We start from the raw sequence: 42,265 nt of genomic DNA, 5'->3' as shown, positions 1-42,265 counted from the left end.
ATTAGCTCTATTCGATTATATTGAGGTGTTTTACAATCGCAAACGCATCCATTCAACTTTAGGGTTTCAGACCCCTAGCAAATTTGGCATGGTTGCATAAAGTGGGTGTCCGGTTTTTCGACGGTAGGATCAATTTCAGTCATGTTCATATCCATTGAGTAGGTATTACAAAAAATCATAAGTGCAATTTTAATAAATATTTATAAATAATATAGTAAAATTTTCATAGTGTTATGTTCAAAATCGATGCCAAATTATAGAATGAAGGTATTCCAAAAAGGGGTATTAATTATAGGGTTCACCAAAAGATAAGATAGCCTGCACTAATCTCCCTAAAATTTGTTCATTACTTGTTAAAACTAACCTGTCAAATTTTGGATTGTGTGCCTGTAAATATAAAATTCCCCCGGCAATTAATAGCTGTCGAAAAATTGGGTTGGGAAATTCTTTAAACCTTACAAGCACAAAATCCCCATCTTTTGCCTCACATTCGTCGAATATTATAAGACAACCCTTAGGAAATCTGGGTGACATAGCTTCTGAGTCTAAAGAAATTCCAAAAAAAGGTCCCTCATGGGGTAATGAACATTTTAGCGTTCCAACGACTTGTGTATTATGTAGAAAACTATCAACGTCATAAATATTTACCTCAATTTCGTAAGAATGATGTAATTTATTTGCAGACTGCCTAGAGATATACATTGAGCCCTCGCCAGTTCGAAGCCAATGTTCTGAGACATTGAGTTTCTTAGCAAGAGCCGTATATTTTTTCCTGGGAGGAACGCTTTCCCCATTTATCCATTTACTGGCTCCTCTATGGGAAAGCCCCACCATTTCTGCAAGTAACTGGATGCGTCCCTTATTTTTTGGGGGAAAGCCTTCCTTATCAAGACAAAGATTTAAACGATCAGCAAAATTATTTTTTTTCATTTCTACATTTTTATCCTCAGCTGACCTAAGCATTATATCTTAATTGGCTTCGATTTCATCAATATACCTATAAATTTTAAAACATAAATTGAACTATTTAATTTTTTTTAAAAAATAGTTCAATTTATGTTGATTTTACCACACAAAAGTTTTATTATTTTGAACTATTAGGTGTTGTTAAGCTTTAAAGAACACGGAGTGGAAGCATAGTCCAACCATAAGCAAGTCCACTCTTGTTGCATGAAAGACCGGGGGTGATGTTACAGCCCTCGGCTAGCATGTACTTAAATCAAATTTTCTTAACATACTAACTTGTTACATTAAGTAGAATTCAAAGCACTAGCCATCATATTTTCTTAAGCGATTTGAAGTGCTAGACACTTTCGACGGTAAGATTGAGATAATTAAGAAATTCGCAACAGACCCGCTGTCACTGTAAAGCATCCAGAACCCTTACCAAATATAACCATCACGAATGCGGTGCATGACGATTTTTTCTTATCCTCATCTGATAGCAGATTAATAACAGCAGAGTTAACAATAATAAGCCGCTCAAGATGCTTAAGAAACCATAAAATGGATTGGCAGAAAGATAGCCCATCACTACCACGCTTAATGTTGCTACACTCATGCTGAGGAAGCTCATCATGGAAGAGGCGCTGGCTTTATCTTCAATGGCGTTGGAAGCTATATAAGAACCCCCGATATATAAATAAGAACTAAAGCAATAAAGCAGGGAAGTCGATGTAAAAAACCAAAGGCTGGTGCAATGATTGAGATAAAGCATGAAGCCTAAACTCAGCAATGCGAGGGAACAAGCAATATAACCCATGGCAATTACCTGCATGGTTCGAAAACGCTGCATCAGAAAGCGAGCCGATATCCCGCCGCTTAACATACCGATAATGTTGATTATATTCCAGTACCCGTATTCGGATGCGGTTAAGTTTAAGTAGTGATGGGCAATCTGTGGGGCCGCTGCTGAATAGCAATAGCCTACGGCGGAACAAACGCCCCAAATCAAAGAAAAAACCAGGAGTTTAAAGGAGAATAATGCTTGTCCGTAATCGCGAAGCAGGGTGGGAATATGAAACGATTTGGCTTCTATCAATGTTTCATCAAAAACACGAATGCCTACCCGCATGAGTAATCCTTGCAGCAGGAGGAAAATAAAACAACCTTGCCAGTGCGAATATTGAGTAATAATGCCGCCTAGTAATACGGCAAAGCCAATGCCTAACGCAAAAGATAAGATGGAGTAAGCTGTTGCTGTTTTACGTTGCTCTTCCGGCAGCCATTCATTGATCAGCATAAAAGTGCAGGTAAGCCCTGCAGCAGATCCTAAACCCGTAATGAGGCGTCCTATCAACAGTAATGGGTAGTTTGCATAAAAACTGGCAAATAAACAAAACAGCACGCCAAGGATATTGATATTAAGACCCCATTGCAGCGCTTTTAAGCGGCCATAAACATTAGCCAAAGGGCCATAAATTAATTGGCCTAAGACATAACCGATTAAAAAAGCCGATACAACCCACTCAATAGCAGCCGTATTTAAGGCAAATGCATGTTCAATCTCAGGTAAGGCTGGCGTGATGATTACCGCAGAAACCGATGCAATAGAAATGTAGCTTAGCAACCAGGGAATGCTTAATTTTGACGTTATTGTTTTCACAGCCTCTCCATTGTTTTATGCATATAACGTCGCTCAGTGGCTCTATAAGGAGCACTGCTAAGCATATTCATAGCCATAGAACTAAGAATTATTTATAACTTTTACCAATGGATCAACATAAAAATGATGCCAACCAAGCTATCACGCCGAAATGTTAATTGCAGACGCCTTATTTGGAAAAATATTTGCGTTTAGTTTTGTTTCCTCCGGAAGCTATTTTTTTCCTGAATGTCACATTCTTTTTAGGCTGGGTTGGAAGTGTTGAATTGGGCAAGTTATGATTGGGCTCAAAGTCTTCAATTTCAATTCGTTCCAATTTACGTTGAATCAGTTTTTCAATTGCACTCAATTGGCCAATTTCATCGGCGCTTACTAACGATACGGCAAGTCCGTCGGCGCCAGCCCGGCCTGTTCTACCAATTCGATGCACATAATCTTCGGCGACTTGCGGTAAATCAAAATTGACGACACAAGGCAGTTGTTCAATATCGATGCCGCGGGCTGCAATGTCGGTGGCTACTAAAACATGCAGCTCGCCTGATTTAAAATCTGCCAATGCCTTGGTGCGTTGCGATTGCGATTTATTGCCATGAATGGCTGCCGCATAAATACGTTCTTCAGCCAGCTGTTTAACCAGCTTATTTGCCCCATGTTTAGTGCGTGAAAATACCAGGGTTTGCCCCCATTTATTTTTATGAATTAAATGACTGAGCAGTGCGGATTTGCGGCTTTTATCTACTGGGTGGATTTTTTGTTTAATGGCAGCGACTGTCGTATTGCGCGGGGTAACATCTATTTCGACGGGTTGAGTCAGGATATCTTTTACCAAAGTTCTGATTTCTTCGGAAAAAGTAGCTGAGAATAATAAATTTTGCCGATTTTTAGGCAATAGCCTAATGATGCGTTTAATGTCATGGATAAAACCCATGTCCAACATGCGGTCAGCTTCATCCAAAACCAACGCATCAATTTCATCAAACTGTATGGCACGTTGCTGGTGTAAATCCAACAAGCGGCCTGGCGTTGCCACCAGAAGTTCAACGCCGCTGCGTAATTTCATCATTTGCGGGTTAATTTTAACACCGCCGAACACCACAGCAGAGCGCAAGGAAAGATGACGCCCATATTGCAAAATGCTTTGATGCACCTGTGCTGCCAATTCTCGCGTCGGCGCCATGATTAGCGCGCGCACACGATTATTTTTGGCGCGCGGCTTGCTCTGCAGTAATTGTAATAAAGGGAGTACAAAACTTGCCGTTTTCCCTGTGCCGGTTTGCGCCGAAGCTAATACATCTTTTCCATTTAAAATTGCGGGAATTGCTTGCGATTGTATGGGGGATGGTTTTTGATAGCCTGATTCACTAAGAGATAGAAGTAAGGGTTCTATTAAACCCAATGTTTTAAAACTCATGTATTTCCTTGTAGGATGCTCATTCCGATAAAGTCAGTATGATTATTTTTAATGCAATTATAACACGAATTCCTGTTAAAGGGTTGCTTTAAAATTTTTTTACTTTGATACTGCGCGCATCTCATACTCGATTAATTCAGGCTTATGAAATCTATATGCGTCTATTTAGGGGCAAAACCTAGCAATAACCTCAAGTTTAGAAACGCTGTTGTATTACTGGGAAAACAAATTGCCGATGCTGACTTATGTTTGATTTACGGAGGCTCTGGTTCAGGGTTAATGGGGCTTTTGGCGAAAACTATACAGCAGTATGGAGGCAAGGTAACCGGTATCACCATGCCTCACCTCATAGAACAGGAGCCACCATTAATCTCCCTGGAGGAGTTGCTAATCGTAGAAACCATCCAGGAAAGAAAGTTGCTGATGCAGCAAAAAGCGGATGCCTTTCTTGTTATGCCCGGTGGCATAGGTACTTTGGATGAAGCATTTGAAACCTGGAATGCAATAAAAATAGGTCTTCTGAAAAAACCGCTTGGGTTTTTGAATGTTGACGGGTATTTTGATGCGTTATTCGCGTTTACAGCTCATGCGCTGGCAGCGGGTTTTATATCCGAAGCACAAGCAAAAATCCCTAAAATAAATGAAGATTCAGGAAAATTGCTGGCAGAATTACTCGGTAAGCATCCAGCTGCGGCAGCAGTTTAAACTTTGCAGCAGCAGATCTTTAAATAATCTTTGCGAGCTGTGTGGCATCAAATGCCAATATATTTTTCCATTAGATAATTTAAAAGTGTGATGCCATCCACATTTTTGTTTTGGGCATTAAGCACTCGGTACCCGCAGTGCTCGAAAAATGGTTTGGCAGTAATGCTTGCTTCTGTTGTAATTCTTTTAATTCATGGGCCATGGCTTGCTGTTCCAGCTGCTTCACTAATCGGGCGGCAATTCCCTGGCGCAGGTAATTTTTATGGACAAACAAGCGATCAAGATAACCATGGTGCGTTAAATCAGCAAATCCAACCAATAGGCCATCGATTTCAGCAGCCAAAGCAATATTGCCTAAGAGACTTTGCCAGCGGGCCTGAGTATGGTGTATATGTTGTGGTGCCCAGGCTGCTAATTGCTCTAAAGTATAATCGTTTGCGTTAACGCCGTGCACCGTATCTTTGAATAACTCCACTATGGATTCAAGATCAGCTGCACGCAGGGTAAAATGAGGATGTCTAGCCATTATAACAAATCTGCCAATGCATTTTTGTTGCCATCCATAATTGCCAATACGTGTTGCCTTATCTTTTCAATCGGCCAATCCCACCATTGCAACTGGAGTAAAAAATCGATGGTTTCATCGTCAAATCGCTTGCGGATCACTTGCGCCGGGTTGCCGCCTACTATTTCATAAGGGGCAACATCTTTTGTCACTACTGCCCGTGTTCCAATAATTGCACCATCGCCGATATTCACCCCCGGCATAATGGTTGCATCATATCCAATCCACACATCATTCCCAATTACGGTATCTTTTTTTCGATTAGGGATAAATGGGATTTCAGGCCAATAGGATTGAAAAATAATAAATGGGAATGAAGAAAATCCGTCCAAATAATGGTTGCCGCCATTCATCATAAATTTAACATTGGCAGCGATTTGGCAAAACTTGCCGATGATTAATTTGTCGCCAATAAAATCAAAATGATATAAAACGTTTTTTTCAAAATTGTAAATGTCGACCGGATCATCGTAATAAGTATAATCGCCGATAATAATATTAGGATTTTTAACGATATTTTTCAAAAAAACGGTTCGTTCAGAGCCTGGTATAGGATAGAGGGTGTCGGGGGCGGGATGCATTCACTTATTCCTTATTTTTTTATAAAGAATTACGCATGATACTAAAATTGGATTTAATTAACCATGCGTACAACATGCGTATAAACCGGCAAGATGAAATGTTATCTGGTCTGGGAATTTTCCTGTATATATTCATAAAAATCACGGAAAATTTCCGTGATTTAGGCTTTTTATAGAAAATCATACGGTTTATTCCGGCAAGTTTTCGGAGTGGTATAAAGCTTAAACATTGCAAAGAAGTTACAAGTTTGCTAGAAGACTCTGCCATATAACGCTGCACTATAAATGGGGGAGCCAATCATTGTGAAGGAACTATACGCCGTGGGAAAAACTAGCTGTTATTGTATCTTTATTATAAGCTCAGGGAGTTGTTATTTTTTTCTTCAACGGAGTGCACCGCTTCTTTAGTGGCTTGTTGATACTTTAATTTAAAATCATCATTCAATTTCACCGTAATTTTTTCTATAAATCCTTGCTCCTTTGCATCAGAGTTCGGTTTGCATTGTTCAATAACGGTTCGTATCCTTGTTTTATCTTCATTGGTTAATTGGTTATCCTTAATCTGCTCGTGTAGAGCCGCAACGCGATTATAGTTATCGATAAGACGTTGGTGTTGCGGTGCAGTGGCTGTAGAGGCGATGAACTTTCCTTCCTCATTCATCAACCCTTCCTTTTTAAGCATGCCAGCAAGATATTCTTTATACATGCTTAAGGTTTCAGGAAGATTCAAATTTTTGGCCGCTTTGTCGCGCGATTCCTCCAACAAGGTTTCCGAAGTGGTTTTAGTACCCAGTTTTTCGCGAATAATTTTTACCAATTTTGCAAGGAAGGTAAAAACCCAATTATCACTCAATGAATGTTCTTTAAGTGCACTTTTTCTCTCATCCATGCCCGTCATGCCCATAGTCGAGTCGATGATTTTGCTGCGCTCAACGACCGATGCATTGACAATTTCCTCCGTACTTTTCATAAAATTGCCAAGAATAACACCAGCTTGTTGCTCTGGTAGTAAGTTAATACGGTTTTGTATTAAAGCAATTTTTTGCTCTTGGTTAAAATTAACAGGAAAAAAATCAGGTTTTTCATTTTCCGTTAATTTAAAAATTTCTGAATGAATGGGCTTAAAAATTTCATCCACAACAGCCTGCCTGGCACGAATCCTGTGTACATCTGCATTGGAAACGAACCATGAGGAATAGAAGTTAATATTGTTAGTATGAGTGCTTATTTTTTCCAATTTTTCCAATTCAATCAGAAAGTTTTTGGTAATTTCCTTTAGGCAATCTTTTTTAGGAGAAGTTGGCATTTAGCGCCCCATGTTTAAAAAATATCATACTGTTAGTTTATAGTATAAAGCTTAATATAATATTAACATATAGGAATTAAATTGACATATTTGCTCAAATAATATACATAATTATTATTGCCACCTGCCATTGTGAACTTCTATGGTAACCAAAATCCTGGGTTACAGCATCAATAAGACTTTAAAGAAAGAGAGTTTGCTAAAACCAGACGAATTCAAGAAAAAAGCCACCGAAGCAGAGCGGGTGGAATATGCCTGGATGGTATATAACAGTAATCTTTCCAAATACAAACCAAAACATAAGGATGCTGCTTTTTCTTATTTGCAGGAAGTGTTTCAGACAGATTCTTTTAAGGATATGGCCGCCTTAATGGCGTTAAAGCATAAAAATCCCGATAAAGGATATGTGCCGGCTTTGTCTGACTTATCCAAAACGCCGGTTGCTACTCTTTCGGCGGGTAAGATATCTTCCCCGCCAAAAGTTGCCAAATCTGAGGTTGCTGCGAAGGTAGCCGAGGGGTTTACCCAAGGTAATGTCATCGATGTGGTCGATTCATTTAAGCAACTTAATAATAAGGTTGCCTATTTGCCAGAAATGGGGCCCTTGCCTAAATCAAAATACACGTATGAATACGAGGAACTAACACGGCGGTTAATCGCTGGCGAAAAATTTGATTACAAACAAGATGCAAACCACCACATTCTTGAATTTCGTAATAAACGCTATGATCTGACAGAAATTGTAGCCCATGCCAATTTGGATCACTTGACCTTTAACCAATTTGATTTAAACCGGTATGAAACTTATTGCCGCAATGATTCACAAGTCAAGCCGGAAAATGAGGATGAGGAATTTCCTGAAGATGCGTATTTTAAGCAACAGGATAAAAATAATATTTTTAAAGATACCAGTTATGCGGAAAAACTGGCGCTTAACATATACACCACGGATTACTATGAAAAAATGAATCCTTTTTTACGCGGCTATTACGATTTTTCGACTAAAACGAACGCGGAAATACGCGACGTGATTGTGCATAGTGCCTTATGCGGATTTGCATTAGGAAAAGCCCCCAATGTCGCGATAGATGGTGCATTCCGCTATGAGGGTATATATAGTCAGGATGTATTGGCAAATCGCATTAAAATAAGTGAAGAAGGTGGTGCTGAAGTGTTGCGCGGGTTTATCAGCACTGCCGAAGAGCCGGCCCATACGTTTAAAGATCAGGTGGCCATTACCTATACTGATCTGAAAGGTAAGTATGTAGCTCCTTTATCCCGTTACCCAGAAGAAAGAGAATTTTTAATCCCTCCCACACAAATGACTTACGAAGGCCATGTTAAAAAAGATGGGGTGCATTATTTCCATGCAAAACCTGTAATTGATATTGCTTTGGTGGATGAAAAAACAAAAAGTCTGGCTTCAAAAAATGATATTAATACAGCAAAAATTCAGGAGCTGTTGCTGCAATTAAGCCATTTGGATGCGCTGATTAAACAAAATTGCTCGAAAAGCGATTATCAAATTCATCGAGGGGAAATTGCCAGCATAAAAAATTGGGCTATTCAGGAAGGTGACAAACTGCAAAAGGGTGTTGCCTCAGCAAATCTCAGCGAACATTTGGCCAACATGTGGGAAAAACTCAGCAATTTAAGCCAACATGCTGCCGAATCCAGCCTCGAGCAGCAACTGCAACAGCGGGCCATAGCAGAGCGCCAAGTCGCACAATATGAAAAATTTAATGACGCATTAGCAGTTTGTAATCTACGCATCGATGAGTTTAAGGCGGCCTTGCAAAATCCAGAGACAAACCAACACCTCATTTCTGCGGCTAAAAAAATGAGTGAAGCGGTACAAAATCAGGATGCAGAAGGGCTTGTTAACATTGCAAAAGATTTGGAGAAAAAGCTGACGGATTATGCAGCAATGGTTTACTTGCAGGAAGCAGGGAAAGAATTGGAGAAATTTGCTCCTGATAAAATTCAGCGCGATGTTATTTTACAAGAGATGCAAACAAAATTTAAAGCCATAAGCACTCGGGAAGAATTGGCACAGCAAAAAGAAGAAATCAAGCTAGCCGCAGTTAAAAATGATTGCAATAAGAGCCTGCAGAGAATTGAGGAATATGAAACGTCTGGCAATAAAGACAAAATAACCTCGCTCATGCAGCAAATGGAAGAAAAATTAAATAAAGCAAATTCCATTGCCTCGGTATTCGCAGTAAAAGACGAAATGGAGAAAGAACTCTCGCCCATTAAGAGTGAATTTAAAATTAATGAATTAAAAGCTATTTCCACTCGGGTTCTTGCAGAAATTGACCAGCAACATCGCATAGGAAAAGACAAGAATGTGGATGTGGTGATGAATAATTTTGTCAAAGAATATGAAGGCAAAATCAAGCAGGCAAAAAGTGAGGATGAAATCGTACAAATTGTGCAGACACTGCATGACACGCGGAAAATATTAGAGCAAAATAAGCCTGTTGTTGAGCAAGTCAAAACCATTATAGAAGAATTGCCCAAAAAACAAACATTATTTACCTTTGGCTTAAAAGAAAAAGCCAGCGCCATTGAACATGCGATGGTAAACGTGCCTTTGACAGAAAGGGGCGACATACTCACAAGTCAAAGTCCTGAGGCTTTGGAAGTGCGTAAGGCAATGGCAACCCAGCGTACTATTTTTTCCAATAAAACCCATTTAAATCATAACGAAGTCGATGAGAAAAAAGCTGCGACAACCTTTAAAAATTTTAAGGCGCAAGTTTCCCAAATGAAACAAGAGGGTAAGGCGTCGCTTAAAGAAGAAAAAGAAGCAGAGCAGCAATCCATTCCAAAAATGATCTCCCCGCATTAACTGGCAGGTTTAATACAGCCTGCCAGTTGGCTAGGAAAGGGTATGGCTGAAATAAGCTATTAATCCAGCTGTGACAAAAAAACCTGCTATAAAGCTCCACTTAACACGGGCTAATTTATTAGGCAAGAGATGCGTTAAGTAAAGGGTCAGCAACGTGACAAACACGATACCAATTTGAAATAAAAATCGTCCCGTTAAGGGTAAAAAATTAACAATGATGATCTGCAAGCCGGTAAATAATAAAAACCAGACAATATAAATTAACCCTATAAATTTAGCAGTACTAAAGCCGAGATTACCCGTTTCAGTAGCAGAATTCGCCAGCATTTTTTCAAAAATAAAAATAGCAGCGAGGAGGATAACTGCAATTATGCCAAGCATGGAAATTATAAAAAAATTGAATTTTACAAATCGCAAGGTAATGAGTAAGAGTATGCCCTGGATTAATGCGAAACAAACGTGAAGATTGATGAAAAAAGTGAGCTTCTTGCCTGCATTCACCAAGCCTTGCTCTTCTATTTTCCTTAGCCATTTATGGCGAAATTCTGTAAAATCATTTTTTGCAAGGACAAGCGGGGTCAAGAAATAGCAGAGGAACCAGCTTAGCGTAAAGGATAAACCCACTCCTAAATTGTTAAGCAATAGTTGATGATAGAGGCTGCCAAAAATGAATAAAGACAGCAGCAGGTAAATTATGCCGAGGTGTAAAAGTCCGAAAATGCCTTTTCCTTGAGCTTCTTGTATATAATTTTGTTTTTTCATGCTTAGCACATCCCTGAACGATAGATTATTTTAAATAGCACACTTAACGTGTCAATTCTATGGCACTCATAATAAAGAGAGATAAAAAAATGTTTTTTAAAAAATTATTATCGCAAAAAAGATTAGAAGAAAGCAGACAGGCAGGGAAAGAGCTGGTGGGCGCGCCTAAATTATTTCAAAGCCTGTCGGCCCATTCTTTATTGGAGCTGGTAAGGCGGAGCCGAACGCTGGCGCATGGCAAGAATACTGAAAGCGATTATCTGGTTTTTCTTGATCTTTGGCGTAAGGAAGTAGAGTGTAAAGAAAAATATGAGCTGGCAATAGAATGGTTAAAGAATCATGTCACTTATTACATAAGCAAATTGGCCACTTATGACCAGCCTGCTTTTCCTTATGAACCTCTAGATACCATAACACGTGCAATTGAAAGCCTGGAAGATAAAAGCTTGCAACAAATACTGGCAACCAGTTTGCAGGAGGAAGTTTTAAATGCAGCCATTCAATACAAACCTAAATTAGCCATGCGGTATAAGAATTCCCTGTTTGATAACAACCAGGAATCGCGAGCAAATAGCCCTGCATAATACTGTATTCTGCGCCGCTTAAGCGGACAAAATCAATTGACTTTGCCTTAAAAAAGCGCAAGTATGCGCAGTTTATTGATTGGAGAAATTTATGAAACGCCGCGTGGTTATTAATGATGATGTGCTAAAAGTGCAGAGCGCTGCATATACTTTAACGACATTTGCTCCCAGCTGGGCAACAGCAATTACAGTTAAGCGTACTAATGAGAATGAATTTGTTGCAACCCTTGTCCCAGAAGCACAAAAACATTGGGAAGTAGCGCCACACGTGACTTCGAAAGAATTGTTATTCGCCTTGGTTAATTTCTTTACCCGCACCGAAGTAAAGCAAAAGACAGATATGCATCAGATTATAGAAAGTTTTTTACAGGGGCAAACAATGAATGGGAAGTATCTGTTTAATGATAATGGAGATGCCATTAATAGGAATGTTTCCCAAGCTAATAACGTGCCTGCCGGCAGCACTGAAAAAACATTTAGCATGTAATTTATTCTGCCTCGCAGTGAACTGCTTACATTGTTGCTTGCGAGGAGGTTTTAAGATAGCTATGCTATAGCTATCTTACTATTAGAAGATCATGTTTAAAGGGATTTTTAATATGCTAAAAAAAGGATTTGTTACTTTACTTTTTTCTGCCTCTTTGATTTCCTCTGCCCATGCTGTCGTCTCAAGTTATTTGCCAGTAGACATCAAAGAAAGTTTCCAAACCATCATGCAACGCATGGAAGCTGCCAGGCAGGCTTTAAATGACAGGCAGAAGGAATTATTAAATCAACGCTATGATTTAAGCAATAAGCCTTCCCCCGATGCAAAAATGTCCAATGGTAAGCCTGTACAAGAAGGTGTGCGGGTGAGATTGCCGGCCAATGTCACTTGGGATGATTTAGCCAAAATGACTCCTGAGGAAATCCGGGAAAAAGACTTATTCCCGGCAGGCTTCCTGCCTTTGCCACACCCTAACCAGGCTGAGGGGGGCATGTTATTTCCCAAATTTGCAATTGATGAAATTAACAAGCAGGAGGGTCGGGATTTAACTCGCTTTGATTTGGATTTTGACTTGCCTGATCACTTCCTTCCGCCTTTTCCTGCGCCAATTTTCCTGACGACGCACCCTGAACTGGGGGACGTATCGCAAGGTAAGTTAGTAACGATAGAAAATTTTTTCGAATTATTTAATGGGATTTTAAACCCTAAGCAAATTGAAGGCTTGCGGTTGCTGGTAACGCCGTTCCCGCAACAACAATTTAACCAGACCGATGATCGTCGCTCCAAGAAACCCAGCCGTGGAGTCGCCTGTTTTGATTGCCATCAAAATGGCCATACCAATGGTGCCACGCATTTGGTGGGGGATATCCGCCCGCAAGAGCTGCGCCATCGTATTGATACGCCAACTTTGCGCGGGCTTAACATCCAGCGTTTATTCGGGTCGCAACGTGCCCTGAAAACGGTCGAGGATTTTACTGAATTTGAACAACGGGCAGCTTATTTTGACGGCGATCCTGTAATTGCCACTAAAAAAGGTGTCAATATTTTAGAGCGTGGCAGCCAAGTGCATTTTATGGCTGAATTCCAAGCTTTGCTGGATTTTCCACCTGCACCGAAATTGGATATAGATGGCACACTGATTCCCAGCAAAGCGACCGAGGCAGAATTGCGCGGACAAGCTTTGTTTTTTGGTAAAGCCAAATGTTCCACGTGTCACGTGCCGCCATATTATACTGATAACACCATGCACAATCTAAGAACCGAGCGTTTCTTCAAGCCCCAAGTAGTGAATGGCATTAAAGCAGTAGGGGATGGGCCAATAAAAACATTCCCATTGCGAGGCATTAAAGATTCCCCACCTTATTTGCACGATGGCCGCCTGCTGACATTGGCTGACACCGTAGAATTTTTTAACCTTGTGATGCAACTCAAATTGACGGAACAAGAAAAGCAAGATTTAACTGCTTTCCTGAAAGTCCTCTAAACATCCCTACCACAAAAAGCCTCCGCCCGGAGGCTTTTTACTGTGAGTGTTTTTATGCCACTGATTAATTCATCGCATGTGAGCCTGCTTATGGGAATTTTAAGGATAAATGGCATTTTTCCGGTTGCGGATGAGCGCATCAATCACCGCGGGCTCGGCCAGGGTAGATGTATCACCCAAGTCTTCAGTTTCATCGCAGGCAATTTTGCGCAAAAGCCGTCGCATGATTTTGCCGGAACGGGTTTTCGGTAATTGCTCAGCCCATTGCATGGCTTCCGGGGCTGCAATAGCGCCAATAGTTTTGCGTATATGTTGGAATAATTGCCGTGCCAACTCTTCGTCAGCTTCTATCCCTTCCTTCAAGGTTATATAGACATAAATTCCCTGGCCTTTAATTTCATGCGGGATGGCGACTGCAGCCGCTTCTGATACGGCGCTGTGCCTTAGGAAAGCGCTTTCAATTTCTGCCGTTCCCAACCGGTGCCCGGAAACTTTAATCACATCGTCATTGCGCCCACTGATCCAATAATAGCCATCTTCATCACGGTGCGCGCCATCCCCAGTTAAGTAGGCGCCTGGAACTTCTTTAAAATATCCGGCCATATAGCGCTCCTGATTGCCATGAATTGTTGTTGCAAGTCCCGGCCATGGCTGCCTGATAACCAGGCTGCCAGCTTGCTCATCCTTAATAAATTCCCCAGATTCATTTACAATAGCTGGCTCAATGCCGAAAAATGGCTGTGCAGCGGAGCCTGGTTTAAGCGGCGTAACTCCGGGAATTGGGGCAATAAGAATCCCGCCGGTTTCTGTTTGCCACCACGTGTCAATCACAGGGCAGCGTCCCTCGCCAACAATATCATGGTACCATTCCCAAACATCCGGATTGATTGGTTCACCGACTGTGCCTAGTAAATTAAGGCTTTGCCGCTTTGTGCGTTTAACCCAGATATCGCCCTCGCGCCTTAAGGCACGTATAGCCGTGGGGGCTGTGTATAAAATATTAACCTGGTGGCGATCAACAATTTCCCAAAAGCGCGAATGATTCGGATAATTTGGAGTCCCTTCAAACATAAAGGTCGTGGCCCCATTCATTAAAGGACCGTAAATAGCATAAGTGTGGCCGGTGATCCAACCTACATCAGCTGTGCACCAAAATACATCCGGGGCATGGTAATTAAAAACATAATGATGGGTCATTGCTGCATACACAAGATATCCACCTAAGGCATGCACGATCCCTTTCGGTTTTCCCGTTGAGCCAGAAGTGTAAAGGATAAACATGGGGGAATTGGCATCCATACTGATGGGGGGATGAGTCACTGGCATTGCTGCCAATGATTCGTGATACCAAAGATCGCGTTTTTTATGCCAGGGAATTGGGTTGCCGGTGCGGCGGACGACGATGACTTTATTTACGTTGGGGCAAGCGGCAAGTGCTGTATCAACATTATTTTTAAGCGGTATAACCTTGCCGCCGCGTAACCCTTCGTCTGCAGTAATGATCAAGCGTGCATCCGCATCTAAAATACGTGCACTTAAAGCGTCTGGTGAAAAGCCGGCAAATACCACGGAATGTACCGCGCCAATGCGGGTACAAGCGAGCATGGCGACGGCAACCTCTGGGATCATCGGCATATAAATACACACCCGATCCCCTTGCTTTATACCTTGGGCTGTTAATGCATGCGCGAAACGGCAGACTTCTTCATGGAGTTGTTGGTAAGTTATGCGGCGGATTTCCTGTGCCTCGTCCCCCTCCCAAAGGATAGCGACTTGTTGCTCACGGGCAGGGAGATGGCGGTCGATGCAGTTATAACTGGCATTTAATGCCCCCCCTACAAACCAGCGTATGTTGCCGTCGATAAAACCCCCAGTTTGCACGCTTTGCCATTTGCTAAACCAGGAAATGAAGTGTTCCGCCTGTTCGTGCCAAAAGTGCATGGGCGCACGAATAGATTGCTCATACATGGCATGGTATTGCTCTTGGCTTAAGTAAGGATTCTTAATATGGTTTGTAATGAACTTTGATGTAGTCATGTCCTTCCTTGCTGTCCGATGGCGTTAAGTTAACTGTTTACTGGCTATTTTAATTTTAGGATCGGCGACACTCATGACGGTAAAACCCAGATTTTCTACCAAATCCAACATGGGTTTGTTTTCGGCGAGAATTTCCCCTCTCATCATTTTCACGCCGCGGTGTTTGGCAGCATCTTGTAAAACCTTCATAAGCCGCGTACCAAGGCCCTTATTTTGCCAGGCATCTGCAATGACCAAACCAAATTCACAGGTATCGCCTGCATCATTCGCCATGCAGTAGCGGGCAACCCCGATTGCAATTTCTTTATCAATCTTTTTGCAAGTCGCAATGAACGCCATTTCGCGATCGTAGTCAATTTGGGTGAAACGGATCAGGGTGCTTAATGTCAATTCCTGCAAATGCTCCATAAAACGAAAATATCTGGATTGGGGGGAAAGATTTTTCACGAATTCTTGTTCAATTTGTGCATCTTCCGGACGTATGGGCCGTATGGTGATGTGGGTGCTATCTGTCATCTGCCAAGTCGAACTCAAATGGCTCGGATAAGGACAGATTGCCATGTGCTGGTAGGGTACAGTGGAGGTGACTGGTGCATCGACTACGATTCTGACATCCACAGCGATGGCTTCCTTGTCATTGACCAGTAAAGGATTAATATCCATTTCTCGAATGTAGGGCAATTCACATACCATTGCTGACACATTAAGCAAGACATTGAGCAACGCGTCGGTGTTCGCGGGTAGCATATTGCGAAATTTACCCAATAATTTGGCAATCCGGGTTCTATCGATCAAATGGTTGGCAAGGTAAGGATTCAGCGGGGGGAGAGCCACAGCACGGTCGCGGATAATTTCAACAAACGTACCGCCGGCGCCAAAAGTAATCACTGGACCAAATACTTTGTCCCGGACCACTCCGATCATTACTTCACGGTTATTAGGATCCTTATACATTTTTTCCACAGTGACGCCGGTAATGTTGGCATCAGGACGATATTGCTTGGCATTTTCAATAAGCTGGTGATACGTGTCGCGCACAGCGCCTGCATGTTCAATATTTAATTTTACGCCGCCTGCATCTTGTTTATGAGTAATATCCGGGGAATTAATTTTCATGACTACAGGAAATTGCAGCGTTTCTGCAGCGATTAATGCTTCGTTGGCAGAATGCGTGGCAATAGCCGATGTGATCGGGATTGCGAAAGCTTTAAGGATGGCTTTAGATTCCATGGTGCTCAGCAAGTTACGGCGTTCGCCTAGCACGGATTCAATAATCAACCTCGCCCCTTGTACATCGTGCTTGGGACGGTGCAGCCTCGGTTCTGGAACTTGCAATAATAATTGCTGATTATGGTGATACTCGGCAAGATAGGAAAATGCCTCAATGGCTTCTTCCGGCGTAGAGAAACAGGGGATATTATGTTGTGCGAATAACTCCCAGGAAGATTTGACATGGTGCTCGCCCATCCAGCAGGCAATAATGGGTTTTGTACTTTCTTTTGCATCGAGAAGCAATTGTTTGGCTACTTTTAAAGGATTCGACATAGCTACTGGAATAAGTATATTTAAAAGCCCGTCAATGTTCTCATCTTTTGCGCAGATCTTCACGGTATGGTGATAGCGCTCAGGTGTTGCATCACCCAGTATGTCTATGGGGTTTTGATGTGACCAGGCGCGCGGTAAAATTTGATTTAATTGGGTAATGGTGTGTTCGTTTAAAGGCGCCAGGGGAATATTTAATTCCGAAGCACGATCCGCTGCCATCACGCCTGCTCCGCCGCCGTTTGTGATAATAGCCAAACGGTTGCCCTGGGTGCGATAATTACTGGAGAGGATTTCGGCGGCGGAAAATAATTGTTTGATTGTCATGACCCGCACAGCTCCTGCTTGCCTTAATGCCGCATCAAAGGCGTCATCATCCCCGACTAAGGCGCCGGTATGGGAATAGGCAGCCCTGGAGCCTTGCGCCAAGCGCCCTCCCTTGATGACTATTACAGGTTTCATGCGGGCGGCAGCGCGAAGTCCACTCATAAAGCGGCGTGCATTGTGAATGCCTTCAATGTAAAGGAGAATGCTCTTCGTTTCTGCATCGACAGCCAAAAAATCAAGGATTTCCCCAAAGTCCAAATCAACCGCATTACCCAACGATACCATTGCCGATAAACCAATGCGTTTATCGATAGCCCAATCCAAAATCGCAGCACAAATTGCGCCTGATTGCGAAACCAAGGCAATAGAGCCCGACATGGCAAAGGTGTTATTAAACGTGGCGTTAAGACCACAAGCGGGGCGCATCAGCCCCAAACAATTGGGGCCAATCAGCCGCATGTTATAATGATGGGCTAAATTCAGGGCTGATTGTTCCCATTCTTTTCCCTCATTCCCTGATTCACTGAAGCCTGCAGAAATAATTACGGCGGCTTTTATATTCTTCTTGCCGCATTGATCAAGGATGATGGGAACAGTTTGCGCAGGAGTAGTGATAATGGCTAAATCAATAGCATGTGGAATATCTAAAACATTGGGAAAAGCATGGTAGCCTTGTATTTTGGTATGCTTTGGGTTTACTGGGTACAATTGCCCTGCAAAATTCGCGCCCAGCAGATTTGCAAAAACTTTCATGCCGACCGAATTGGTGCGGCTGCTTGCCCCAATTACAGCAATAGCAGATGGGTTAAAAAATTTATCCAGATAGTGCGCGCTCATTTTTTTCCTTATCCGCATGGCATCTGCACTTAAAGCTACTGAGAGCAGTGCATTCGTTGGTGCTTTGCTAGTGAATAACTATGCGGCAGTTAATGTACCAAGTGCTTAATAAACCAGTTTTTGGCAAGCCGCGCAACTTCTTCCAGGGTCCCTGGCTCTTCAAATAAGTGCGTTGCCCCGGGGATGATATCAAGGTGGGTAAGGCAATGCATTTTTGTTTGTGCGGATTGGTTCATCATGATGACGCTTTCATCACGTTCACCCACTAATAATAAAGTTGGTGCTTTAACCAAGGGAAGAAAATCGCCGGTTAAATCCGGGCGCCCGCCGCGTGATACAACAGCTTTTATGTTTTCATTTTGCGCCGCAGCGATTAATGCGGCTCCACCGCCTGTACTGGAGCCAAAATAACCCATATTAAAATTTGGAAATAGAGCACTGCTCCATTGGGTCGCTGCCTTGAGCCGCATGGCAAGAAAATTTAAATCAAAGCGTAAAGCACGTGTTTGTACATCAAAATCTTCTTCGTCAGGGGTGAATAAATCAAACAATAGTGTTGCCAAATTAGCTTGATTTAATACGTCGGCCACGTATTGATTTCGTGGGCTAAAGCGGCTGCTGCCGCTTCCATGCACGAATAAAACCAGGGCAAAGGCATGCTCAGGAATATATAAAAACCCTTTAAGCGGTGTTGTGCCCATGGGGATAATGACTTCATGACGAAAGTCTTTCGTAAATTCAAGCATACATTAACCCTATTTTGCATGTAGATTATGAAACTTAAAATCAGTGCACAGAATGGCGCACGCTATTGGTTTTCCTGAGCAATTGGGAGACTTCTTCATCAGTGGTTTGGGAGAAATCGTCGTACCACAACCCTACAGCATAAAAATCAACAGGCTGCAGAGGGCAAATTATGCCTTCCACTTCACGAGCCAGTTCGCGGCAAGTGGAGAGGGCTGCAACCGGCACGGCAAGGATAATTTGTTCTGGTTTTAGTTTGCGTAAGGCTTTGATGGCGGCATGTATCGTCGCACCTGTGGCAATGCCATCGTCTACTAAAATAACTGTTTTTCCTGTGAGGGAGGGAAAAGGCTTGCCTTGGCGATACAGTGCCTCGCGTCTGGCCAGTTCTTTCTGCTCCGAGTCAATCACTGCCTGGATCCGCCTTTGCGGGATATCCATGGAGTGGACGATGTCTTCATTGAAAAAAAGAGTGCCCCCTGAAGCAATAGCTCCCATGGCCAATTCTTCATGGCCAGGTACGCCGAGCTTGCGTACAATGAATACATCCAGTGGCAGGGAAAGCGCCTGCGCTATTTCATAGGCTACTGGCACACCGCCACGAGGTAATGCAAGCACAATACCATTGGATTTTCTCTCATACTCATGCAAGCGTTTGGCAAGAATTGTGCCGGCTTGGTGGCGATCAGCAAACTTTTCCATTTGTTTATCTCGGCAAAAGCATCGTTGGCGGTTGGCCGCCAACGAGTTTTGAAATTATGGGGTTACTTCAAAGTAAGTGGCATCGTAATCGTAGCATGTCCACGTTTGCGGGGTGCCATTAACATCCACCGTTACTGTACTCATGTTTAATGAAGCCAAATTGGGTTGAGCTTCTGCATAACACACACGATTGGTGCCATCCAAGGTTACATAATGATAGGGCGTTGCTGCTGTGTAGGCGCTTGGTACAACATACACATCACCGCGTTTTTCTAAAACAACAGGTTCGCCGGTAATGACTACTTTTTCCGCGTGTGATGAGAAGCTGAATAATGCTAAAAGCAGGAAAGAAATTTTTATTACGATTGTTTTCATAGCAAATCTCCATTTTAAAATGAATTTAAATCCTAAACTAAACAAAAAAGCTAAGCTTATTACAATCTTTTCATATACCTCCTTTCCCTGAGGTTAACAGCAACTTAGTGTAGCACTTTTAAAATTTTATTGTTAATGGCCGGCCAGGTGATAAGACTTTTGCTTCTTTTTGCTTGCTACGGTCTTTCATAGAGGCGGTGGCGGGCGTCTTCCGCCAATCAAGCTAATGATAAGCAAGACCACGAAGATGATAATAAAAAGATAAAAAAGAAGCTGTGCTATATTGGCTGCTGCTGTGGCAATACCGCCAAAGCCGAAAACCGCAGCGATAATTGCAATGATAAAAAAGAAAATCGCCCAGCTTAACATGATTGCTCTCCTTAAATTTCAATCGTTTCCATTCTTTTTGCGTTACCTTATAGCGCTTGTTTAATGAGTCATTGGGCAGTAAATACACCCCTATCTTTAATCATAGTAGAGCATTGAAAATTTTGCATAAACACGCATCTCTGCCTATGCTTATCCATCATTGTTCTGATTTGTAAGATAAGATGGTTGCCAGCAATTAACAAGAAAAAGGAAGAAATACCATGGATAAATTTATAAAAAAGAAAGTAGTTGCCGTGCTCGTTTGCAGTAGCCTTGCCAGTTATGCCATGGCGGCTAATCATAAAGCAAATGGCAATAATAAAATGCAGAATGGGCAAACCATGCAAACCAGCGCCCAGCCTAATGATGCCACCTTAACAAAGAGCGTTGCTGCGATTTTGTCTGAATACAATGGTAAAGTTAATGTTTCCGTACGCGGAGGTATTGTTTATTTATCAGGCGAGCTGCCTTCCGATACCGATTATGACAAAGTCATCATGAATGCCGAATCCACCAAAGGGGTGAGCGATGTCAATGTGGATAATTTGACGGTGAAAGATAGCCAATACCCTTTGAATGACACGTATATCACTGCCAAAATTAAAGGTGCTTTGATTCGCGAAGACATCATGGGCAAAGACGTTCCGAGCTGGACGGTTAGCGTCGAAACCAAAGATGGTCAAGTGTATTTATCCGGAAACATTGGCACGGAACAAGAAAAACAAAACGTATTGCGGGTAGCCAAATCAATCAAAGGCGTAAATACTGTCCATGATAAGATGGTGGTGGGGACACCTGAGGCAGGTGCGGCTAAAGGCAACAGCAATGGCACGACCGATGCTTCCACAAACAATACCAATACTTCAGCCGGTGTGAATGATTTCCCCGATAATTATTAATATCGCTAAAGCACCTATTATTTGATTGAGCTTTTGCATTTACGGGATTTTTATGTGTCGGCTAATTGCCTATTTAGGCCATGAAATTCTCTTGCAGGACGTGTTGGTAAAGCCGGCAAATTCGATCATCATGCAGAGTTTGCATGCTCGTGAATCAAATATCCCGACCAATGGAGATGGGTTTGGCTTGGGCTGGTATGCTCCTGCTATCAGTCCAGACCCCGCTTTATTTACGTCTGTATTTCCTGCCTGGAATGATCGGAATTTATTGAGTCTCACTGCAAAAATTAAATCGCCTGCATTCTTTGCACATGTGCGGGCGGCCAGTGCCGGCGGCGTAACTAATTATAATTGCCATCCGTTTGTATTTAAGCGGTGGATGTTGATGCACAATGGCGGGATCCCGGATTTTATTGCAATCAAACGCCATTTACGGCATTTATTGGATGATGATGTGTATCATTGGATTCAAGGCGACACCGACTCTGAACATTTATTTGCCTTGTTTTTGCAGTTGGCAAAAGGGAAGGATTTAACGCAATTAACGGTCGTGGCTGATGTATTGCAGGCGACATTTACGGCAATAGAGCGAATAAGAAAAGAATTTGGAAAATCTGGCGCTGCTTTTTATAATGTTTGTCTAACCGATGGCGAGCGTCTGCTGGCCTGTCGTTATAGTACGGCAAAAAAGATAATGCCGGAAACGATGCATTATTCACTGGGCAGCCGATTTGTCGCGAAAAAAGGCCATTATCATATGCTGCAAGAAGGGAATGAAAAAAATTGCATTTTAGTCGTGTCTGAAAAACTTACCGATTTTGACACAGAATGGCTGGAGGTGCCGGCCAATCATTTATTGCTAGTGGACAAGGATTTATCCATTGAATTGCGGCCGTTAGGGACACACGAAGCCATGTAAACCTATAAACCAATTGCTATAATGCTTAATTTTTACGAGGATCCATAAATTATGCCTTCATTTGATGTAGTTTCAGAAGTAAACGAAATGGAGCTGCGCCATGCTGTCGATAATGCCAATCGCGAAATCGGCAATCGCTTTGATTTTCGTGGCGTAGAAGCCAATATTAGCCTCGAGGAACTCAAGGTTACCTTAAAATCCGAATCTGATTTTCAGGTCCGTCAATTGGAAGATGTGTTCCGTACGCATTGCAGCAAGCGTAATGTCAGTACTTCCGGCGTGGAAATAGAAGATGAGCCGGTGCATAGCGGCAAGACATTTTCGCTTACCATGCTGTTTAAACAAGGTATTGAACAGCCTACAGCCAAAAAAATAGTGAAACTGATTAAAGACAGTAAGATTAAGGTACAAGCATCCATTCAAGGCGATAAAGTCCGCGTGACCGGGAAAAATCGCGATGATTTGCAAGAAGCCATCGCTTTATTAAAGAAAGCGGAGATCGAGCAACCTTTGCAGTTTAATAATTTTAGAGATTAATCAGCGCCGATGGCATAATAATTTCATGCCGAGTATCGCATCTTTGCAACGCTTAAGATGCGATACTTTTTGTTAGAGAAAAGCCAAGTGACGGCTTGATCACAGTTTAACTGCCAACGAATTATCGGCAGGGAAAGTTGCAGCTGACGCGGGTTTTACCTCATTTGGTGAAACTTTTCGAATAAAATCCACGGCTTTTGTAAAGTCGGCAAATAAATTTTCTTTTCCTAATAAATTTATAATACCGGCTTTTTGCAATTTCTTTTCAACATTAGGCCTTGCTCCCGTTAACAAGATGCGTATGCCGCGTTTTTGCAAGCGGGTGATCACTTCTTCCAAAGCGTGCAAGGCAGTAATATCGATAAAAGGTACCCAACCTAAACGCAGAATCAAAATGCGAGGATCCGCGTGGGTACTGGCAAGAGCTTGTGCAAACATTTCTGCAGCGCCAAAGAAAAATGGACCTTGTATGGCATAAATTAAAACATCGGACGGTAAAGCTGATGAGCCTTGTGGTGCCATTTCCTGCGCAAGTTGTTCCTGCGTCTGTTGCTGTATTTCTACACTGGCTGACATGCGCAGCAAGAAGTGAAGAATGGCAAGGATCACCCCGATATTTACTGCCACCACCAAGTCGACCAATACCGTCAACAAGAAGGTGATCAAAAGAATCGCCACATCGGCGCGCGGGGCTCTTTTTAAAAGCTTAATGAAATGGCGCGCTTCACTCATATTCCAGGCGACAACGAATAAAATGGCAGCAAGTACTGCAAGTGGAACATCGGCAGCCAGGGGTGCTAAAAACAGCAAAACTAAAACTAAAGTCAAAGCATGGACAATGCCGGATAAAGGACTATTGCCGCCATTGCGGATATTGGTGGCTGTGCGGGCAATAGCACCAGTAGCTGCAAACCCGCCAAAAAAAGGAGTGGCAATATTGGCAATGCCCTGGCCGATTAATTCGCGGTTTGAATCATGGCGCGTGTCCGCCATGCCGTCGGCCACTACTGCAGATAATAAGGATTCGATTGCGCCCAGCATGGCTACGGTGAAGGCAGGGCCTATCAATTCCAGAATGCGGTTGACGCTCAATTCAGGGAGGTGGAAGGAGGGTAAGCCTTGCGGGATGCCACCAAAGGCTTTGCCAATCGTTGCCACATCCGAAAATTTAAAAACAGCTTGCAAGAGCGTAGCAACAATCAAGGCTAGCAATGGTCCCGGAATTCGTTTTAACCATGGGATGCGGTTTGAGTAGAGGACAATCGCCAGGGATAGCAAGGCAAGCATGGTGGTACTTATGCTCATTGCCGGCAGGGCTGTGAGGGTATGCCAAAATTTCTCGTGAAAATGAGAGCCCTGGATATGGGGGAGGCCAAAAAAATATTGCCATTGCCCTACCCAAATGACAACGGCAATTCCTGCGGTAAACCCCAGAATAACTGGATCAGGAATGAATTTTAAGATTGCCCCCAGGCGCAATAAACCAAATAGCACCAACATGATTCCGGCCAGTAAAGTTGCTATCTGCAAGCCGTCAATCCCATACTGGGAAGTAATTCCTGCGAGCACCACAATAAAAGCGCCCGTAGGCCCTGCGATTTGCAAGCGGCTGCCGCCAAAAATACTGACCAAAAGACCTGCCACAATGGCTGTATACAAACCCTGTTCTGGCTTTGCGCCGGAAGCGATGGCAAATGCCATGGCTAGCGGTAAGGCTACGACTCCGACAATGATGCCGGAAATAATATTGGGCAAGATGAATTTTTTTTGAAATAAGCCGGCACGGTAGGATTCAATGATTGTTTTCATTACTGGGAATAATTAAATTGCTAAAACAGACGACGATTATAATTCATTATTAACAATTTGTGCACTGCGTTAGCTTTTTGCCTATTTTATTAAAAATATAACTTGGTTATGGGAGAAGACCAAGTGGACAAGAGCAAGTTGTTAACAAAAGATAATTTGTCTATTATTAATGCATATAGGCAATGATTTGTCCTGGCTGAACCAAAATCCGGCTATAGATAAGGAGATTGTTTTGAAGTGTTGTGTGTATGCCTGTCTTGTCAGGAAACCTAATGCATTTCATAGATCGCCACTTTATTGAAGTTATTTGCGGCTCAGAATACAGGGATTATTGCCTATTTTTTTATTCGATATAATACCTTGCTGGTAGCTGCGCTTACGGGGAACTTATCTCCACCGCATGCTTCAATAGCATCTGGCCATAAGATATGTCCTCACTTTCCTAGATAACCCATTTTTTTCAACGATGCCATGGCATTTTTTAGATTGAATTTAGTATCGTAATAAGATAATATGCTACAAAATTATACTTTATGGTAAATCTTAGACAATGAAATATTGGCTAATTCTTTGTTGTATTTTTTTTCACGCTATTGCTTTTGCAGCCAATTATCCAGTAAAAATGGGGGATACGCTCATTATTGTCAAAGTGGAGAAAAAAGGCCCTGGTAAAATGTTTGTTCATTTGCATCAGAATGAGACGACTGCCTTGCATGCAGCACGGGCGATGGTTGCTGCAAAAGGCGGAAGCATTTTGACTCTGGTACACCCAGGAGGTAGAAACATCATATTTCGTTTGCAGGGGCAGCGATACGAATTTGACCCTAACCGCATCTACAGCGATGCAGGGATTAAAAAAACATTAAGACAATTTGGCCCGTACACACCTGCTGCACATCGGACTGTGCAAAAATTGGCAACTAAAATTAAGCAGCTTTTACCTAAAAGCGGTAAAATTATTGCTGTGCATAACAATCAATGTTACTCGCTCAAGGATTATTTACCTGGGCATAGCTTGTCGGCCGAAGCCAAAAAACTTCATTTCCATAATAAACATCAGTACCGAAATTTTTATTTGGTGACGCGTGATCATGATTTTTTGCGGCTGCGCGATTTAAAATTTAATAGTGTTTTACAGGCAAGGCAGGCTACTGATGACGGCTCTTTGTCAGTCTATTTAGCCAACAGGCAATACGTCAATGTGGAAGCAGGTTTTGATCAATTAAAAGCACAGATTAAAATGTTGCAATACGCTTAATCCCTTGCTCGTTTGTGAAATATAATTTCGTATAGTATAATATTTATACAAATTAAGTTCATGCAAGGAAGCGATTATGAAGAAATTAATTCTTGCTTTGTTTGTCCTGTCTTGGGCGGCAACACTCAGTAGTTGCACGGCTGTAGCCACCACTGAGGCGGGTACTGAAACCACTTATGTTGGTTTGGGATATCCGGGTTATATTACGGGTGGTTATTATCCCGGTTACTATAATTATCGAGCTCCAATCATAGGCGGTATCTATCGTTCTTACACGCCACGCTATTATTATGGACCGCGGTTTTATCGCCCTGCTTGGTACCGATGGTAAATTTTTGGGCATTAAATGCCCAAAAATTATTCTTTCGCGCGGGAAACGTACTCACCTTTGCGCGTGTCTACTTTAATCAATTCACCAATTTGTACGAACAAAGGAACGCGCACGACAGCGCCTGTTTCCAATACTGCAGGTTTACCGCCACCACCTGAAGTATCGCCTTTTAAACCGGGATCAGTTTCTGTAATTTCGAGAATGACGAAATTAGGGGGGGTTACTTGTAACGGTTCATTGTTCCAAAGGGTAACGACGCATAAGTCTTGTTCTTTCAACCACTTGGCAGCTTCCTCAAGGGCTTCCGCACCTGCAGCATATTGCTCAAACGTATCTGGGACCATGAAATGCCAATGTTCACCATCATTATACAAATATTGCATTTCCACATCGACTACATCAGCAGAAGGCAAGGTTTCACCTGACTTATAGGTACGCTCCACGACACGGCCTGTTTTGAGGTTGCGAATTTTAACGCGTGTAAATGCCTGTCCTTTCCCGGGTTTTACGAATTCACAGTCGACAATGCTGCAAGGCGCGTTGTCTATCATAACTTTCAGGCCATTTTTAAATTCATTGGTACTATAAATTGCCATGGATGCTCCGCTATATTAGGATTGAGATTTTATTTCAATTTCGTTAAAGTGCACGCAGTTTACCAAGTCTATACTATGAATGCGAGATTCCAAACCCAGTTGGCAGAAAATCCTGGCACAAGGATTTAATTCTGCAGCCGAATTATTGTCTTTTTTACAATTGCCGCCTGAGTTAGGCAGCACTGTAGCCGAACAGCAATTCAAAACCCGGGTACCGCGCCGTTTTGCAGGATTAATGGAGCGTGGGAATCCTGCGGATCCTCTTCTATTGCAGGTACTAGCGCAAGCGCAAGAAACAGAAGCCCATGCAGGCTTTGTAAAAGATCCCTTGCAAGAACGTGATACAAATCCAGTTGCAGGACTTATTCATAAGTATGACGGACGGGTTTTGCTTACGTTAAGTAGCGCTTGCGCCATCAATTGTCGATATTGCTTCCGCAGGCATTTTCCCTATGAAGAAAATAATCCCGGCCAACATGGCTGGCAGCAGGCGCTAGAATATATCGCGAACAATGATTCTATTTTTGAAATTATTTTAAGTGGAGGCGATCCCCTTTTAGTAAAAAACCCCATGTTGCAAATATTTTTAGACAAATTGGCAGCGGTTTCGCATGTGCGTATTTTACGCATTCACTCCCGTGTGCCCATTGTCTTGCCGGAACGCATCGACGCGGATTTTATCGATTTATTGGCCGCCAGCCGCTTGCAAAAAGTGATTGTTGTGCATAGCAATCATCCTAACGAATTGGATGAGCACGTCGCTCAGGCGTGTTTTGCTTTAAAACGCGCCGGTTGCCATTTACTGAATCAATCCGTACTTTTGGCCGGGGTGAATGATGATGCGGCAACGCTTGCAAAACTAAGTAAACGTTTATTTGAAATTGGGATTTTACCGTATTACCTGCATTTATTAGACAAGGTGGAAGGTGCTGCGCATTTCGATACACCTTCGCAGGTTGCCGAAACCACCTTTAAAGAATTGCAAGCGCAATTGCCGGGATATCTCGTGCCGAGGTTAACGCGCGAGGTAGCCGGTGAAAGGAATAAAATTCTTGTGAATATCTCTTAAGAATAAAGCTCCAATAATTTTTCCTGCGCACTGTAAGCTCCATGGTGAAGAGGCTTGTAAGTCCCGTCGCTTTGCATTTCCCACGCATTGCTGTTGTCTTTTAAATAATTTTTTAGGATTTCCTGCCTGATACGCTTTTTACATTCTTCGTCAAGAATCGGGAACATGACTTCAATGCGATAATATAAATTGCGCTCCATAAGATCAGCACTGCCGCAATAATATTTTTCTTCTTGCCCGTAACGGAAATAATAAACGCGATGATGTTCCAGGAATCTACCTACAATGGAAATGACCCTGATGTTTTCTGATACGCCAGGGAGTCCAGGGCGAAGACAACAGACCCCGCGCACAATCAGATTGATTTTTACCCCTGCTTGCGAGGCGGCATAAAGTGCTTGAATCATGATAAGGTCGGTAAGTCCGTTGACCTTAATCATTATTTCTGCATCAACCCCTTTTTGCGCAGCTAAAGAACATTGTTCAATCAGTTGCAGCAGATTTTTTTGCAAGGTAAATGGCGAATGGCACAATTCTTTCAGTTTTACTGTTTTCCCAAGCCCCGTTAGTTGTTGAAAAATAATTTGCGTATCAGCTGTGATATCCGGGTGGGATGTCAATAATCCTAAATCCGTGTAGCGTTTTGCAGTTTCTTCATGATAATTGCCGGTGCCTAAATGCACATAGCGTTTCAACTTGCCATGGACGCGGCGCACTACCAAAGTCATTTTGGCATGGGTTTTAAATCCGACTACGCCATATAAAACCAGTACGCCTGCTTCGTGTAGACGGTTTGCTAACCGCAAGTTGGATTCTTCATCGAAACGGGCGCGTAATTCAATGACTGCCGTGACTTCTTTGCCAGAGCGGGCTGCTTCCACCAAAGCATTCACCATCACCGAATCATAACGCGTCCGATAAAGCGTTTGTTTGATCGCCAAAACATTGGCATCGGATGCTGCCTGGCGCACAAAATCAATGACTACTTCGAAGCTTTGGAAGGGATGATGCAATAAGATATCTTGTTCATCCAATACATTAAACAAGTTTTGTTTGTGTTTTGGAAAACTTGGATATTGCGAGGCAAATGGCGGATAGTTTAAATCTGGTCTTGGTATGCTGTTAATCGCCCGTAAGAAGCGCTGGATGTTGACTGGCCCATCGCAATAGTAAACATCTTCATGACGTAAATGATATTTTTGCAGTAAAAAATCGGTCATGTTATCCGGGCAGTTTTTCTCAATTTCCAGGCGCACTACATGCCCGTAATGGCGTGAAAATAATTCGCGTTGCACCGCTGCTGCCAAATCTTCAGCTTCTTCTTCACGCAATGACAAATCGCTGTTACGGGTTAAACGGAATGCATAACAGCCGCTAATTTCCATGCCTGGAAAAAAACTATGGATGTGGGTTTTTATGATGGAAGTAAGGTATACAAAATGGCTGCCTTCACCGCAAAGTTCGGAGGGTAAGTGAATGAGCCGCGGTAAGGAGCGCGGGGCATGAACTACGGCATAATTGATGTTGCGATCAAATGCATCTTTGCCGCTCAAGGTGATGATGAAGTTGAGGCTTTTATTGAATAACCGTGGCAGGGGGTGTGCCAAGTCCAAGGCAATCGGGCTGACGATAGGCAAGACTTCGTTTTTAAAATAATGTTTGGCCCACAAATGAATATCGTCAGTCCAATCTTGAATGTTATAGAAATGAATATTTTCTTTTTTTAAGGCAGGTAATAATTGCTTGTTGAAAATGGAATACAATTCATCGATAAGTTTGTGCGTTTTTTTGCTAAGATGGCTTAAAATTTCATCGGGACGCAAGCCATCAATACTCAGTTTAACGGAGGAAATGGCGATCTTTTCCTTTAAACCAGCAACGCGTATTTCAAAAAACTCATCCAAGTTACCGCTGCATATACAAAGGTAGCGCATCCGTTCCAGTAAAGGGACATGTTCATCACGGGCTAACTTCAATACGCGTTCATTAAATGCCAATGCAGTAAATTCGCGGTTGATATAATACTCAGGATTATCAAATGGATTATCCAAGTGGTTCTCCACGACATTCGGGGCTAGTTCAAGTGTATGCTGCAACATGGCTCCTTAAAAATCAACACGTTGATCATTAGCATTAATTCACCAGGAAAAAACAAACTCCAATAAATGCAATAAAGCCCCAAAAAGGGGATAGATTCAAAAAAGCTAGAGCTAAAAAGAATAAAATGCAAGCCATTACCATCGACAGCGAATAATATACAGCCAGCACGCCCTGGGCGATGGAAAAAGTGGCGGCAGCCAATAGCGCAAAAGCCCCATATTGCACGGCAATCATAATTTTGCGCATAATAGGACTGTTATGGCTTGTCAGCCAAAAATAACCGAAAATGGCTAAAATTAATCCTGGTAAATTCAAACAAGCTACCGCTAGGAGCAATCCGGCAGTTCCGCCTGCCTTATAGCCGATAAGTGCCGCAAGTTTGACTGCAGTCAAGCCTGGAAATAAAAAAGTACTGCCAACCATTTGGATAAATTCTTCCTGCCCTATCCAATGGCGATAATTGACTGCTTCATATTCCAGCAACTTAAGCATGGAATTCCCGCCGCCAAGGGAAATCAGTCCGATTTTTCCAAAGCTTATGGTTATGGCAAGCAAGGTTTTAATCATACCAATATACTTTTGAGGAAAGTCACATAGTCGCAAGAAATCCAAGTTGCAAGCAAGTGTTGCGCAAATGTTTCCACTAAAGATAAAGCACGTGACTCAATGCTCAAGCTAAAATAAATTTTATCCTGAACGCGCAAGCGCGCTAACTCAAGCTTGGTGGCGGGCTCAGTAGAAAACTTATAAACGAATGCATCCTTGCTGACTGCAATTTTTTTCCCGGATGCTTTAATTTGTCCTAAAAGTTCTTCTACCGTTATATTTTCCGCCCCGGGCAATGTTGCAGCCGCGCCTTGTTCGTCCAGGATAATTTTACGCCCATAAGCCATGGCATGCTCTTTTTTTGCAAGCAATGGTTTATAAACGATTTGTCCCCGGCGCATTTTAATGTTTAAGGGGGCATTATCGAGGAGGTAATAGGTATCCTCCCGTTTTTTTAATTGAAATTGGCTTAATTCGAGAAAGTGTTCAGTCAATCCTTTAAGGCAGATAATTGCGTCTTCCGGCCAAAAACAGCGCATTTCCCAGCGCATTTCAGCCGCACAAGCCAGTGCATTAGCGGGGATATGCAAGGAAGTGGTTGGCTCAAGCTCGAAATTCCATACCAAGCGTTTATTCATATTTAGCCCGTGATGAATAAAAAGATTACGCTAGGATATTCCATTATGTTATGCAAGCGATGATTTTATTTCATTGAATTTACAAATGTTTTTTATATATACTCATTGACTTCAATCAGCTCTTTGCTTCACTTGCATGGATTTACAAGGAAAAGGAAAATGGCCGTCACATTATTTGTCTTGTATTTATTGTTTACTCTTATTGCGCTTTATCATGCCTGGCATCCGCAAGTCTGGATTGGGGCTAGCATCGTATATCTAGTGGTTACCACGTTTTTTATAGGTTTGCCCTGGATAGCAGGAATCTTTTTGTGGGCAATAATTATCGCTATTATGTTAACCCTGCAAGTGCAAAGCGTACGGGCGGCAATCAGTGCTTTTTTATATGCACGTGCCGGCAAGTCTTTGCCCAAACTTTCCAAAACTGAAGAAGACGCTTTAAATGCAGGCGATACCTGGTTGGAGGAAGATATTTTTACCGGGATGCCTGTCTGGGAAAAGTTATCACAACTTGCAACGCAACTGACTGCTGAAGAACAAGCATTTCTACAGCACGAAACCGAAGAATTATGCGCAATGATTAATGACTGGGATTTTTCCCAGCAGCGTGACCTTCCCGAACACGTGTGGACTTATTTGAAAGAAAAGGGTTTTTTTGGCTTAGTGATCAGTAAGGAGTATGGCGGGAAAGGATTTTCTGCACGTGCTCACTCAGATGTGGTGATGAAGATTGCCAGTCGTTCCGGCGCTGCAGCCGTCACGGTCATGGTTCCTAATTCTTTAGGCCCGGGTGAATTATTGCAGCACTATGGTACTGCAGAACAAAAATCTTATTACTTGCCACGTTTGGCAAAAGGCATCGACATTCCTTGTTTTGCCCTGACCGAACCTGAAGCGGGAAGCGATGCAACTTCCATTCAGTCTGAAGCCATTGTCGTGCAGAAAGAAATGAATGGCCAGCAAGTCTTGGGATTAAGCATCACGCTTAACAAGCGCTGGATTACATTGTCTCCCGTAGCGACATTAATTGGTTTGGCTGTTAATTTAAAAGATCCAAATGGTTTGCTGCAAGGTAAAGGCGAGGAAGGAATCACTTGCTTGCTCATCTCCCGCGAAGCGGAGCATTTAGAGATAGGCAACCGCCATTTGCCAGCGGATCAGTGGTTTATGAATGGCACGATTCGTGGTGAAAATATCTTTGCTCCCATTACCAGTATCATTGGTGGGCAGGAGCAAGCCGGGCACGGTTGGCAAATGCTGGTAGAGTGCCTGTCAATTGGCCGCTCGATTTCATTGCCGGCATTGGGTGCAGCTTCTTCAAGCGTTTCTTATATAGCAACGGGTGCCTATGCACGCGTGCGTCGCCAATTTAATGTGGAATTAGCGCAATTTGAAGGCATTGAAGAAAAATTGGCCGAAATTGCAGGTTTGAATTATTTGGTGAATGCCACCCGCTTAATGACTGTTGCTGCAGTGAATCAAGGCAAAAAACCCTCTGTGGCATCTGCAATTACCAAATATTTCAATACAGAATTGGCACGCATTGCCGTGAATGCTGCCATGGATGTTCACGGCGGTCGTACCGTAGTGATCGGACCGCGTAATTACCTTGCAAGTTTTTACCAAAGTATCCCGATATCCGTCACCGTTGAAGGTGCAAATATCATGTCGAGAAATTTATTAATTTTTGGACAGGGTTCCATGGCATGTCATCCTTTTATTCGTAAAGAATTTTACGCATTGTCCAGCAACGATAAAGAACAGTTTGCTGAAATTATTTGGCAGCATATCAGTTATTTTATGCGAAATTTTGCCAAGGCAACGCTTTCGGCGTGGACAGGTGGTTTTTTGATAGCAGCCCCAAAGAGCCCTATGCGCCGTGAATATCAACGTTTAGCCAGGCTCAGTTATGCTTATGCCTGGATTGCCGATCTTGCGCTAATTTATTTAGGCGGCAATTTAAAGCGCAAAGAACGTTTGTCCGCCCGTTTGGCAGATGGGATGTCGTATCTTTACATGGCGATGGCAGCTCTTACCTATTTCGAGCAACATCGCAGTAAAGATCATGAATTGCATGCCAAATGGGCTGTTACTTATTGCTTTTATCATGCGCAAAAAGCGATGATCGATTTTTGCGAAAATTTCCCATCGCGCATGCTTGGTTGGTTGATCCGCTTTTTCGTATTTCCCGGCGGGCAAAGCATGCTTGCGCCACGGGATAAATTAGATCACCAGTTAGCACGGTTGATGACCCAAAACAATGCATATCGCCAGGAAATCTGTAGCTTTATTTACATGAGTGGGGATAAGAAAGAGCCGTTGGACAAAGTCGAGCAAGCTTTGCAAGCATTGATTGCGCACGATAATCTTTATAAAAAAATCCGCAGTTTCGGGCGCATTAAGTTAACTGCATTGAGAGAAAAATTGGAAAGCCTGGTCAAGCATAATGAATTGAGTATACAGGAAATGGAGCAGGTCATTGAAATTGAAAAATTACGCTGGGATGCGATCCAAGTGGATGAGTTTTCTTTTGCAGATGTGAAGGAAAAAAGATTAGCTTCATTAACAGATTCCATAAAAGGCCCTTTGGATTAATTTTTTACAGTTTTTTAACATCGATTAAAGATAAAGCAGGTTTAGTGCTAAACCGGCATTTGCTATAATTTATAAAAATTCAACCAAGGTAACGAAATGGCATTAGAATCGGCTCGCTTGCAAGGCGGTACACTACCCAGTACGGCTTCCTTATATAAAATAATGGAAATTGCAACGACTTCGGAAGCTTCCGGGTATTTTTATACCCAGTTTAATGAAGTATTGAGTAAAGCAGGATTAGGCAAGAACATGCCTGCAATTGCCAGCGAAATAGGCAACTTTGCCGAAAATATTGCATGGCAGAAAGAGTCCGCTACTTCCCCCTGGAGTGGTGATACGCGCATGCCTTCCAGTTTCCAGAATTTGCATCAAAATCTGGCAGCAGATGCAGCCAAAACCATTGAAAAGACGGAGATTGCTTTCCATTTTGCCATCAGCCAGGATTCGCAAATTATCCGCGGTTATACCAGTGATGGTGTGGATGCTGATGAAACCACAGTTGCGGCCATGGATAAATTATTTAATGCATGGTTAGCCGGCAATAATTTAATCAGTAAAGGTGGCGTTATTTATCATGTTGATGAAGCAGGGGAACTTCGCCAAGAGCAGGGGCAACCATTAAAAATATCTTCTGCTGAATTTGGTGATTTACTTGAAGATGCAAATAAAGGATTCGCACAATTTATCCATAAAAATAATGATTCTATCAATTTTTCTTTACAGCGCCATGCGTATCCGGAACCAACGCAAGAAGCCAGAGAAGAAGAAGCACCGACTCCCGGTTAAGGCAAATTTAGTATGCCGGCTAAGGAGTGATGATACCCGGCATACCTCAAGATACCTGCAATAATGTTTTACTGCATAACCCATTGGCAGCCAACAAACGCTCAGGAGAACCAATATCAAACCAGCGCCCACTATAAACCTCTCCCGTCGCCTGCTGTTTTCTGGCTGCTTCACGCCATAATGGGGCCACGGAATATCGTCCAATGGGTGCAGCCCGGAAAAAATCAGGGTGATAGCAGGCAATGCCAGTAAACGTATAATGTTTATCTTCGTTGATAAGCCGCGAGCCAAGCAAACCAAAATCCCCTTGCCGGCTATAGGCAGGTTTATCGACTAGAACGAGATGGACTAAGCTGTGTTCAGGCAAGCTCAAATCTGCAAACTTATAATCTGTGTGAATGTCTGCATTGACAGTCAAAAAGGGTTCTGTTCCTAGTAAATGCAAGGCTTGGGCAATGCCGCCACCTGTCTCAAGTCCGCCAGGAGGTTCTGGAGAGTAATGAATTTCAATACCCCAACGTCCACCATTGCCTACGTATTGGCGAATTTGTCCACCCAGATAGGCGTGATTAATTATCAATTTGTTAAATCCTGCACGCACGAGATTTGTAATATGATGTGCAAGCAAAGGGATGCCATGCACTGTACACAAAGCTTTGGGTTTTTGCTCGGTGATAGGTCTTAAGCGTTCGCCGCGGCCAGCCGCTAAAATCATAGCTGTTTTCATTGTGGTTGTTTCTCAATGAATGATGGAAAAATTTTTTGCTGCATCAGGTGATAAAAAGGTAAAAATTGCGGGTAACTTTCCAAGCATGCCATTACATAGTTAAATGTTAAGGGTAAGTCTTGCAGATATCCGGACTTATGGTCGCGCAAATGCAGGCGGCTAAATACGCCAAGTACTTTTAAATGGCGTTGCAAGCCGCAGAAATCAAATGCTTTAATAAATTCAGCAAGAGTCCAGGTCTGGACTTCAGGGAGCTTTTGATAAAAAAATTGTACCCAGTTGAGAATTTGTTCACGCGGCCACTGGATATAGCAATCTTTCAGCAAAGACACCAAATCATAAGTAAATGGCCCTTGCATTGCATCCTGGAAGTCAATGACGCCTAAATCTGGATTTTTAATATCGCCGGTTAAAATCAAATTTCGCGAATGATAATCACGATGGATAAACACGCGTGGCTGTTTTGCAATGTCTTCACTAAGCGTTGCAAAGCACGCTGTGATGATTTCTTCTTCAGCAAGGGTTAAGTGCAAATCTAGATACAAAGATAAAAACCACTGCCGAAATAGATGCAATTCTTGTAACATAAACGATTTATCGAATGAGGGTAATTGAGGAGTAGCAACGGGGCATTGTTGCAGACGAAGCAGGAGTTGCATAGCGGATTGATATAAGGCATTTACAGAGTCTGCAGTCAAAACGCTTAACAGTAACTGATCGCCTAAATCTTCCAATAAAATAAAACCTTGTTCAGAATCCGCTGCGTACTGATAAGGCGTATGAATCCCTTGATTACGCAATGCATTGCCAATTTGCATAAAAGGCAGGATGTTTTCTTTTTCAGGGGGAGCATCCATTACTACATAGGAACGATTTTCATGAAAGAGTCGATAATAGCGGCGGAAACTGGCATCTCCTGCCAAGGTTGTTAACGTGAAAGTCCCTGTGCCTAAAATGCGTTTAAGCCAATTGTTAAGTGCGCTTTGCCTTGCGTGCATGGTATACTTCCTGCCCTCACTGGGCTTGATGATGGTGAAAACTATAAAGCTTTATTATACGCTAACCGTCTTTAGCTTTGTATTAGTGGTCATGCTCTTGGGTACAACATTACTTGCAGCCAAAATAAAAGCAAGGTTTGGACGCTTGGGTTCAGTTTTTTTAATAAATTGGACGGCTATATGCGCTTATTTAAGCCTTACCGGCGTGGCTTTGTGGCTGCACACGGGATTAAGAGCGCAGGTAAACATTGGTTCAACCATGGCAAGGGAAGCGGTACAAGCTTGCGTTGTCACCCGTGATGCTCCGTTGGATTCTTCTTTGCGGGCACGTTTTGCGCAATGCCTGGGTTGGCAAATTACTCAGGAATCCAATGTTTGCGAAGGTTATTATGAGTCGCTGCCTATAACGCCACTACCCGAAAACGAAATTTACATTTTGGCGGATGAAGCATCATTTCATGCCGAGGGGCGCTCGCAGTTAACAGGCCGCGTGGAGATACAAGAAACACAGCGCATTGTTAATGCTAAAACAGCTTATATTTTTCGTGATCCAAAAACAAATAAAATACAGCAAATTGAATTAATCGGTGAGGTACGCTATCGCGAGCCGGATCGATTGATGATTGCAAGGCGTGCTGTCATTAACCCGCAAGATAATTCCGGACGCATAGAAGATGTGCTATATCGTTTTAGCAGCAGCCAGGCGGGAGCAGTATTGCCGGCTTGGGGTAGAGCAAGCTTAATTGAACGTTTTGCCAACCGGGATTATTTATTACGGCAAGCCACTTATACGACGTGTGCCCCACAAGACAGAGCTTGGCAGATTGAAGCTCAGGAAATCACTTTGGATGATGCAAACGCTACCGGGGTTGCGCGTAATGCCGTATTGAGAGTTAATGATTGGCCACTTTTATACACGCCTTATTTAACTTTTCCAACTTCAAAACAACGTAAGTCCGGTTTTTTATTGCCAATATATGGCTATACCAATGTGGGTGGGTTTGATTTCGGTCTTCCTTATTATTGGAATATTGCTCCGAATTATGATGCAACGATTATTCCGCATGTATATGGCCGGCGCGGGTTGATGATGGGAGGCGATTTCCGCTTTCTCACTGCCAACTCAATCGGTACTTTAAGTGCTCATTTTTTGCCACATGATCGGGCTTTCGCCGATTTTTTGCATGAAAACAGCAGTCAATTTCCAAGCTTGCGCGGGCAATCCACCGATCGCTGGACATTTATGGTGCATGAAAGCACGCAATTTACACCCAATTTAAGCCTGGGGGTTAATTATCAACAAGTTTCAGATGATTATTATTTGCAGGATTTCAGCACCAACTTGGCAATTTTGACGCAAAATCAATTGCTGCGGCAGGGAAATTTAACGTATACCACGGATCATTGGTTATTTTACGGGATGTTGCAAAGTTATCAAACCTTGCATCCTGTTAATCAATCCGTTATTTCAGACGTCTATGAACGTTTGCCGCAATTGCGTGCCCAAGGTATTTATAATGAATTGCCTCTGAATGCAGAAGTTAATTTGCTAGGGCAATTTGATTATTTTAATTGGCCGGCCAAAAACCTACCACAGCCTGAGGGACCGCGTTTTCACTTAAATCCGACGATTGCATTCCCGCATTTTAAATCATGGGGGTATGTGACTCCTGAAGCGCAGTTAGTGGAAAATTATTACGATGTGCATTATGGGGCATATAATACCACCTTTAATCCTTATAGCCTGTCTTACCGCTCTTATGATTCACCCTATGCCTATGACACCACTTATGGTGCATTCATGCCTTCCCAAAATTTTAATCGCACGATTCCCCGCTATGACGTGGATGGCGGTTTATTTTTTGAACGCTTTACGCGGGTAATGGGGCAAAATTATACGCAAACCTTAGAACCCAGGTTATTTTACTTATACGTGCCTTATCATGATCAAACTCCCATCCCTGTATATGATTCCGCATATATGATTTTTAATTATGATCAATTATTCCGCACCAACCGTTTTTCTGGTTTTGATAGGATTGGCGATGCCAACCAACTTTCCTATGCCTTAACCAGCCGTTGGCTAGCCGAGGATACGGGTAAGGAAAAAGCCAGTTTTTCCATTGGGCAAATCCGTTATTTTTCCGATCGGCGTGTACAACTTTGCTATAACAAACAAGGAAATTGCGCAGATAATCCGTTAACTTTGGGGTATTTATCGCCTGTGGCAAAATCTTCGCCCATTGCCTCACGCGCCGTTTATCGGGTCAATCCGGCATGGATGGTCAGCGGTGATTATGTGTGGGATGTTTACACGCATGCGACTAATAATGGCAATTTGAATTTTCATTATCAGCCGGCAGCAAACCAGATCCTTAATTTTGGTTATTCTTATTTGGTTAACGGAGATGTGACTCAAGTCGCGAACAGTGGCATTCAAGATAATGCATTGCATCAAGCCAATATTTCTGCGGCATTACCGTTTACCGAGAAATGGAGCGGGCTGGGTGCCTATAGTTATAACATCAGCAAACATTACAGCATGATGGGCTTTGCCGGATTGCAATATGATACCTGCTGTTGGGCTATCCGTTTACTGGGAGGACGCACGTTTAGAAGCCTGACTCCCAATACCTTGACCCCGCAATACACGAACAACGTATATTTGCAGATTTTGCTTAAAGGTTTGGGTTCTGCAGCCAGCGGCGATCCTACTACCATTATCCGCAGTTATTTGCCTACTTATGCGGATATATTCCGCCACTGACAGGCAAGCCGTTAAACTTTGCGAACCCTCATGCAAGTGCTTATTCCTTTGCATTGAACTCTTTGGATTTAAATTAAGCAAATTTGCTTGTAATTTGCGATTGAATACCCTAAATTGCAGCATCAAAAATTTGCCTGAGTCTGGATTAGTTCAGAAATCAGTGATAATGGTATATTTTGTACCCATTTGACGAAGTTGCTATGAAGTACAAAATTAAACTTAATCAAGTTCTTATAATTTCTTTGGAATACAGACGCTGAAGTTATAATAATGAGGACATGACATGCGAAAGCACATCCTAATTCTATTTATGCTGTTATCCGCCTTAGTCTTTGCCGAACCTTTGGACAAGGTCGTGGCTGTTGTCAATGACGATGTAATTACTGCAAGCGAATTGGCCGCTCAGCTCAGCATATTAAAAAAACAAATGATGGCTAAGAATATGGCCATGCCAGACGAGCAAGTACTTCGCAAGCAGGTATTACAGCATTTGATTGATATTAACTTACAATTGCAGATTGCTAAAAATAATAATTTAACCATCGATAATGTTGAATTAAATGAAGCGATAGGAAAAATTGCTGCCACGAATGATTTGACACTGACGCAGCTACGCCAGGAAGTGGAGCGACAAGGCATGGATTGGAAAACTTATAGGGAAAATATTCGGAAGGAAATGTTAATTGCCCGCGTGCAGCAAAAAGCCATAGGCCAGGATATTGTAGTCTCATCCCAGCAAGTTGAGGATTACATTAAAACATCCTTGAACAACAAGAAAAATCAAGTTTACCATTTGCAAAATATTGTTATTCCCTTGCCGGAAGAACCCACCACTGACCAATTGAAAAAAGCACGCGATAAGGCACAAGCTTTATTGAAAAAAATTAAACAGGGCGAAGATTTCACGCGTTTGGCGATTGCCGAATCAAGTGGCGAATATGCGCTGGAAGGGGGTGATCTTGGTGAGCGCAATTTAGCTGAATTGCCGGAAGTTTTTGCAGATAAGGTGGTGAATATGAAAGTCGGCCAAGTGGCAGGGCCTATTCGCACCGGCAACGGCTTCCAATTGATCAAATTGGTGGCTCTAGGCGGTAAACAAGATCATCATGAAGTGGTTAAGACGCACGTCCGCCATATTTTATTGAAACAAGATGCCAACATGACGGAAGCAGAAGCAATTAGGCAGATCAACAATATTTATGAGCAATTGAAGTCGGGAAAAGATTTTGCCGTCATGGCTAAGCAATATTCCTTGGATGCCGCCAGCGCTGTGAAAGGAGGCGATTTGGGTTGGGTTACCGCGGAAGAATTGGTTCCACAATTTGCCAAGGCAATGAATGCCTTACCTTTACACAAAGTGAGCAAGCCGGTGAAGTCATTGTTTGGCTGGCACTTGATTGAAGTGCTGGAGCGCAAAACAGTCGATGATTCTCAAGCCTTTCAAAGGCAGCAAGTTCACCAATTTTTGCAACAGCGCAAGTTTACTGAAGCAGTCCAAAATTGGCAGCAACATTTACGTGCTGACGCTTACTTGAATATTTTGGATAAGGAATTGGCATGAAACCGCTGCTGGTCAGCAGCGGAGAACCTGCCGGTATAGGCCCGGACTTATGCTTGAGTTTGGCCGGGCATGAATTACCGATTGTAGTTATAGGCGATAAGGCTTTATTGGCAGCACGTGCTCGCCAATTAGGTTTAGCCCTTGAGTTTTTTGACTATCAAGAGGGCATATTGCCTGAAAAAAAACCAAATAGCTTAACGGTTTGGTCATTTCCCTGCAAAGAGACGCCAAGCGCTGGTGTACTCAATTCGCAAAATGCTCCCTATGTCCTGGATATGCTGGGCATTGCCGTGCAGCAATGTTTAAAGAATGAATTTTCCGCATTGATTACTGCTCCCGTGCATAAGGGGATCATTAATCAAGCCGGTTATTCTTTCACGGGGCATACTGAATTTTTGGCCGCACAATGCCAAGCCAAAGCTGTGGTGATGATGCTTGCATGTCCAGTCATGCGTGTGGCATTGGCAACTACCCACCTGCCCTTAAAAGATGTCGCAGCCAGTATTACTATGGAATCGTTAATCGAAATCATTTCTTGTTTGCATACTGCATTGAAAAGAGATTTTGCCATAGAAAATCCTAAAATTTATGTGGCAGGCCTTAACCCACACGCTGGCGAAGGTGGTTATTTAGGTAATGAAGAAATTAAAGTCATTGTTCCCGCTCTGCGGTTTTTGCAAGAAAAAGGGTTGGCTGTATTTGGGCCATTCCCAGCCGATACCTTGTTTACTACAAACAATATAAAAGAATGCGATGCCTTTCTTACCATGTATCATGATCAAGGATTACCCGTGTTGAAATATGCTGGATTTGGTTGCGCGGTAAATATCACCTTGGGTTTACCCATCATCCGTACCTCGGTTGATCATGGAACCGCCTTAGAATTAGCAGGGACAGGGAAGGCGGATGATGGCAGTCTGAAAGCTGCGGTCGAAACTGCAGCCTATATGGCAAAGCAACGCACCCATCTCTAGCCTTAAGCACTTAACCTCCTTTTAATTCATTCCGGTCCACGCAATAATAGATTTTTTGCCTGTGGAGTCGGATATGGGGTTGGTGAGCTTGATTGCTGCAATGGATGAAAATAGAGGGTTGGGCTGTGAAAATAAATTGCTTTGTCATTTGCCTGCCGATCTTAACTACTTCAAAACCATGACGATGGGCAAACCCATTATCATGGGGAGAAAAACGTTTGCATCCATCGGTGTTCCTCTGCCTGGCCGCCAAAATATAGTCATTAGTTCTCAATCCTTGCAAATTGCAGGCATTACACTGGTGCATTCATTGCAAGAAGCGCTGCAGCTAACACAATACGAACCGGAAACGATGATTATCGGTGGTGCCAAGGTATTTTCAGAAGCAATGCCGCTTGCCCGGCGCATTTATTTAACTCAAATTCACCATCGCTTCGAGCGCGCTGATGTGTTTTTTCCAAAGATAGAAAAAAGTATTTGGAAATGTGTGCATGAAACCCATAGACCCCGCGATGACAAGAACGCTTATGACTTAACTTTTTTCGTATACGAGCGTATTTAAAGCGATTTAAAATTTTTGCACAAATTCTACACAATTTGCAATGCTGTGCTATACTAACGTTTGTGTGTATTTTAGAAGCAAATTAGAATAAGATTGACTCAAATACTCATTTATTTCTCAATATGCTTATTCGTTGATATTGCTCAAAAAAAATTTTCAAATTGTTTGCAAAAAACATTTGACAAAGAACTTTGGGTGAGTAGAATACGCACCACTGCCTGAGATTGGCGAGTTCCTTAAGAAGATAGAAGACAAACTGTGTGGGCGCTTTGAATAGCGAAGTACATAGAGAAATTGCTAGTAGAGATACTGGCGCC

37 protein-coding genes and 1 pseudogene are annotated in these 42,265 nt (G+C 42.7%); 18 read left to right on the top strand and 20 right to left on the bottom strand.

Annotated elements, in window-relative coordinates; genetic code table 11:
- Positions 1-100: IS3 family transposase (locus ELY11_RS12795; protein WP_407656440.1), on the top strand; the 100-nt coding region annotated here is incomplete at its 5' end.
- Positions 101-285: 185 nt separating this feature from the next.
- On the opposite strand, the gene ELY11_RS08015 is transcribed toward ELY11_RS12795, so the two are convergent.
- The 3 genes from ELY11_RS08015 to ELY11_RS08005 form a co-directional block, all read right to left on the bottom strand.
- Complete coding sequence (locus tag ELY11_RS08015) at positions 286-930, bottom strand: LexA family protein (protein WP_158615183.1); 645 nt, start codon at positions 928-930, stop codon at positions 286-288.
- Between the two features lie 469 nt (positions 931-1,399).
- Complete coding sequence (locus ELY11_RS08010; protein WP_126954436.1) at positions 1,400-2,605, bottom strand: MFS transporter; 1,206 nt, start codon at positions 2,603-2,605, stop codon at positions 1,400-1,402.
- 169 nt (positions 2,606-2,774) lie between these two features.
- The gene (locus ELY11_RS08005) at positions 2,775-4,016 is read right to left on the bottom strand and encodes a DEAD/DEAH box helicase (RefSeq protein WP_126954435.1); all 1,242 of its coding nucleotides are present in this window, start codon (positions 4,014-4,016) and stop codon (positions 2,775-2,777) included.
- Between the two features lie 144 nt (positions 4,017-4,160).
- Between ELY11_RS08005 and ELY11_RS08000 the strand changes: the two genes are divergently transcribed.
- A complete protein-coding gene (locus tag ELY11_RS08000; protein WP_127032998.1) occupies positions 4,161-4,721 on the top strand; it encodes an LOG family protein in 561 nt (186 codons plus the stop codon).
- A gap of 47 nt (positions 4,722-4,768) precedes the next feature.
- Here ELY11_RS08000 and ELY11_RS07995 read toward each other — a convergent pair.
- The 3 genes and pseudogenes from ELY11_RS07995 to ELY11_RS07985 all read right to left on the bottom strand — a co-directional run bounded on the left by ELY11_RS07995 (position 4,769) and on the right by ELY11_RS07985 (position 7,173).
- Positions 4,769-5,247: pseudogene (locus ELY11_RS07995) on the bottom strand (GNAT family N-acetyltransferase).
- A complete protein-coding gene (locus tag ELY11_RS07990) occupies positions 5,247-5,867 on the bottom strand; it encodes a CatB-related O-acetyltransferase (protein ID WP_127032996.1) in 621 nt (206 codons plus the stop codon). The pseudogene ELY11_RS07995 and the gene ELY11_RS07990 overlap by 1 nt, the downstream one beginning before the upstream one ends.
- A 352-nt stretch (positions 5,868-6,219) precedes the next feature.
- The gene (locus ELY11_RS07985) at positions 6,220-7,173 is read right to left on the bottom strand and encodes a hypothetical protein (protein WP_127032994.1); all 954 of its coding nucleotides are present in this window, start codon (positions 7,171-7,173) and stop codon (positions 6,220-6,222) included.
- 142 nt (positions 7,174-7,315) lie between these two features.
- Between ELY11_RS07985 and ELY11_RS07980 the strand changes: the two genes are divergently transcribed.
- Complete coding sequence (locus ELY11_RS07980) at positions 7,316-10,027, top strand: hypothetical protein (protein WP_127032992.1); 2,712 nt, start codon at positions 7,316-7,318, stop codon at positions 10,025-10,027.
- Positions 10,028-10,057: 30 nt separating this feature from the next.
- On the opposite strand, the gene ELY11_RS07975 is transcribed toward ELY11_RS07980, so the two are convergent.
- Positions 10,058-10,789, bottom strand: coding sequence for a hypothetical protein (locus ELY11_RS07975; protein ID WP_126954430.1), 732 nt, complete (start codon positions 10,787-10,789; stop codon positions 10,058-10,060).
- Between the two features lie 89 nt (positions 10,790-10,878).
- Between ELY11_RS07975 and ELY11_RS07970 the strand changes: the two genes are divergently transcribed.
- The 3 genes from ELY11_RS07970 (at position 10,879) to ELY11_RS07960 (ending at position 13,343) form a co-directional block, all read left to right on the top strand.
- A complete protein-coding gene (locus ELY11_RS07970) occupies positions 10,879-11,373 on the top strand; it encodes a hypothetical protein (RefSeq protein ID WP_126954429.1) in 495 nt (164 codons plus the stop codon).
- Positions 11,374-11,464: 91 nt separating this feature from the next.
- On the top strand, positions 11,465-11,860 hold the full coding sequence (locus ELY11_RS07965) for a hypothetical protein (protein WP_127032990.1): 396 nt from the start codon (positions 11,465-11,467) through the stop codon (positions 11,858-11,860).
- A 112-nt stretch (positions 11,861-11,972) separates the two neighbouring features.
- The gene (locus ELY11_RS07960; protein ID WP_126954427.1) at positions 11,973-13,343 is read left to right on the top strand and encodes a cytochrome B6; all 1,371 of its coding nucleotides are present in this window, start codon (positions 11,973-11,975) and stop codon (positions 13,341-13,343) included.
- A 99-nt stretch (positions 13,344-13,442) separates the two neighbouring features.
- Here ELY11_RS07960 and acs read toward each other — a convergent pair whose 3' ends face one another.
- The 6 genes from acs to ELY11_RS07930 form a co-directional block, all read right to left on the bottom strand.
- Positions 13,443-15,380 (bottom strand): acetate--CoA ligase, encoded by a 1,938-nt coding sequence (acs, locus tag ELY11_RS07955; RefSeq protein WP_127032988.1) that lies wholly within the window; start codon positions 15,378-15,380, stop codon positions 13,443-13,445.
- Positions 15,381-15,404: 24 nt separating this feature from the next.
- Complete coding sequence (locus tag ELY11_RS07950) at positions 15,405-18,086, bottom strand: bifunctional acetate--CoA ligase family protein/GNAT family N-acetyltransferase (RefSeq protein WP_126954425.1); 2,682 nt, start codon at positions 18,084-18,086, stop codon at positions 15,405-15,407.
- An 89-nt stretch (positions 18,087-18,175) separates the two neighbouring features.
- On the bottom strand, positions 18,176-18,832 hold the full coding sequence (locus ELY11_RS07945; RefSeq protein WP_127032986.1) for a dienelactone hydrolase family protein: 657 nt from the start codon (positions 18,830-18,832) through the stop codon (positions 18,176-18,178).
- 40 nt (positions 18,833-18,872) lie between these two features.
- Entirely contained in the window at positions 18,873-19,532 is a 660-nt protein-coding gene (locus tag ELY11_RS07940; RefSeq protein ID WP_126954423.1) for a phosphoribosyltransferase, read from the bottom strand.
- 54 nt (positions 19,533-19,586) lie between these two features.
- Positions 19,587-19,907, bottom strand: a complete 321-nt coding sequence (locus ELY11_RS07935; RefSeq protein WP_127032984.1) for a hypothetical protein — start codon at positions 19,905-19,907, stop codon at positions 19,587-19,589.
- 186 nt (positions 19,908-20,093) lie between these two features.
- The gene (locus tag ELY11_RS07930) at positions 20,094-20,276 is read right to left on the bottom strand and encodes a DUF1328 family protein (RefSeq protein ID WP_126954421.1); all 183 of its coding nucleotides are present in this window, start codon (positions 20,274-20,276) and stop codon (positions 20,094-20,096) included.
- A 221-nt stretch (positions 20,277-20,497) separates the two neighbouring features.
- On the opposite strand from ELY11_RS07930, the gene ELY11_RS07925 reads away from it, so the two are divergent.
- From ELY11_RS07925 to ELY11_RS07915, 3 genes are read left to right on the top strand one after another with little or no spacing between them, the layout of a single operon-like run.
- Positions 20,498-21,175, top strand: a complete 678-nt coding sequence (locus tag ELY11_RS07925; protein ID WP_127032982.1) for a BON domain-containing protein — start codon at positions 20,498-20,500, stop codon at positions 21,173-21,175.
- A gap of 52 nt (positions 21,176-21,227) precedes the next feature.
- A complete protein-coding gene (locus ELY11_RS07920) occupies positions 21,228-22,094 on the top strand; it encodes a class II glutamine amidotransferase (RefSeq protein WP_126954419.1) in 867 nt (288 codons plus the stop codon).
- 51 nt (positions 22,095-22,145) lie between these two features.
- On the top strand, positions 22,146-22,631 hold the full coding sequence (locus tag ELY11_RS07915) for a YajQ family cyclic di-GMP-binding protein (protein ID WP_126954418.1): 486 nt from the start codon (positions 22,146-22,148) through the stop codon (positions 22,629-22,631).
- A gap of 99 nt (positions 22,632-22,730) precedes the next feature.
- On the opposite strand, the gene ELY11_RS07910 is transcribed toward ELY11_RS07915, so the two are convergent.
- Positions 22,731-24,440 carry a SulP family inorganic anion transporter gene (locus ELY11_RS07910; protein ID WP_127032980.1) on the bottom strand — a complete coding sequence of 570 codons (1,710 nt, stop codon included), beginning with the start codon at positions 24,438-24,440 and terminating at the stop codon, positions 22,731-22,733.
- Positions 24,441-24,990: 550 nt separating this feature from the next.
- Between ELY11_RS07910 and ELY11_RS07905 the strand changes: the two genes are divergently transcribed.
- Together ELY11_RS07905 and ELY11_RS07900 are read left to right on the top strand one after the other, a co-directional pair.
- Complete coding sequence (locus ELY11_RS07905) at positions 24,991-25,698, top strand: protein tyrosine phosphatase (protein ID WP_127032978.1); 708 nt, start codon at positions 24,991-24,993, stop codon at positions 25,696-25,698.
- A gap of 76 nt (positions 25,699-25,774) precedes the next feature.
- Positions 25,775-26,029 carry a hypothetical protein gene (locus ELY11_RS07900; protein ID WP_127032976.1) on the top strand — a complete coding sequence of 85 codons (255 nt, stop codon included), beginning with the start codon at positions 25,775-25,777 and terminating at the stop codon, positions 26,027-26,029.
- 26 nt (positions 26,030-26,055) lie between these two features.
- On the opposite strand, the gene efp is transcribed toward ELY11_RS07900, so the two are convergent.
- Positions 26,056-26,625, bottom strand: a complete 570-nt coding sequence (gene efp, locus ELY11_RS07895) for an elongation factor P (RefSeq protein ID WP_126954414.1) — start codon at positions 26,623-26,625, stop codon at positions 26,056-26,058.
- Between the two features lie 79 nt (positions 26,626-26,704).
- Between efp and epmB the strand changes: the two genes are divergently transcribed.
- Positions 26,705-27,694 carry an EF-P beta-lysylation protein EpmB gene (gene epmB, locus ELY11_RS07890; protein WP_126954413.1) on the top strand — a complete coding sequence of 330 codons (990 nt, stop codon included), beginning with the start codon at positions 26,705-26,707 and terminating at the stop codon, positions 27,692-27,694.
- On the opposite strand, the gene ppk1 is transcribed toward epmB, so the two are convergent.
- The 3 genes from ppk1 to ELY11_RS07875 all read right to left on the bottom strand — a co-directional run bounded on the left by ppk1 (position 27,691) and on the right by ELY11_RS07875 (position 30,978).
- The gene (gene ppk1, locus ELY11_RS07885) at positions 27,691-29,745 is read right to left on the bottom strand and encodes a polyphosphate kinase 1 (RefSeq protein WP_199741518.1); all 2,055 of its coding nucleotides are present in this window, start codon (positions 29,743-29,745) and stop codon (positions 27,691-27,693) included. The genes epmB and ppk1 overlap by 4 nt on opposite strands.
- An 82-nt stretch (positions 29,746-29,827) precedes the next feature.
- Positions 29,828-30,361: a chromate transporter gene (locus ELY11_RS07880; RefSeq protein ID WP_127032972.1), complete on the bottom strand. Its 534-nt coding sequence runs from the start codon at positions 30,359-30,361 to the stop codon at positions 29,828-29,830.
- On the bottom strand, positions 30,358-30,978 hold the full coding sequence (locus tag ELY11_RS07875; protein ID WP_126954410.1) for a hypothetical protein: 621 nt from the start codon (positions 30,976-30,978) through the stop codon (positions 30,358-30,360). The genes ELY11_RS07880 and ELY11_RS07875 overlap by 4 nt, the downstream gene beginning before the upstream one ends.
- A gap of 159 nt (positions 30,979-31,137) precedes the next feature.
- Between ELY11_RS07875 and ELY11_RS07870 the strand changes: the two genes are divergently transcribed.
- Both ELY11_RS07870 and ELY11_RS07865 read left to right on the top strand, forming a co-directional pair.
- Positions 31,138-33,573 (top strand): acyl-CoA dehydrogenase, encoded by a 2,436-nt coding sequence (locus ELY11_RS07870; protein ID WP_127032969.1) that lies wholly within the window; start codon positions 31,138-31,140, stop codon positions 33,571-33,573.
- Positions 33,574-33,669: 96 nt separating this feature from the next.
- Positions 33,670-34,359, top strand: coding sequence for a hypothetical protein (locus ELY11_RS07865; protein WP_126954408.1), 690 nt, complete (start codon positions 33,670-33,672; stop codon positions 34,357-34,359).
- A gap of 46 nt (positions 34,360-34,405) precedes the next feature.
- Here the strand turns inward: ELY11_RS07865 and murU are convergent, their stop codons facing one another.
- Complete coding sequence (gene murU, locus ELY11_RS07860; RefSeq protein ID WP_126954407.1) at positions 34,406-35,086, bottom strand: N-acetylmuramate alpha-1-phosphate uridylyltransferase MurU; 681 nt, start codon at positions 35,084-35,086, stop codon at positions 34,406-34,408.
- Positions 35,083-36,084 (bottom strand): aminoglycoside phosphotransferase family protein, encoded by a 1,002-nt coding sequence (locus ELY11_RS07855; protein WP_126954406.1) that lies wholly within the window; start codon positions 36,082-36,084, stop codon positions 35,083-35,085. The genes murU and ELY11_RS07855 overlap by 4 nt, the downstream gene beginning before the upstream one ends.
- Positions 36,085-36,343: 259 nt before the next feature.
- Here ELY11_RS07855 and ELY11_RS07850 point away from each other — a divergent pair, with 259 nt between their 5' ends.
- The 4 genes from ELY11_RS07850 (at position 36,344) to ELY11_RS07835 (ending at position 41,948) form a co-directional block, all read left to right on the top strand.
- Positions 36,344-38,851, top strand: a complete 2,508-nt coding sequence (locus ELY11_RS07850) for an LPS-assembly protein LptD (RefSeq protein WP_199739166.1) — start codon at positions 36,344-36,346, stop codon at positions 38,849-38,851.
- Between the two features lie 283 nt (positions 38,852-39,134).
- Entirely contained in the window at positions 39,135-40,412 is a 1,278-nt protein-coding gene (locus ELY11_RS07845) for a peptidylprolyl isomerase (RefSeq protein WP_126954405.1), read from the top strand.
- Positions 40,409-41,386 (top strand): 4-hydroxythreonine-4-phosphate dehydrogenase PdxA, encoded by a 978-nt coding sequence (gene pdxA, locus ELY11_RS07840; protein WP_127032967.1) that lies wholly within the window; start codon positions 40,409-40,411, stop codon positions 41,384-41,386. Before ELY11_RS07845 ends, pdxA begins: the two co-directional genes overlap by 4 nt.
- Positions 41,387-41,459: 73 nt before the next feature.
- Entirely contained in the window at positions 41,460-41,948 is a 489-nt protein-coding gene (locus ELY11_RS07835; protein ID WP_126954403.1) for a dihydrofolate reductase, read from the top strand.
- The last annotated feature ends 317 nt before the right edge of the window (positions 41,949-42,265 follow it).

This window comes from Legionella septentrionalis (genome assembly GCF_003989745.1).
In the GTDB taxonomy this organism is placed as follows: Bacteria; Pseudomonadota; Gammaproteobacteria; order Legionellales; family Legionellaceae; genus Legionella_A; species Legionella_A septentrionalis.
Note: the sequence above shows the minus strand (reverse complement) of the source record. Positions and strands in the feature narration are given on the sequence as shown.

What these genes read in the sequence shown, in the direction of transcription:
- ELY11_RS07855 (WP_126954406.1), bottom strand. Translation starts at nt 36,084, where the DNA reads ATGCACGCAAGGCAAAGCGCACTTAACAATTGGCTTAAACGCATTTTA.
- ELY11_RS08005 (WP_126954435.1), bottom strand. Translation starts at nt 4,016, where the DNA reads ATGAGTTTTAAAACATTGGGTTTAATAGAACCCTTACTTCTATCTCTT.
- ELY11_RS07850 (WP_199739166.1), top strand. Translation starts at nt 36,344, where the DNA reads ATGGCAAGGGAAGCGGTACAAGCTTGCGTTGTCACCCGTGATGCTCCG.
- ELY11_RS07945 (WP_127032986.1), bottom strand. Translation starts at nt 18,832, where the DNA reads ATGCTTGAATTTACGAAAGACTTTCGTCATGAAGTCATTATCCCCATG.
- ELY11_RS07920 (WP_126954419.1), top strand. Translation starts at nt 21,228, where the DNA reads ATGTGTCGGCTAATTGCCTATTTAGGCCATGAAATTCTCTTGCAGGAC.
- ELY11_RS07990 (WP_127032996.1), bottom strand. Translation starts at nt 5,867, where the DNA reads ATGCATCCCGCCCCCGACACCCTCTATCCTATACCAGGCTCTGAACGA.
- acs (WP_127032988.1), bottom strand. Translation starts at nt 15,380, where the DNA reads ATGACTACATCAAAGTTCATTACAAACCATATTAAGAATCCTTACTTA.
- ELY11_RS07835 (WP_126954403.1), top strand. Translation starts at nt 41,460, where the DNA reads ATGGGGTTGGTGAGCTTGATTGCTGCAATGGATGAAAATAGAGGGTTG.
- ELY11_RS07950 (WP_126954425.1), bottom strand. Translation starts at nt 18,086, where the DNA reads ATGAGCGCGCACTATCTGGATAAATTTTTTAACCCATCTGCTATTGCT.
- ELY11_RS08000 (WP_127032998.1), top strand. Translation starts at nt 4,161, where the DNA reads ATGAAATCTATATGCGTCTATTTAGGGGCAAAACCTAGCAATAACCTC.
- ELY11_RS07845 (WP_126954405.1), top strand. Translation starts at nt 39,135, where the DNA reads ATGCGAAAGCACATCCTAATTCTATTTATGCTGTTATCCGCCTTAGTC.
- ELY11_RS07875 (WP_126954410.1), bottom strand. Translation starts at nt 30,978, where the DNA reads ATGAATAAACGCTTGGTATGGAATTTCGAGCTTGAGCCAACCACTTCC.
- ELY11_RS07880 (WP_127032972.1), bottom strand. Translation starts at nt 30,361, where the DNA reads ATGATTAAAACCTTGCTTGCCATAACCATAAGCTTTGGAAAAATCGGA.
- ELY11_RS07970 (WP_126954429.1), top strand. Translation starts at nt 10,879, where the DNA reads ATGTTTTTTAAAAAATTATTATCGCAAAAAAGATTAGAAGAAAGCAGA.
- ELY11_RS07915 (WP_126954418.1), top strand. Translation starts at nt 22,146, where the DNA reads ATGCCTTCATTTGATGTAGTTTCAGAAGTAAACGAAATGGAGCTGCGC.
- ELY11_RS07910 (WP_127032980.1), bottom strand. Translation starts at nt 24,440, where the DNA reads ATGAAAACAATCATTGAATCCTACCGTGCCGGCTTATTTCAAAAAAAA.
- ELY11_RS07980 (WP_127032992.1), top strand. Translation starts at nt 7,316, where the DNA reads ATGGTAACCAAAATCCTGGGTTACAGCATCAATAAGACTTTAAAGAAA.
- murU (WP_126954407.1), bottom strand. Translation starts at nt 35,086, where the DNA reads ATGAAAACAGCTATGATTTTAGCGGCTGGCCGCGGCGAACGCTTAAGA.
- ELY11_RS07960 (WP_126954427.1), top strand. Translation starts at nt 11,973, where the DNA reads ATGCTAAAAAAAGGATTTGTTACTTTACTTTTTTCTGCCTCTTTGATT.
- pdxA (WP_127032967.1), top strand. Translation starts at nt 40,409, where the DNA reads ATGAAACCGCTGCTGGTCAGCAGCGGAGAACCTGCCGGTATAGGCCCG.
- ELY11_RS07865 (WP_126954408.1), top strand. Translation starts at nt 33,670, where the DNA reads ATGGCATTAGAATCGGCTCGCTTGCAAGGCGGTACACTACCCAGTACG.
- ELY11_RS07935 (WP_127032984.1), bottom strand. Translation starts at nt 19,907, where the DNA reads ATGAAAACAATCGTAATAAAAATTTCTTTCCTGCTTTTAGCATTATTC.
- ELY11_RS07985 (WP_127032994.1), bottom strand. Translation starts at nt 7,173, where the DNA reads ATGCCAACTTCTCCTAAAAAAGATTGCCTAAAGGAAATTACCAAAAAC.
- ELY11_RS07975 (WP_126954430.1), bottom strand. Translation starts at nt 10,789, where the DNA reads ATGAAAAAACAAAATTATATACAAGAAGCTCAAGGAAAAGGCATTTTC.
- ELY11_RS07900 (WP_127032976.1), top strand. Translation starts at nt 25,775, where the DNA reads ATGAAGAAATTAATTCTTGCTTTGTTTGTCCTGTCTTGGGCGGCAACA.
- efp (WP_126954414.1), bottom strand. Translation starts at nt 26,625, where the DNA reads ATGGCAATTTATAGTACCAATGAATTTAAAAATGGCCTGAAAGTTATG.
- ELY11_RS07925 (WP_127032982.1), top strand. Translation starts at nt 20,498, where the DNA reads ATGGATAAATTTATAAAAAAGAAAGTAGTTGCCGTGCTCGTTTGCAGT.
- ELY11_RS07905 (WP_127032978.1), top strand. Translation starts at nt 24,991, where the DNA reads ATGAAATATTGGCTAATTCTTTGTTGTATTTTTTTTCACGCTATTGCT.
- ELY11_RS07940 (WP_126954423.1), bottom strand. Translation starts at nt 19,532, where the DNA reads ATGGAAAAGTTTGCTGATCGCCACCAAGCCGGCACAATTCTTGCCAAA.
- ELY11_RS07930 (WP_126954421.1), bottom strand. Translation starts at nt 20,276, where the DNA reads ATGTTAAGCTGGGCGATTTTCTTTTTTATCATTGCAATTATCGCTGCG.
- ELY11_RS08015 (WP_158615183.1), bottom strand. Translation starts at nt 930, where the DNA reads ATGAAAAAAAATAATTTTGCTGATCGTTTAAATCTTTGTCTTGATAAG.
- ELY11_RS07870 (WP_127032969.1), top strand. Translation starts at nt 31,138, where the DNA reads ATGGCCGTCACATTATTTGTCTTGTATTTATTGTTTACTCTTATTGCG.
- epmB (WP_126954413.1), top strand. Translation starts at nt 26,705, where the DNA reads ATGCGAGATTCCAAACCCAGTTGGCAGAAAATCCTGGCACAAGGATTT.
- ELY11_RS07965 (WP_127032990.1), top strand. Translation starts at nt 11,465, where the DNA reads ATGAAACGCCGCGTGGTTATTAATGATGATGTGCTAAAAGTGCAGAGC.